46 protein-coding genes and 1 pseudogene (1 of these 47 only partly in view) are annotated in these 57,671 nt (G+C 48.2%); 36 read left to right on the top strand and 11 right to left on the bottom strand.

Features of this window, described 5'->3' with window-relative positions:
• The 7 genes and pseudogenes from D0T87_RS08685 to D0T87_RS08660 form a co-directional block, all read left to right on the top strand.
• On the top strand, positions 1-812 hold the 3' portion of the coding sequence (locus D0T87_RS08685; protein ID WP_203558645.1) for a glucoamylase family protein. The gene continues 505 nt to the left of window position 1, outside the view; 812 of the gene's 1,317 nt are visible here — the last part of the coding sequence; its start codon lies off the left edge, out of view; its stop codon occupies positions 810-812.
• Between the two features lie 3 nt (positions 813-815).
• Complete coding sequence (locus D0T87_RS08680) at positions 816-1,673, top strand: endonuclease/exonuclease/phosphatase family protein (RefSeq protein WP_163174743.1); 858 nt, start codon at positions 816-818, stop codon at positions 1,671-1,673.
• A 14-nt stretch (positions 1,674-1,687) separates the two neighbouring features.
• A complete protein-coding gene (bglX, locus tag D0T87_RS08675) occupies positions 1,688-3,955 on the top strand; it encodes a beta-glucosidase BglX (protein ID WP_163174742.1) in 2,268 nt (755 codons plus the stop codon).
• A gap of 1 nt (position 3,956) precedes the next feature.
• Positions 3,957-5,507 carry a sulfatase gene (locus tag D0T87_RS08670; protein WP_163174741.1) on the top strand — a complete coding sequence of 517 codons (1,551 nt, stop codon included), beginning with the start codon at positions 3,957-3,959 and terminating at the stop codon, positions 5,505-5,507.
• Between the two features lie 9 nt (positions 5,508-5,516).
• Positions 5,517-7,238, top strand: coding sequence for a family 43 glycosylhydrolase (locus D0T87_RS08665; RefSeq protein WP_163174740.1), 1,722 nt, complete (start codon positions 5,517-5,519; stop codon positions 7,236-7,238).
• Between the two features lie 32 nt (positions 7,239-7,270).
• Positions 7,271-8,047: pseudogene (locus tag D0T87_RS24565) on the top strand (dienelactone hydrolase family protein); the annotation flags it as partial.
• Complete coding sequence (locus D0T87_RS08660) at positions 8,027-8,980, top strand: metallophosphoesterase (RefSeq protein ID WP_239063582.1); 954 nt, start codon at positions 8,027-8,029, stop codon at positions 8,978-8,980. The pseudogene D0T87_RS24565 and the gene D0T87_RS08660, both read left to right, overlap by 21 nt.
• Here D0T87_RS08660 and D0T87_RS08655 read toward each other — a convergent pair.
• The 5 genes from D0T87_RS08655 to rpoN all read right to left on the bottom strand — a co-directional run bounded on the left by D0T87_RS08655 (position 8,952) and on the right by rpoN (position 13,947).
• Positions 8,952-10,796: a 4-hydroxy-3-methylbut-2-en-1-yl diphosphate synthase gene (locus tag D0T87_RS08655; RefSeq protein ID WP_163174739.1), complete on the bottom strand. Its 1,845-nt coding sequence runs from the start codon at positions 10,794-10,796 to the stop codon at positions 8,952-8,954. The genes D0T87_RS08660 and D0T87_RS08655 overlap by 29 nt on opposite strands.
• Before the next feature lie 9 nt (positions 10,797-10,805).
• Entirely contained in the window at positions 10,806-11,312 is a 507-nt protein-coding gene (purE, locus tag D0T87_RS08650) for a 5-(carboxyamino)imidazole ribonucleotide mutase (protein ID WP_163174738.1), read from the bottom strand.
• 10 nt (positions 11,313-11,322) lie between these two features.
• Positions 11,323-11,703, bottom strand: a complete 381-nt coding sequence (gcvH, locus tag D0T87_RS08645; RefSeq protein ID WP_163174737.1) for a glycine cleavage system protein GcvH — start codon at positions 11,701-11,703, stop codon at positions 11,323-11,325.
• Positions 11,704-11,821: 118 nt separating this feature from the next.
• The gene (locus D0T87_RS08640; RefSeq protein ID WP_163174736.1) at positions 11,822-12,484 is read right to left on the bottom strand and encodes a hypothetical protein; all 663 of its coding nucleotides are present in this window, start codon (positions 12,482-12,484) and stop codon (positions 11,822-11,824) included.
• 2 nt (positions 12,485-12,486) lie between these two features.
• Complete coding sequence (gene rpoN, locus D0T87_RS08635; protein ID WP_163174735.1) at positions 12,487-13,947, bottom strand: RNA polymerase factor sigma-54; 1,461 nt, start codon at positions 13,945-13,947, stop codon at positions 12,487-12,489.
• Between the two features lie 196 nt (positions 13,948-14,143).
• On the opposite strand from rpoN, the gene D0T87_RS08630 reads away from it, so the two are divergent.
• From D0T87_RS08630 to D0T87_RS08610, 5 genes are all read left to right on the top strand, one after another.
• Positions 14,144-15,373 (top strand): glycoside hydrolase family 88 protein, encoded by a 1,230-nt coding sequence (locus D0T87_RS08630; protein ID WP_163174734.1) that lies wholly within the window; start codon positions 14,144-14,146, stop codon positions 15,371-15,373.
• Positions 15,374-15,460: 87 nt separating this feature from the next.
• Positions 15,461-15,700 (top strand): hypothetical protein, encoded by a 240-nt coding sequence (locus D0T87_RS08625; protein WP_163174733.1) that lies wholly within the window; start codon positions 15,461-15,463, stop codon positions 15,698-15,700.
• Positions 15,701-15,718: 18 nt separating this feature from the next.
• On the top strand, positions 15,719-15,934 hold the full coding sequence (locus D0T87_RS08620) for a DUF3791 domain-containing protein (protein ID WP_163174732.1): 216 nt from the start codon (positions 15,719-15,721) through the stop codon (positions 15,932-15,934).
• Positions 15,931-16,410, top strand: coding sequence for a DUF3990 domain-containing protein (locus D0T87_RS08615; RefSeq protein WP_163174731.1), 480 nt, complete (start codon positions 15,931-15,933; stop codon positions 16,408-16,410). Before D0T87_RS08620 ends, D0T87_RS08615 begins: the two co-directional genes overlap by 4 nt.
• 37 nt (positions 16,411-16,447) lie before the next feature.
• On the top strand, positions 16,448-17,821 hold the full coding sequence (locus D0T87_RS08610; protein ID WP_163174730.1) for an aminopeptidase P family protein: 1,374 nt from the start codon (positions 16,448-16,450) through the stop codon (positions 17,819-17,821).
• A 100-nt stretch (positions 17,822-17,921) separates the two neighbouring features.
• On the opposite strand, the gene D0T87_RS08605 is transcribed toward D0T87_RS08610, so the two are convergent.
• On the bottom strand, positions 17,922-19,136 hold the full coding sequence (locus D0T87_RS08605) for an AraC family transcriptional regulator (RefSeq protein WP_163174729.1): 1,215 nt from the start codon (positions 19,134-19,136) through the stop codon (positions 17,922-17,924).
• A 659-nt stretch (positions 19,137-19,795) separates the two neighbouring features.
• Here D0T87_RS08605 and D0T87_RS08600 point away from each other — a divergent pair.
• From D0T87_RS08600 to D0T87_RS08545, 12 genes are all read left to right on the top strand, one after another.
• Positions 19,796-22,549, top strand: coding sequence for a fimbrillin family protein (locus D0T87_RS08600; RefSeq protein WP_163174728.1), 2,754 nt, complete (start codon positions 19,796-19,798; stop codon positions 22,547-22,549).
• Positions 22,550-22,566: 17 nt separating this feature from the next.
• Entirely contained in the window at positions 22,567-23,379 is an 813-nt protein-coding gene (locus D0T87_RS08595; protein ID WP_163174727.1) for a FimB/Mfa2 family fimbrial subunit, read from the top strand.
• Between the two features lie 229 nt (positions 23,380-23,608).
• The gene (locus D0T87_RS08590) at positions 23,609-23,827 is read left to right on the top strand and encodes a hypothetical protein (protein WP_163174726.1); all 219 of its coding nucleotides are present in this window, start codon (positions 23,609-23,611) and stop codon (positions 23,825-23,827) included.
• Between the two features lie 58 nt (positions 23,828-23,885).
• Positions 23,886-24,341: a hypothetical protein gene (locus D0T87_RS08585; RefSeq protein WP_163174725.1), complete on the top strand. Its 456-nt coding sequence runs from the start codon at positions 23,886-23,888 to the stop codon at positions 24,339-24,341.
• A 167-nt stretch (positions 24,342-24,508) separates the two neighbouring features.
• Positions 24,509-25,444 carry a hypothetical protein gene (locus D0T87_RS08580; protein ID WP_163174724.1) on the top strand — a complete coding sequence of 312 codons (936 nt, stop codon included), beginning with the start codon at positions 24,509-24,511 and terminating at the stop codon, positions 25,442-25,444.
• A 92-nt stretch (positions 25,445-25,536) separates the two neighbouring features.
• Complete coding sequence (locus D0T87_RS08575) at positions 25,537-26,391, top strand: AraC family transcriptional regulator (RefSeq protein ID WP_163174723.1); 855 nt, start codon at positions 25,537-25,539, stop codon at positions 26,389-26,391.
• A 103-nt stretch (positions 26,392-26,494) separates the two neighbouring features.
• Positions 26,495-26,899 carry a helix-turn-helix domain-containing protein gene (locus D0T87_RS08570; protein ID WP_163174722.1) on the top strand — a complete coding sequence of 135 codons (405 nt, stop codon included), beginning with the start codon at positions 26,495-26,497 and terminating at the stop codon, positions 26,897-26,899.
• 52 nt (positions 26,900-26,951) lie between these two features.
• Positions 26,952-28,739 (top strand): ZmpA/ZmpB/ZmpC family metallo-endopeptidase-related protein, encoded by a 1,788-nt coding sequence (locus D0T87_RS08565; protein ID WP_163174721.1) that lies wholly within the window; start codon positions 26,952-26,954, stop codon positions 28,737-28,739.
• Positions 28,740-28,793: 54 nt separating this feature from the next.
• The gene (locus D0T87_RS08560; protein ID WP_163174720.1) at positions 28,794-29,705 is read left to right on the top strand and encodes a hypothetical protein; all 912 of its coding nucleotides are present in this window, start codon (positions 28,794-28,796) and stop codon (positions 29,703-29,705) included.
• Between the two features lie 30 nt (positions 29,706-29,735).
• On the top strand, positions 29,736-31,724 hold the full coding sequence (locus D0T87_RS08555; RefSeq protein ID WP_163174719.1) for a fimbrillin family protein: 1,989 nt from the start codon (positions 29,736-29,738) through the stop codon (positions 31,722-31,724).
• Between the two features lie 18 nt (positions 31,725-31,742).
• Positions 31,743-33,449 carry a hypothetical protein gene (locus tag D0T87_RS08550; protein ID WP_163174718.1) on the top strand — a complete coding sequence of 569 codons (1,707 nt, stop codon included), beginning with the start codon at positions 31,743-31,745 and terminating at the stop codon, positions 33,447-33,449.
• A 26-nt stretch (positions 33,450-33,475) separates the two neighbouring features.
• Positions 33,476-33,829, top strand: coding sequence for a helix-turn-helix transcriptional regulator (locus D0T87_RS08545; protein ID WP_163174717.1), 354 nt, complete (start codon positions 33,476-33,478; stop codon positions 33,827-33,829).
• A 149-nt stretch (positions 33,830-33,978) separates the two neighbouring features.
• Here D0T87_RS08545 and upp read toward each other — a convergent pair whose 3' ends face one another.
• Positions 33,979-34,632 (bottom strand): uracil phosphoribosyltransferase, encoded by a 654-nt coding sequence (gene upp / locus D0T87_RS08540; RefSeq protein ID WP_163174716.1) that lies wholly within the window; start codon positions 34,630-34,632, stop codon positions 33,979-33,981.
• A 258-nt stretch (positions 34,633-34,890) separates the two neighbouring features.
• Here upp and pckA point away from each other — a divergent pair, with 258 nt between their 5' ends.
• Positions 34,891-36,498 carry a phosphoenolpyruvate carboxykinase (ATP) gene (gene pckA, locus D0T87_RS08535; RefSeq protein WP_163174715.1) on the top strand — a complete coding sequence of 536 codons (1,608 nt, stop codon included), beginning with the start codon at positions 34,891-34,893 and terminating at the stop codon, positions 36,496-36,498.
• Positions 36,499-36,775: 277 nt separating this feature from the next.
• On the opposite strand, the gene D0T87_RS08530 is transcribed toward pckA, so the two are convergent.
• Together D0T87_RS08530 and typA are read right to left on the bottom strand one after the other, a co-directional pair.
• Positions 36,776-37,504 (bottom strand): hypothetical protein, encoded by a 729-nt coding sequence (locus D0T87_RS08530; protein WP_163174714.1) that lies wholly within the window; start codon positions 37,502-37,504, stop codon positions 36,776-36,778.
• Between the two features lie 125 nt (positions 37,505-37,629).
• Positions 37,630-39,429 carry a translational GTPase TypA gene (gene typA, locus D0T87_RS08525; RefSeq protein ID WP_163174713.1) on the bottom strand — a complete coding sequence of 600 codons (1,800 nt, stop codon included), beginning with the start codon at positions 39,427-39,429 and terminating at the stop codon, positions 37,630-37,632.
• Positions 39,430-39,676: 247 nt separating this feature from the next.
• On the opposite strand from typA, the gene rpsO reads away from it, so the two are divergent.
• The 6 genes from rpsO to D0T87_RS08495 all read left to right on the top strand — a co-directional run bounded on the left by rpsO (position 39,677) and on the right by D0T87_RS08495 (position 47,489).
• Positions 39,677-39,946, top strand: coding sequence for a 30S ribosomal protein S15 (rpsO, locus tag D0T87_RS08520; protein ID WP_163174712.1), 270 nt, complete (start codon positions 39,677-39,679; stop codon positions 39,944-39,946).
• Positions 39,947-40,153: 207 nt separating this feature from the next.
• Positions 40,154-40,729 carry a helix-turn-helix domain-containing protein gene (locus tag D0T87_RS08515; RefSeq protein WP_163174711.1) on the top strand — a complete coding sequence of 192 codons (576 nt, stop codon included), beginning with the start codon at positions 40,154-40,156 and terminating at the stop codon, positions 40,727-40,729.
• A 122-nt stretch (positions 40,730-40,851) separates the two neighbouring features.
• Complete coding sequence (locus D0T87_RS08510; protein WP_163174710.1) at positions 40,852-42,501, top strand: AMP-binding protein; 1,650 nt, start codon at positions 40,852-40,854, stop codon at positions 42,499-42,501.
• A gap of 195 nt (positions 42,502-42,696) precedes the next feature.
• Positions 42,697-43,527 carry an ROK family protein gene (locus D0T87_RS08505; RefSeq protein ID WP_163174709.1) on the top strand — a complete coding sequence of 277 codons (831 nt, stop codon included), beginning with the start codon at positions 42,697-42,699 and terminating at the stop codon, positions 43,525-43,527.
• 40 nt (positions 43,528-43,567) lie between these two features.
• Positions 43,568-46,144: a sugar-binding domain-containing protein gene (locus D0T87_RS08500; protein WP_163174708.1), complete on the top strand. Its 2,577-nt coding sequence runs from the start codon at positions 43,568-43,570 to the stop codon at positions 46,142-46,144.
• Positions 46,145-46,325: 181 nt separating this feature from the next.
• On the top strand, positions 46,326-47,489 hold the full coding sequence (locus D0T87_RS08495) for a DNA-binding transcriptional regulator (RefSeq protein ID WP_163174707.1): 1,164 nt from the start codon (positions 46,326-46,328) through the stop codon (positions 47,487-47,489).
• A gap of 150 nt (positions 47,490-47,639) precedes the next feature.
• On the opposite strand, the gene D0T87_RS08490 is transcribed toward D0T87_RS08495, so the two are convergent.
• On the bottom strand, positions 47,640-49,553 hold the full coding sequence (locus tag D0T87_RS08490) for an ATP-binding protein (RefSeq protein ID WP_163174706.1): 1,914 nt from the start codon (positions 49,551-49,553) through the stop codon (positions 47,640-47,642).
• Positions 49,554-49,830: 277 nt separating this feature from the next.
• Here D0T87_RS08490 and ahcY point away from each other — a divergent pair, with 277 nt between their 5' ends.
• Both ahcY and D0T87_RS08480 read left to right on the top strand, forming a co-directional pair.
• Positions 49,831-51,249: an adenosylhomocysteinase gene (gene ahcY, locus D0T87_RS08485; RefSeq protein ID WP_163174705.1), complete on the top strand. Its 1,419-nt coding sequence runs from the start codon at positions 49,831-49,833 to the stop codon at positions 51,247-51,249.
• Positions 51,250-51,388: 139 nt separating this feature from the next.
• The gene (locus D0T87_RS08480) at positions 51,389-53,884 is read left to right on the top strand and encodes a YfhO family protein (protein WP_163174704.1); all 2,496 of its coding nucleotides are present in this window, start codon (positions 51,389-51,391) and stop codon (positions 53,882-53,884) included.
• Between the two features lie 125 nt (positions 53,885-54,009).
• Here D0T87_RS08480 and D0T87_RS08475 read toward each other — a convergent pair whose 3' ends face one another.
• A complete protein-coding gene (locus D0T87_RS08475; protein WP_163174703.1) occupies positions 54,010-55,095 on the bottom strand; it encodes a transporter substrate-binding domain-containing protein in 1,086 nt (361 codons plus the stop codon).
• A gap of 378 nt (positions 55,096-55,473) precedes the next feature.
• Between D0T87_RS08475 and D0T87_RS08470 the strand changes: the two genes are divergently transcribed.
• From D0T87_RS08470 to D0T87_RS08460, 3 genes are all read left to right on the top strand, one after another.
• Positions 55,474-55,695, top strand: a complete 222-nt coding sequence (locus tag D0T87_RS08470; protein WP_163174702.1) for a hypothetical protein — start codon at positions 55,474-55,476, stop codon at positions 55,693-55,695.
• A 39-nt stretch (positions 55,696-55,734) separates the two neighbouring features.
• Complete coding sequence (locus tag D0T87_RS08465) at positions 55,735-56,865, top strand: fimbrillin family protein (RefSeq protein WP_163174701.1); 1,131 nt, start codon at positions 55,735-55,737, stop codon at positions 56,863-56,865.
• A 103-nt stretch (positions 56,866-56,968) separates the two neighbouring features.
• On the top strand, positions 56,969-57,604 hold the full coding sequence (locus tag D0T87_RS08460) for an FISUMP domain-containing protein (protein WP_163174700.1): 636 nt from the start codon (positions 56,969-56,971) through the stop codon (positions 57,602-57,604).
• The last annotated feature ends 67 nt before the right edge of the window (positions 57,605-57,671 follow it).

Genomic DNA, 57,671 nt, shown 5'->3' with positions numbered 1-57,671 from the left:
GTGGTTTGATCAGTAAGTTATGGCGCGAAGCCGAATGGAATTGGTTTACACAAGGCGGACAAGAGGTGCTTTACTGGCATTGGTCGCCCAATAACGACTGGACCATGAATCACCAGATTAAAGGACACAACGAATGCCACATTGCATATATACTGGCAGCCGCATCTCCCACATTCTCTGTCAAAGAATCGGTTTACCACAGAGGTTGGGCCAACTCCACGGTATTCAGGAATGGTAAAGAATACTATGCCATAAAGTTGCCGTTGGGTACGGAATATGGTGGTCCCTTGTTCTTTACACACTATTCTTATCTGGGTCTTGATCCGCGCGGATTGAAAGACCGCTATGCCGATTATGAGGAACAGATGAAAGCCCATACGCTCATCAACCGTGCGTATTGCATAGATAACCCTAAGAAGTATAAAGGTTATGGCAAGAAGTGTTGGGGGTTGACGGCCAGCGACGGCGATAAAGGTTATTCGGCTCACAGTCCGCGCAATGACAGAGGGGTAATTACGCCCACAGCCGCCATATCATCTATACCCTACACCCCGGAATATTCGATTGAAGCTATGCGTTACTTCTACGAAGAACTGGGCGAGAATCTGTGGGGAGAATATGGCTTCAAGGATGCTTTCAACCTGACGGAGAATTGGTTTGCGCCTTCATACCTAGCCATAGACCAGGGCCCGATTATTGTTATGATCGAGAATTATCGTACACAGCTTATCTGGAAGCTCTTTATGAGCCATCCCGACGTACAGACCGGACTAAAGAAGCTAGGTTTTACATCTCCATATTTAAATAAATAAAAAATGAGAAAGAGTTTTCTGTATAGTGTATTAGTTGCCTCACTGTTGTTCCTTTGCTCATGCGGGGGACAGCAGGAGGCTATATACGAGGTAATGAGTTTCAATATCCGCCTGGATCATGCAGGCGACAGTCTGAACAACTGGAAGTACCGCAAGGACAACGTGGCTGCGATGATAACCTATTATAGTCCGGATCTGATAGGGATGCAGGAGGTACTCCACAACCAGCTTACCGATCTGAAAGAACGCCTGCCACAGTACACGGCATTGGGTGTAGGACGTGCCAATGGCAAGGAGGCAGGTGAGTATTGCTCTGTTTTCTATAAAACAGATCGTTTTGAGGTAGCAAAAGAAGGCACATATGGCCTGAGCGAAACTCCCGAAGTGATAGGAGTCAAGGGGTGGGATGCCGCATGCGAACGTATCGTGACCTGGGTGGTACTTAAAGACAAGCAAACCGGAAAACAACTGGCTTTCTTCAATACGCACTTCGATCACGTGGGTCAGATAGCCCGCCGGGAAAGCGCCATGATGCTAATTGAGAGGATGAGTGAACTGGCCAAAGACTTACCGTCTATCGTAACCGGCGACTTTAATGCTACGCCCGACTCGGAGGTGATTGCACAGATCACACAACATCAGGTGCTGAAAGACGCTCGTCTGGCATCGCCCATCGTTTACGGACCATCGTGGACTTTCCATAATTTTGGTCGGACGCCGGTTGAGAAGAGAACGCTGATTGATTATGTTTTTGTGACTCCACAGATCCATGTTAACAAGTACCGGGTAATTGATGACAGGCCTGGCACTGGCTTCCTTTCAGACCATAACCCTGTGATTACAACCCTAACGCTTAATTAATTTCTGCAACGAACATGAAAAAGAAGTATATAAATATAGTTTTCCTGGCACTGGCGCTCATTGCCTGCTCATGCGGCGGATCGGCCAAATGGAGCAGTTATAGCAAAAATAAAACCATAGAAGAACGTGTCGATTCACTGCTGGCATTGATGACACTGGAAGAGAAGATCGGGCAGATGACCCAATACTCCGGCCGTGGAGATATTACCGGACCAGCCATTAATGATGACATTGAGCCTTATCTGAAGAAAGGACTGATAGGAAGCATCTTCAACACCACCACTGTACAGGGAATACGCCGTACACAAGAGCTGGCCCTGTCCGAGTCGCGCCTGAAGATTCCCGTTTTATTTGGCTATGACGTAATCCACGGTTTTAAAACCATCTTCCCTATGCCATTGGCCGAGTCTTGTTCATGGGACTTGGAACTAATGAAGAAAAGCGCAGCCATAGCCGCCGAAGAAGCTGCTGCGGCAGGTGTAAACTGGACCTTTGCACCCATGGTAGACATTGCCCGCGATGCCCGCTGGGGACGTGTGATGGAGGGAGCAGGAGAAGACACCTACCTCGGCGCGCTCATTGCCGAAACACGGGTGAAGGGATTCCAGGGAGACACGCCGGACGACCTATACCGCATGGATAAAGTACTGGCCTGCGCTAAGCACTTCTGCGCCTACGGAGCCGCCGAATCGGGCCGGGATTACAATATTGTAGACGTATCGGAGCGGACCCTGCGCGATGTTTACCTGCCCCCCTTCGAAGCAGCCAAAGATGCAGGGGTAGCTACATTTATGACGGCCTTCAACGAAATATCGGGCATGCCCTGCACAGCAAGCAAATTCCTGTACACAGATGTATTGCGCAACGAATGGAACTTCAACGGTTTTGTGGTTACGGACTACACTGCCATTAATGAGCTTATTCCGCACGGCGTAGCCGCCGATGAACCGCAAGCCGCCCGCCTGGCCGCCAATGCAGGCATTGACATGGACATGACCGGAGGCGTATTCCTTAAAAACCTGAAAGCCGAGGTAGAGGCCGGACGCGTATCGGAAGAAGTGATTGACCGTGCCGTACGCCGCATCCTGGAAATGAAGTTCATCATCGGACTGATGGACGATCCTTTCCGCTACCTCGATGCCGAACGCGAAAAGGCAACCATCCTCAAACCCGAGTTCCTTGAAGTGGCGCGCGATGCCGGACGTAAATCCATCGTACTGTTGAAGAACGACAACAAGTTCTTGCCCATCTCCCCGGCCGAGCGCAAAACCATTGCCCTGATAGGCCCCATGGTGAAGAACAAACGCAGCATGAACGGCGAATGGGCCGGACGTGGCGACCGCAACCAAAGTGCATCCCTATTCGAAGGGTTGACCGAACGCTACAAAGACACCTCCGTGCGTTTCCTTTATGCCGAAGGCTGTGACCTGATGAAACCCGGAACAGCCGGTTTTGCACAGGCCGTAAGCATAGCCCGACAGGCGGACATCGTACTTGTAGCCGCCGGAGAAGACTACAACTGGAGCGGTGAGGCAGCCTGCCGGACAGACATCACCTTGCCCGGTTCGCAACGCGACCTATTGAAAGAACTTAAGAAAACCGGCAAACCCATCGGGTTGGTATTGATGAATGGCCGTCCGCTCGACCTCTCGTGGGAAGATCAAAACCTGGATGCTATCATGGAAGCCTGGTATCTGGGCACTATGGCCGGGCATGCCATGGCCGATGTCATAGCCGGAGACTATAACCCCTCGGCTAAACTAACCATGAGTTTCCCACGCAACGTAGGTCAGATTCCGATCTATTATAACCGGAAGAATACCGGTCGGCCCATGCCCGAGGACAAACCCGAAACGGACTATCGCAGTTCCTATATCGATGTGCCCAACTCGCCACTGTACCCATTTGGATATGGTCTGAGCTATACCACCTTCAGCATCGGCAACATGAAACTGAGCAGCCCCACTATTACTAAAGGCGAAACCCTGACCATCACTGCCGACGTAACCAATGCGGGCGACCGGGACGGGGAGGAAATCGTTCAACTCTACATCCGCGACCTGGTAGGCAGTGTAACCCGTCCGGTGAAGGAGCTGAAAGGTTTCAGCAAAGTTGCCCTGGCCAAAGGAGAAACCAAACAGGTGACCTTCACCCTGACCGATAAGGATCTGGCATTCTGCGACATCAACATGCAAATGCAAGCCGAACCGGGCGACTTTAAGGTGTGGGTAGCCTCTTCATCGGCCCATGAAGAACATGAAGGAACGTTTACATTAAAATAAGATGAAGACAAAGATACTCACCCTTACAGGATTGCTTCCCCTGCTGCCTACTGCTGCCGGCTTTGCACAACAGGAAAGACCCAATATCATTTTCATAATGAGCGATGACCATGCGCGTCAGGCCATGAGCATCTATGGGCATCCGGTTGGACAGGTAGCGCCTACCCCTCATATTGACCGCATCGGACACGAAGGAGCCGTGTTTATGAACAACTATTGCTGCAACTCCATTTCCGGTCCCAGCCGTGCCGCCATACTTACCGGCAAGCACAGCCACAAGAACGGCTTTATGAAGAACTGGGCCAAAGGATTTGACGGATCGCAGCAAACCCTACCCAAAGTACTGCAACAGAACGGTTATCAAACAGCCGTCATCGGTAAATGGCACCTCATATCCCGTCCTACGGGCTTCGACCACTGGATGATACTCAACGATCAGGGCGATTATTGCAACCCTCATTTCATTACAGAAAACGATACCACCCAACACACCGGATACGTAACCGACCTGATTACCTCCTTCACCAAGGAGTGGCTCGACGGCCGGGACAAAGCAAAACCCTTCTTCCTGATGATGCACCACAAAGCCGTACACCGCAACTGGGTACCGGCCGAACGCCACTACCGGCTCTATGAAAACACGCATTTCCCCATGCCGGACAATTACTTTGACACCTACGAAGGCCGTTTCGCCGCCTCCAAACAAGAAATGAACATTTACCGCGATATGTACGAAGGCCATGACCTGAAAATGGTGACAGGCACCGATAGCCGTACATTACTGTTCGACCCCTGGCCAAATGCTTTCCTCAACACCATGACGCCCCAGGAACAAGACCGCTTCTTCGAAGCATACCGCGAACGAAACAATGCATTTTACTCCCACCCACGAACCTCCGGCGAAGTGGCCGAGTGGAAATACCAACGCTATATGCAGGACTACATGGCCACCGTGAAGAGTGTAGACGAGAGCGTAGGCGAAATACTCAACTACCTTCAGGAAACCGGACTGGACAAGAACACCATCGTTGTTTACACCACCGACCAGGGATTCTACCTGGGCGAGCATGGCTGGTTCGACAAACGTTTCATGTACGAAGAGTCCTTCGAAATGCCTATGGTCATGCGCTGGCCGGGACATATCCGTCCGCAAACCTGCGTAGAAGGTCTAACGCAAAACATCGACTTCGCCCCTACCTTTCTTGATATGTGCGGTATATCCGCACCCGAAGATATGCAAGGCATATCATTCAAGCCGTTGGTTGAAAAAGGAAAAACACCTTCCGGCTGGCGCCGGTCGCTTTACTATCACTATTACGAGTTCCCCGGTTTCCACAGCGTACGCGCCCACTGTGGCGTAAAGATGGAACGTTACAAGCTTATCCACTTCTATAAAGAAGACCTCTGGGAACTTTACGACCTGAAAACCGATCCTACCGAGATGAACAACATCTACGCAAAGAAAGGAACCGAGAAAATAACCGGCACATTAAAAAAAGAATTAGTACGTTTGCAACAACAGTACGACGTGCCCAAAGAATATTGTAAATAAACCAATCGTATGAATAAACAGATCATCACCCTCCTCCTGGCCTGCCTGCTGGCAGTCACAACCTACGCACAAGATATGCGTATGGACACCTACTGCAATCCGCTCAACGTGGACTACACGTACATGATTTACAATTCCGGCAAAGGAATCTCATACCGTTCGGGGGCAGACCCGGCCGTGGTTGAGTTCCGTGGCGAATACTACATGTTTGTCACCCGCTCGCACGGATACTGGCACTCTACCGACCTGCAAAACTGGGACTTCATTGTTCCCGAACAGTGGTATTTTCAGGGCAGCAATGCTCCGGCAGCACATAACTACCGCGATTCCGTACTCTACGTATGCGGTGATCCGTCCGGCTCCATGAGTGTACTTTATACAGATAACCCCAAGAAGGGCGACTGGAAAATAGTTCCTGCCATCCTCAATAACCTGCAAGACCCCGCCCTCTTTATTGATGACGACAGTAGCGCATACATGTTCTGGGGGTCATCCAACAAATTCCCTATCCGTGGCAAAGAACTGGAAAAGAACCGTCGCTTCATTGAGCACGAAACCAAAGAGCTGTTTAATCTCGACGCCGAAAAACATGGTTGGGAACGCTTCGGCGAAAACCACTCCGATACCATTCTGGGAGGTTATATCGAAGGTCCCTGGCTAACCAAGCATAACGGAAAGTATTACATGCAATACGCCGCACCCGGCACCCAATTCAACGTATATGCCGACGGAGTATATGTTGGCGACCATCCGATGGGTCCCTATTCCTACCAAAAGCACAACCCGATTTCCTACAAACCCGGAGGATACATGAACGGAGCCGGACATGGAAGCACCGTTCTTGGCCCCGGCAAGCAATACTGGCACTTTGGTTCCATGGCCTTCCCCGTGAATATGCATTGGGAACGCCGCCTCTGCATGTTCCCCACTTATTTTGACGCAGACGGAATAATGTATTGCGATACCCGTTTCGGCGATTATCCCCGCTACGCACCTACCGTACCGGGCCGTAAGGGAGAGTTCCGTGGTTGGATGTTGCTCTCCTATCAGAAACCCGTAACGGCATCTTCATCCGTAGCAACACACGCACCCGCCCATCTTACGGACGAAAGCAGCAAGACCTTTTGGCTGGCCTCTGTCAACGATAATAAACAATGGATACAGATAGACCTGCAAACACCGGCAACCGTGCACGCCATTCAGGTGAACTACAATGATTATCAAAGTGATATGTACGGAAAGATCCCCGGCTTGTATCACCGGTACACTATTCAAGGATCGGTAGACGGAACAAACTGGGCAACACTTGTCGACCGCAGCAACAGCTACAAAGATGTTCCCAATGATTATGTGGAGATAGAAACACCCACCCGTGTACGCTACATACGCTATAATAACATGCATGTACCTACGCCACACCTCTCCCTATCGGCCATCCGCGTCTTCGGGCTGGGCGAAGGTAAAGCCCCGCAGAAGGTAAAAACACTGACCATCAACCGCCATACCGACCGGAGAGATGTTACCATCCGTTGGACCCCGGTAAAAGGTGCGCAAGGATACAACGTACTTTGGGGAATTGCCCCCGATAAACTCTACAGTTCATGGATGGTGTATACGGATCATGAATTGTTAATGAAGTGCCTGACTACTGATCAGGATTACTACTTCGCCATCGAAGCATTCAACGAGAATGGTGTATCCGAACGTACATTCATCAAAGAACCTCAATAATACACCCACTTAACCAATACATTCACCTAACCATGAAACAGTTATCCATTCTATTCGGGCTATGGCTTATCAGCCTTTCGCTGGTAGCACAGAATGAGTACGAAAGAAAAACATTCATTTCCTCTAAAGGCAATTCCCTCAACTATCGTCTGCTTCGACCCGAAGCGGAGGCGAAAGGAACAAAAGGAGAGAAATATCCCCTGGTCCTCTTTCTGCACGGCGGAGGCGAACGTGGAAATGATAACGAAAAGCAGCTTACACACGGCGGACAGATGTTTCTGAATCCGGCAAACCGTGAGCAATACCCGGCTTTTGTACTCTTTCCACAATGCCCGGTAGAGGGATACTGGGCCTATGCCGAGCGTCCGGCATCGTTCCTTCCGGCGGAGATGCCGCTATCACAGGGAATTACTCCCATATTTCAATCCGTCAAAGAATTACTGGACACCTACCTGGCTATGCCTCAGGTTGATAAAGAACGAATTTATGTTATCGGTCTTTCTATGGGAGGGATGGGCGCCTTCGATCTTGCTTGTCGCTTTCCTGAATTATTTGCTGCCGTTATACCCATCTGTGGGACGGTAAATCCGCAAAGGTTGGTAAATGCTCAGGGAGCGAACTACCGTATCTTCCATGGCGATAGTGACAATGTGGTTCCTGTAGAAGGCTCACGCGCAGCATACGAAGCACTCAAGTCAGCCGGAATTGACGTAGAATATATTGAGTTTCCGGGTTGTAACCACGGCAGTTGGACACCGGCATTCAATTACCCCGGGTTTATGGATTGGTTGTTTGCCCAAAAGAAGAAAGGCAAAGATAAGGATAAAGCCCGTTTTGTCATTCTACCCGACACACAAACGTATGTAGAAAAACATCCGAAGGTATTGGACGGATATTTCGGTTGGATAGTGGAGAATCGCAGGAACATCGACGCCGTTATTCAGGTAGGTGATATAACTCAGGAGAACTATCCTGCCGAATGGTGGATCATGAAGAATCAATTTGCCCGTTTGGATAAAGCAGGCATTCCCTACACCATTGCCTGGGGAAATCATGATATAGGCAGTAAGCCCATGAAATGTTCCGATGTCTATAATACGGATATCGCCAACCACTACTTCCCCTTAATAGAGAAGAAACAAAAAAGCTATTGGGGCGATACTGCCGACGGGAAAACATTAGACAACCATTACATTACGCTGAAAGCCGGAGGCGTGGATTGGCTCATCATGAGTCTGGCATTCGGTCCTTCCGATGAATCGCTTGACTGGGCCAACCAGATGGTGGCTTCTAATCCTGATAAAGTAGTTATAGTAAATACTCACGCTTACCTATACAGTGACAGTACACTGCTGGACGAAGGCGATTCATGGCGTCCACAAAATTATGGTATAGGAAAGGAAGAAGGCCGGACAGTAAATGATGGTAAAGGAATCTGGGAGAAATTCGTTTCACAACATCCCAATATTATTGCCGTATTCTGTGGCCATGTGCTCCATACAGGGGTAGGTACATTAGTATCAGAAGGAAAACACGGCAATAAAGTTTATCAGATGCTGGCCAATTATCAGCGTGGGGTTAAAGACTCTCAAAATGGTGGAGAGGGCTATCTACGTATAATAACCTTTGATAAGAAGAAAAAGGAGATAGACGTGAAAACATATTCTACCTGGAATAAAGCATATCACCCATCACCCGAGCATAATTTTGTATTTAGTCTCTCTCCATGTAATCCCCATTAGCCTTAATCAGCTCAATGAGTTTATCCACTGCTTCTTCTTCGGGAATGTTCTTCTCAATACATTCTTTCCGCTTATAGAGACTTATCTTACCACGCCCGGCGCCGACATAACCATAGTCGGCATCGGCCATTTCGCCGGGACCATTTACAATACAGCCCATAATGCCAATCTTTAATCCTTTCAGGTGGGAGGTAGCAGCCTTCACCCGTGCAATGGTCTCTTGTAGATTAAACAATGTCCTTCCACAACCGGGACAGGAGATGTATTCGGTTTTACTGGTACGGATACGTCCGGCTTGCAGGATTCCGAATGCCGTAGTATCTACGGTAGTATGTGGTAAAGCCGCCTGATTAAGCAACATGATTCCATCACAGAAACCATCGAAGATAAGTGCACCCATATCTGCTGCTGCTTTTATCTGGAGATTCTCCGCCTCATCCTCAGCATAATGCTGGAAGAAGACTACCGGATGCTGCAAACCTTCGGTCATTAGTAAATGCACAAAAGCCCGGTGCTCGCCCAACCGATTGTCGTGATTGCTTTGAGAAATCAACACCACTTCGGGATGCTTTCTCAGGAAGGCAATGCAATCATCGGTCAGCATCAGGTAAGGCATAAAGAGGAATTTCAGATCGCTCTGACAGCGTTCTATTTCGTCCTGTTGCGTGTAGACAAAAGCCGGCCAGGTATGGGCAGCACCCGTCCACACATCACCATCAAGGATATATCCACAACCTTGTATCGGATGAGCCGGGAGTTCACGACCGGCATAAATATAGTCGGGTACGAATTGAGGGTCTACCTCTGTAGAACCGTTCAAGCGCTCGGCAATCACTATGGGGAGGTTTTCACCTCCAATATTGCGCACAGCATGGGTTTTACGGCGTACGGGAGAAAGATAATCAAATCCATCGGCCGCTATGCCGGGTATATATTGGTGTCCGGAACGTTGCACGATATAATCCACCAACTTACGGGCCACCGGTATTTCCAGTTCAGGTTCTTCACTCAGGGAAACACGGATGGTATCTCCCAACCCATCGGCCAGTAACGCCCCGATACCTAAAGCTGATTTTATGCGTCCATCTTCACCGTCACCGGCTTCGGTAACCCCAAGGTGTAGCGGGAAACTCATACCTTCCTTCTCCATAACAGAGACAAGCAAGCGTACGGTTTTTACCATAATCACCGTGTTGGAAGTCTTCATCGAGATCACCACATCGGTAAAGTTCTCCTGCATACAGATGCGCAGGAACTCCATGCAGGATTCTACCATTCCCTCGGGAGTGTCGCCATAACGGGACATAATCCGGTCCGACAGGGAACCGTGGTTCACCCCAATGCGAATAGCCGTATAATTCTCCTTACAGATATTCAGGAAAGGTACAAAGCGGTCATATATCTTTTGGAGTTCAAGGGCGTACTCCTCATCGGTATAATCTATTTCCTTAAAAGTACGGGCGGCATCCACATAATTACCGGGATTGATCCGTACTTTCTCCGCAAACTGCGCAGCTACATCGGCAACCTTGGGATTGAAATGCACATCGGCAATCAACGGGTTCATGTAACCATCCTGACGTAAACCGATATTGATGTTCATCAGGTTCTCGGCCTCCTTAATTCCCTGTGTAGTAAGGCGAACATATTCGCCACCGGCATCAATGATACGTTTGGCCTGGCTGATGCAAGCTTCTGTGTCCATGGTCGAAGTATTGGTCATGGACTGAACACGAATAGGGTGATTGCCTCCCAAGGGGATGGCGCCTATATTAACCTCTGATGTCTCCCGGCGGGAATAGTTGAAAATATCCATGCAGTTATGTTAGTTTGTCTTATAATCGTATTTAACGGCTTTAAGCTCTTCGTTTGCTTTAACAATTTTCTTCTTCAATCCTTCTTTGTACGCAATGAACCTGGCTTCAAGTTCTTTATTCTCCAAAGAAAGCATCTGAACAGCAAGGATAGCCGCATTCAAGGCGCCATTAATACCTACGGTAGCTACGGGAATACCCGGAGGCATCTGCACAATAGCCAACAGCGCATCCATACCATCGAGCGATGATTTAATAGGCACACCAATAACCGGAAGCGGAGTAGAAGCCGCAATAACACCCGGCAAATGGGCAGCCATACCGGCAGCCGCAATAATAACTTTGATACCACGTAAATGTGCGTTCTTCGCAAACTCTTCTACCGCCTCGGGAGTGCGATGAGCGGAAAGGGCATTCATTTCAAAAGGTACCTGTAATTCATTGAGTAGCTGGGCAGCTTTCTCCATCACCGGAAGGTCGGAGGTACTACCCATGATAATACTTACAATTGGATTCATTGATTTTTGTTTACGCGTTAATCACTTCTTTATACCCCGCAGCATCAAGCAGATCATTCAAATCTTCCACATTAGCTGGTTTAATCTTAATCAACCATCCTTTACCATACGGATCTTTGTTCACCAATTCCGGATTTTCCTCTAAAGCCTCATTCTGTTCCAATACCTCACCAGCTACAGGCAGGAAAAGATCAGATACGGTTTTCACTACCTCAATGGTGCCGAAAACTTCATTTGCATCTAATGTTTCGCCAACACTTGGAATATCAACAAACACAATATCACCCAACTGTTCCTGGGCATAATCAGTTATACCTACATAAGCGATATCACCTTCGAGACGTACCCATTCATGTTCACTGGTGTACTTCAATTCTTGTGGAATGTTCATAATAATACAATTTAGAGTTAATATACTGTTAGTTAATACAATTTCAAAACCAATCGCGTAGCAAACCTCGGTACGGTGCGTCACCGCCCTCGCTGCGGCATGTTGCTGCCGTTGCCGCTCAGAGCAGAATAAATCGGAAGAAGAAGTTGCTCATGGGATGAAGCACCAGTAAAGAGCACAACAACCCGACAACAAAGCCAACAAGAACTTCACCCAGTTTATGATGTCCTAATGTGATCCGGGCAGAGCCCAATACTCCGGCCACCAGAATAAAGAAGCACAACCACGATACAGGATTATAACCAAAAAGAGAGCTAAAGGATACCAAGCCACCTATTACTCCACCGGCTCCCCCCATGTGTTCACTGATTTTCCATTTCAGGTTCAGGAGCAGGAAAACAATCATGATAAGCAAAGCCGCAAGAATAACACCGCTCATGTACCAGGGAATGTTCAACCGGTGCATCATTAACAAACAAAATGCATAGGAAATGATAGTGAGCAGATAAGGCATATACCGTTTCTTGCGATCACCCAACTCCTGCGGAGCCAACCCGTGAATCTTGCGAAACAGATAAATGGTAAGCACAGGCATTACTATGGTAAAACAGAATACCAGCCCTATAACAATCAGTTTGTATTGCACAGGCATAATCCGTAGATACGAAAACAGGAACAATACCAAAAAAGTTACGGTAGGTATCGTGAAAGGAGTGAAGACCATTGAGATAAATCGGGCCACTCCAAGTAATGTCCTGTCTGTTTTTATATGATTCTCCATACTTATTTACGCAATCGGGCTATTGGGATATTTAATTGCTGGCGATACTTGGCAACCGTTCTACGGGCAATCGGGAATCCCTTTTCAGCTAATATATCCGCCAGTTCTTCGTCCGTCAGAGGACGTTTCTTATTCTCATTTTCAACACACTCCTGAAGTACCTTCTTAATCTCACGAACGGACATTTCTTCGCCATCATCGGTTATAATGGCATCACTAAAGAAGAATTTCAGGGAATATATACCATAATTGGTCTGCACATATTTACTGTTGCTCACGCGGGAAATGGTAGAGATATCCAGACCGGTACGCTCGGCCACATCTTTCAGGATCATGGGTTTAATCAATATCTCATCACCATCCAGAAAGAAAGGACGCTGCAAATCAACTATCGCCTGCATGGTGGACATCAGGGTGTTCTGCCGTTGTTTCACCGCATCAATAAAGTTCTGGGCGGCATCCAACTTTTGTTTCAGGAACATGGCAGCATCTTTGGCCTCTTTCGATAAATTAGCCTTATTGGATGTCTGCTCCCTGAGAATGGCTTTAAAGTCCCGGCTCATTCGCAGTTCCGGAACGTTCCGGTTGTTCAGGCTGATAACAATTGTATCATCATCCATTGTTTCAACAATAAAATCAGGGATGATTTGCTGCATATTACGCCCAATGAACTCACCCATAGAGCTTCCCGGACGAGGATTGAGTTTAGTAATATCCGCAATGGCCTCTTCAAACTCCTCTGTGGTAAGCCCAAGCTTCATTTTTATTTTATCCCAATGCTTACGGGTAAACTCCTCGTAGCAATGCTCTATGATATCCATCTCAATCTTACGCAATGGAGTATCTTCCTTACGTTTGATCTGATTCAATAAACATTCCTGCAAGTTACGTGCACCCAACCCGGGCGGATCAAAATCCTGGATAATCCTTAACGCTTCCTCCAACTCTTCTTCGGAAGCTTCAACGCCGGCATAGATGGCCAGCTCATCACTGATACTATCCAGTGATTTACGCAATAACCCGTCATCATCCAGCGAGCCGATAAGATACTCGGTCACCTCGCGTTGGTGTTCGCTAAGGTCCAACTCGTTTAGTTGATCTTTCAGCAGTTCATAAAAGGAGGTTGCCTCCGAAAAGGGTATTTCATCTACCGCAGCTTTGCGAGATCCGTTATTGTCCTGTAACTTATAGTCCGGTATATCATCTTCTGTCAGGTAATCATCATTTGCGTCATATTCAACGGAATCATTATTTTCCTGTTCGGAGGTTGCAGATAAATCATCCGATGCCGTATCTTCATGTCCCTCTTCCAGTGCGGGGTTCTCAAGAAGCTCGGCGTGTATACGATCTTCTAATTCCAACGCAGGCAATTCCAACAATTTCACAACAAGTATTTGCTGTGGCGATAGCGTTTGTACCTGCTGCTGGACTTGCGATTGTATCTGACGGGAACCTTGTGCCATACTTCTTTTGTCTATTTTTCCAGTGCTACAAAAGTAGCTATTTAAAATTGATAAATGTAATTTGTAATACTTATATTTTGATAATATAGGATGCGCCTTAACATAACTTGCAAATAAATTTGCAGTTCTGTGTTCGGCTTTCACTATATTTGCACACAACACTCGATTGTTACATTCTAAAACCAACAAATAAACAATGAAGACCTTGAGAAACTTATTCACACTGAGCTGCCTTCTAACACTGGCAACAGCTTGCACCAACCCCAAAAACACATTTATAGCTGAGAATGTTGATTTTGCCGCTCACCAAACAGCATTGATGTTGGAGAAAACCGGAGAACCAACCGGCAAGAACTACCCGCGGACAATGAATGATAAAGGCGAGCTCGTAACCACCAATATGTACGACTGGACTCCGGGATTCTTTCCCGGAAACCTATGGTATCTGTACGAACTAACCGAAGACACCGTGTGGCGCGACCGGGCCAAAGTCTGGACACATTCGCTGGAACCACTGAAAACCTTCACCGGACATCACGACCTGGGTTTCATGATATATTGCAGCTATGGCAACGCATATCGTCTGGCACCGAAGCCTGAATACAAAGACATCATCATCCAAAGTGCAGAATCTCTGATCACCCGTTTCGACGAAAGAACCCAAGCCATCAAATCCTGGAATCGCGGACGGAACTGGGATGGCAAAGAATGGTACTTCCCTGTGATCGTAGATAATATGATGAACCTGGAAATGCTCTTCGCCGCCACCAAACTATCGGGCGACAAACGTTTCTACGATATTGCAGTGACTCACGCCAACACCACCATTAAAAACCATATCCGCCAGGATTATGACACATATCACGTGGTAGACTTCGATACCATTACCGGCACTGCCGCCGACAAAGCTACGGCACAGGGCTATAGCGATAATTCTACCTGGGCACGCGGACAGGCTTGGATTGTGTATGGTTTTACCATGATGTACCGTGAAACCCAGGACGAAACTTACCTGAAAGTAGCCAAAGAAACGGCTGATTACTTCCTCACGCATCTGCCGGAAGATATGATTCCGGTGTGGGATTTCAACGTTGACCAGGAAGGATATGTACCGGGGAAAAACTCCAACGCAGTCAAGTTCCGGGAGAAACTGAGAGACGCCTCCGCAGGAGCTATCGTTTGCTCGGCACTCTTTGAACTGGCCGACCTGGCTAAAGAGCCGATATATAGTGTATATGCCATGAACATGCTCAAAAGTCTTTCGTCACCTCAATACCGGGCGGCATTGGGCACGAATGCCAACTTCCTTATTGAACATTGCGTAGGCAGTATTCCACACAATTTCGAGATAGATAAGCCACTGGTATATGCCGACTATTATTATCTGGAAGCGTTGGTGAGGTATAAGAATAGTAACTTAAAATAACGGCAATATATTGTACCTAAACAACGAAAGTGTCAACCAAATATGTTATTTTTGTGTTATAACTAAGCAAAAGAAAGGAGAATAACAATGGACAAAAAGAAATTCGAAGCCATCTTACCATTGAAAGTACAGTCCGTTGTAAAACTGATGATTGAACGCAAGGGATTCTCTTTCCGTGAATCTCTACGCTACCTTTATACTTCAAAGTTATATCACATGCTTGAGAGAGAAGAAACAAAAGTATGGCATTATAGCCCTATGTTATTGCTTGAACTCGTTGAAAAAGAAAAAGACCAGGGAATCTTCGAACTGCCCGATTATGTTTAACCTGACTGAAAAGTAAAGATGGACACACAGCATACAATAGAAAAGTTTATCATATTCTGTCTCGAAGGCTATAAAGCTGCCAAACAAATAGACGGCAACGAGGCGTTGAAGGATTTTGAGGAGTATGACGTGTTTACATACCTCACAGAAGGATATGATGTATTACATACACAAGGAAAACAATATATTGTAGCCGATATTGAGGAATATATTGCTAATAGAAAGAAAAGATGAAGTTATACCACGGTAGTACAGAGCAAATAGAAAGTCCCCGAATCATCAAAAGCAATCGGTTCTTAGATTTTGGTTATGGTTTTTACACCACAACCAGCCTTGAACAAGCTACTCGCTGGGCACAAATCAAGAAACAAAGAATCCAAAGTCCAAAAGCTTATGTCAACATCTATGAGGTTGACGATCGTTTTTTGGAGATTCTACCCAACGTACAACAATTCCCGTACGCTAATGAAGCTTGGTTAGAATTCATAATTAACAACCGCCGGGGACAGGAAACGCATATCTACGACTGTGTAAAAGGCGCAGTAGCCGATGATACATTATACGAAACCCTTTCTCTCTATGAATCCGGAGTTTTATCAGTAGAAGATACCGTAAAAAGATTAAGAGTTCATCATCTTTTCGACCAGATATCCTTCCACAACGACCATGCTTTGGCCAAACTAACGTTTGTAGAAGCAGTTGAGGTATAAAATAAACCATATAAATTAACCCCTAAAATACTCCATTATGTTTAGCAAAGAAACATACATACAGCGCAGAGCCTTGCTCAAAAAGACAATTGGCTCGGGTGTCGTGCTTTTCCTGGGCAATGACGATATGGGACTGAATTATGCAGATAATGCCTTCCGTTACCGTCAGGATTCCACTTTCCTTTATTACTTCGGCCTATCATTTGCCGGACTAAACGCCATCATCGACATTGACGAAGATAAAGAGATTATCTTTGGAGACGAACTGAGCATCGATGCTATCGTGTGGATGGGCACCCAGCCTACGCTAAAAGAAAAGAGCGAACGGGTAGGGATTACTCTGAACCAGCCGGCAGCAGGCATTACCGAATATCTGCACAAGGCGGCACAAAAAGGACAAAGCATCCACTACCTCCCTCCTTACCGCCCGGAGCATAAAATTAAGCTCCTAGAGTGGCTGGGTATTCCTTTTGCCCACCAAGAAGGTTCTTTGCCATTCATTAAAGCCGTTGTAGCCCAACGTAATTATAAATCGGACGAGGAAATTGTTGAAATAGAGAAGGCGTGTAACATCACGGCAGATATGCATATTGCAGCCATGAAAGCCGTTGCACCGGGCATGTACGAGTACGAAGTAGCTGCTATACTCGAAGGTGTGGCCTTTGCCGCAGGTGGTGATTTGTCCTTCCCCACCATTGCCACCATCAACGGGCAGACGTTGCATAACCATTACCACGGTAACCTGGTGAAACCGGGCGACCTGTTCCTGATTGATGCCGGAGCAGAAACCCCGATGGGATATGCCGGCGATATGTCGTCTACCATCCCTGCCGATAAGAAATTCACCGCCCGCCAACGGGAGATATACGAGATACAGAACCGTATGCACCTGGAATCAGTAAAAGCACTCCGTCCGGGCATCACCTTCATGGAAGTATATGATCTGTCCGCACGCATCATGGTAGAAGGTCTGAAACAAGTTGGACTCATGAAAGGCAACGCCGAAGATGCTGTACGCGAAGGGGCACACGCCATGTTCTATCCGCACGGACTGGGCCACATGATGGGACTGGACGTACATGATATGGAAAATCTGGGCGAGGTATGGGTAGGCTACGATGGCCAACCCAAGAGCACACAGTTCGGACGCAAGTCGCTCCGCCTGGGCCGCACGCTGGAACCGGGATTTGTACTGACCATCGAACCGGGTATCTACTTCATCCCCGAACTAATGGATAAGTGGAGAGCCGAGAAGAAATTCATGGATTTCATTAACTACGACATGGCCGAAACATATAAAGATTTCGGTGGTATCCGCAATGAAGAAGATTACCTGATTACCGCTGATGGTAGCCGCCGCCTGGGTAAACAGATACCTCTAACACCGGATGAGGTAGAAGCGCTACGATAATTCAAAGTAAATGATTACCTGTAGGGGCGGTTCGCGAACCGCCCCTACAGGTAAAATAAACCTTCTGAAGGCTTATGGCACGTCCTCGACATATATGCCTTCACCCAAACTGACTCACCCCCTTCTCTATCCGCGCAAAGCTCCTGTAACTCCCGAACCCTACTTTCAGTGCCAACTCCGACTTATTCGCCTCCGGACGTTCCTCCACCAAGCGGTAGAACTCCCTCATGCGGTAGCCATTGATAAACTGGCTAAAATTCATCCCATACGTTTCGTTAATAAACGACGACAGGTACGAACGGTTCGTGCCCAATTCCGCCGCCAGGTCTATGATGCGCAACTGCGCATCGAGGTAAGGCTTACGAGTATCCATAAACACCTCGAAGGTATCGCGGTAAACCCGCTTAGAGTCCACCCCCACGACAGGAGGCAGCAACGTGCTGCTGTCAGGTTCCCCTGCGGGCGGCACGTCGCCACCCGCAGGGAAACCTCGCAGTGGCACGTTGCCGCCGGTCTGTATCTGCACATAATTACCCGTCATAAAATTACCGCAGAGCAACGCAAACTGCACCAGCAACAGCAGTGTAGATATCGGCATGATAAACGGCGCCGTAAAGAAATAGCTACGTTCCTGAAACACCATCGTCATGGGCAGGAACATCTGGATAATCGTCAGGAACACCAACAGCCGGAGCCAGCCCAGCGACATGCGCTCTTCGTCCGCCGAATAATTCATCACCACACGCCAGTAACGGTAGATGCGTACCAGCGCCCACACCGTGTACACCGTGCTGACAATCATCCGCATCTTTATCTTAAACAGGAAGTAGGCCGAATATATAGGGTAATCCGCCGACGGCACCCCCTTGCTCTCCACCAGCCCAAGCGTTACATCAAACGGTACCAGCAACATCCACACCTCCTGAACCCCCGCAATGGCCAGCGGAATAAGATAGTGCAGACACGAAAACCGCTCGTCGCTACGCTGTTGTGTGATACGGAACACGAAATGGAACAGGCACACCTGCACCGACAGGATAGTAAAGTACGACAACCCGCTGAGGTACACAAACGCACCCGGAGCATAATTGTAAACCAGTGTTGAGAACCACATCACCATCTGGCTGGCAAAGAACCCCGGCAAGGTGACGGTGCCAGATTTCCATGCGGAACCGGAGCGGCGCGTCGTCCCCATCATCAATATACACATCAAAGCCCCCGCTATGGGGATGAAAGGAAGCAGCAACGTATAGATATAGTTCATCAACATGCGGCAAATGTACAACTTTTTACGATTTGCCATATTGCCGGGCATGGGATTTTACGATTTGTCCACCCCCCAATGCAACACTATAGTACCCCGGAGTATCCGGCTACCGCTCTCGCAAAACATTCCACCAACACTTCCGGGGTCGGTACGGTTGCACACCAGCCGAGTATAGACAGAAGAACAAAGTAACAAACAATATATAAAAAAAGAATATCCAAACCTGTTTAAAACAATGTTTAAACCCACTAAAACTAACCTCTTTTCCTGCACAATTTAAGTTAGCCGGTTGCAACCAGCTCATTAGCCGCTTGCAACCAGCCAATGAGCCGCTTGCAACCAGCCGATTTAAATTATGCAGAAATAAAAGTTATAATTGACACATTTGAAAGTTAATCTCAGGCAGAAAACAAATAAGATTATTCCTTTTATAGGGTTATAATATTTATTCCGGGAGTGAGACAACCTTTTTCTGATATGATACAGTCTTGAGGAACGAATAAAATACATTTGTCCGACAACAAGTCATGTGCAGGTCATTTAAACTATAAGAAACATGAAAATAACAAAAACCTATATCGGATTGCTATCCATGCTGATCTCCCTCGGCATGCTCACCGCCCGCTACCACGCCCGGGCGGTAAAAACACAAGCCATCAACCTATAAGATGAATACATAACAATTTAATAACTAAAAGATGAAGAAAATGAAAAAGAACAAATTTGCAGTCCTCGCATTGATACTCCCCATGCTGGCTGCCTGTAGCGACAACAATGACGATCCTACGCCAACGGATCGTACACCGCTGTCTATCAGCGCAGGGATAAACACCCGCGCCAGCGAATCGACCTGGAACCAAGGCGATGCCATCGGCGTGTACACCCTCAACACGGGTACGGCCACTGTGTACAACAACCAGGCCAACTTCAAGTACACCAACACCACGGCAGATGGTGCCACCGCCAGCTTCGTTCCTGCGGATGCAGCCAACACAGCCTACTACCCAACCGATGGGTCGAAGCTGGATATCCTGGCATATTATCCCCACGCCGCAGGGAACACCGGCACCGGCACCTTATCGGTTAATGTATCTAACCAAACCAACCTCGCCGCCATCGACTTCATGACTGCCGACCGCGTAACAGGCAAAAGCCAGGACGACCCATCAGTAGCCTTTGCCTTCGTGCACCGGCTTACCAAGCTGAACATCACCCTGAAAGCAGACGAGTCGCTGGGCAACATCAACCTTGCCGATGCCAAAGTAACCCTTTCGGGCACCTCCGCCACAGCCATATTCGATCTGTTCACGCAACAGCTCAATGCCTCGGGCGATAAAACGAACATCGAACTAAAGGGCAATAAGGCAATTGTTATCCCCACCCCCGCCGGAAGTGGCGTAGCATTCAGCATCAAGGTAGGCGATAAAACGTTCAACGCCCCGCTGCCCGCAACCGTAGCGCTGGGCACAGGCGAGGAAGCCACCATCACCATCACCCTGAAAGAAAACCCAAGCATTCCGGCTTCCGTAACCGCAATGATTCAACCCTGGACGGGCGGACCAACCGAGGGACTGACGGCCATCAACATCGACATCCCACAGAACGATATTAACGTGGATGCCGCCATCACCCGGTTCAGCATCTGGAAAGAAAGCAACGATGCCGACAAGCGCGTGTACACACTGATCGGCACCGAGTGGTCGGCTGCACCCGCACCCTTCTACACCACCGATGCTGCCGTGGCCGATGTATTCAAAGCAACCACCACGCTGGGCACGGCAGATGCCATCACCACTCTCACCGACGACCTGGAAGCTACCGCCACCACAACCGAAGCCGGCAAACTCAGCATAGAATTCGCTCATGTCAACGCGCAACTCATCGTGAACCTCAGTAAAGGCGAAGGCTTCCCCGAAGGTGACGACATCTCGACTGCTACCTTCAAATTGCTGGACTACGACCTCACCGGGGCGACCAACACACTTATCGTTGCCCCTGCCACCATTGCCGCCGGCACCGACATTGCAGTAACCATAGGTAGCCGCACGCATTCCGTCAAAGTGACCGATGCCATCGAATTGAAAAAAGGAACCATCAACACCCTCAACATCGCCCTGAAAGTAGAAAAGGGCAAAACAACCACCAGCCTTAAAGTAACTATGAAAGATTGGGAAGTGGGAAGCACCACCAACCTCACCGCCATACATATAACAATTCCCAAAGACCCTGCCACCGATGCACCCGAGATAACAACCTTCACCCTGTGGAAGAACAAAGGCAAAGAAGGAGCCGTATCGGCCGACTATGCTTATACCAACGGCGAATGGAACGTGACCGGCACTCCTTTCTATGTAGAAGATACTGCGCCCGACGATGAGTTCACCGCCATCCATACCCCGGCTTCGGCTCCCGCACTGGGCGAGAAAGACATACTCGAAACCCCTGCCGTAAAGATGAAAGACGGTGCGCTGGCGTTAGAGTTTAAGCACGCCAATGCCAAAGTTACCGTCAAGTTAGCCAAAGGTACGGGCTTCCCTGCCGCTACCGACCTAAGCAAAGCTCAGGTAACATTCAAAAAGGACATCTCCTTTACCGGCGAGTTGAATACCTTCATATATCCCGCCACATCCTTTGCCATCGGCGACGAGGTTGCCACCGTTGCCGTAGGAGGCCATACCTACACCATCAACGCGAAAGAAAAGATTGAGCTGCCATCCAACTCGCACACCGTGTTCACCTTCACCCTTACCCCTGCAGAAATAGGCTTCAACGTGTCTTCAATTAATTGGGGCGAAGAGGTGAAGAAAGACGCTGATGTCAAGGTGGATGTAGTCAGTAGCATTGACCTCAGCATGCTGCCGCCAGGCAAAGTTGAGGTCATCATCGACTCGCACACCGCTACTTACAACTGGACCGGATCGGGCACCCCTGTTCCCATCAACCCTATCTACTGGGATGATATTCCCGAGGGTCACTTGTATGTCTTCAGCATGCGCTTCACCCCCGATGCCGCCGGCACTCCGGAGAAGGATGTGCTGGAAGGGTACGGCGTGGATGTGCCTTGGGGCCATACCATTAGCTTCGAACTTACGCACGTAAACGCCCAACTTACCGTTAAGCTGGCCAAAGGCACCGGCTACGAGGATGCAGAGTTCGAAACTGCCGCCGCCGCGGCTACCATCACCCTCATCGGCTTCTCTGACGAGGACTATAAGATGAAGAATAATCAGTCTGGCATTGTAATACCTCAAACAGTCGGCACTGTTCAGAAGGTGAAATTGGAAATCAACGGGCATACCTACACCCTGCCGTTGAAGAATGTTGCCGGGTTCGACGAGTTGCTCGGTAATAAAAAGTACACCCTTACAGCTACCGTGAATAAGAGCGGCCTGGGAATTAGTATAGGCAGCATCGGCGATTGGGGCGAAGGCGGAACCGGAACCGGCGACTTTGAATATTGACCAAATACGCAACCCATATGAAAGGAAAGATAACCATACTTTTGCTGGTATCGCTTATGATACTGACAGGCTGTAAGAAGGATGATGATAATCCCGGGAAAATCACCATCCCCGACAACACCGAGCTGCCTCCCGGAACCATCATCACCATCATTACCGAAGATGGCGAGGAGATCAAAGTAACCCCCGGAGCCTCCATTGATGTGGAACCCGGAACATACCGGATTGTCGTAGCCAGGAATTCGGAAGGGGTAACGATTAAGAAAACAATAGCCTCACTGCCGGCATCGTCCGGCGGCGAGGTGCCGCAGGCGCCGGCGCTACAGGCCGATGTGATCGACGTTACCGTAACCAACGACCAGGTCTTCGTTCCGGAGATATCCCTCAAACCCATGACGCGCGAAGTGCAGGTAAGGGTAAACATCGCAGGATTAAACCCCGACAAGATCGCTTCCGTGAAGGTAACGCTTTACGGAGTAGGAAACACGATCGATCTGGCTCAGGGATTCGGATCGGTCAGCGCCACCGAAAGCGTATATCACACTTCCATGTCCATGCAAGGATATCAGCCGGCAAGCATTCTGGCCATGCACATCATGGGAATTTCCCCGGGCAGTAGTCCCCGCATCAAGATAGAAGTGACCACTAAAGACGGACAGGTGCACGAGTTGCAGCAGGATGTAACCCAGGCGCTGGCAGGCTTCAACACCGGAGATCCCACTCAGCCCGTGTTGCTCAATGCAGACCTAACCGTCACCACCGAGGTGGGCATGACGGGAACCATCAAGCCCTGGAAACCCGGATGGGAAGGAGAAATTGATGGATTCTAATTCATAGTATTACAATTGCCCGGGGCCTTTCCAAGACTCCGGGCATTTTTTTATCCACCCCCGACGCCGGAAAGTGATACAAAGTATGCATACACCCTGCCATATCTGCTATTTCTCCAAATATGGAACAACGTTTTCCGGATACGGAACACCTTTTTCTTGCCGATACCATACATTTGTGTATCGCCATTCAGCCGCAAACGCCTGATAGGAACTAAATAGAAACGACATGAGACGAGAAACAATTATCCACAACATTCTTTACGGAACACTACTTACCGTAAACCTCATACTGATCTTTCTCTACACCACTGCCTCCGAACCCACACAGGAAGCAGTAGAGATCCCTACATACATAGCCAACGAAACCCATCAGAGCACCCTTACCACCGACACCTGTGTCAGTTGGCAGAAGCGCGATATCTACAATTGTCCGCTACCGGAGTAACCCACAGCGTTTTTTCTTTACTATCAATAAATTATTCACCAACTTAAAGTTTTAAATCATGAAAAGAATTCTTGTATCTCTAACAGTTATTTTTTGTTTATGTCTCGTGGCCAACGCTCAGCAACGCTATACGTGGAAGCAATACGGACTGTCGTTCAGCGTGCCAGCCAACTTCAAGGTATCGGTAAACACCGCCGAAAGCTTCGAAGCCGAAAACGCCAACATCCATCTGTCCATCGAGGTAATGGATTATGATGGCATCGACCCCGAAGACCTCGGCACGGCATTGGGCCAAATGGCTGTGGAGCTAAACATGAAGAACGCCGAAATAGGCGAGCTTGCCCTGACCACGTTGCAGGGTGCCTATATTGAAGGTAAAGTAGATGGCGTGAGTGTCTGCCTGGTACTACTATGCGACACAGACTCCAATATCGCCTTGGTATCCTCCATCACTTACGCCGATGGCTACGGGCAACAGGCTACCAACATTGCCAATAGTTTCAGCATTAAGTAGCCACCCCGTCACCGCCCGTCACAGACGCCGGAAACGCCGCGGCCAGCAGCATCTGCTCTGGTCGCGGTGCAGTTTTTTACGATTTGTCCACTTCGCACCCCCAACTTTTTACGATTTGGCACATCCCCAACCCAATCATCCCGTATATTTGCCTATCACATTAATACATGAAAACAACCATGAAACAATTCCTCACCCTCCTGCTGATCTGCATCGCATCCATTAGTCCTGCCCACGCCACCGGCACCGAAACCTCGCCGGGGCGCGTCGCCCCCACCTTGCCGGCGGAGACTGACTCCATCACCGCCCTTCTCCCTACTCTCAAAGGCATAGACAAGCTTCACGCCTACCAGGACCTGCACCAGCTCATTAAGTTCACCCGCACCCCCGAAGAAGTACTAGCCAACATCCACGCCTACGGCAAAGAAGCCCGCAGGCAAGGCAACCTTCTCCTGGAGGGCGACGCCAAATTCCTCGAAATAGAAGTCTACTACAACAACAGCATGTACGACCGCATGTACGAAGTACTGCCCCCCTACCTCGACTTCATGTACGAGCACCAGCAATGGCACTCCTACTTCAGCACCTACAACCTCAAGATCAGTCGCATGATATTCCAGGAAGACGCCGTCCAGGCCCTCGAAGAAGCACAGACCATGTACGACATCGCCACCCGGGTGGGGTATAAAGAAGGCATCGCCGCCGCCCTGCTGAACCTGGGCAAAGGCTACAACGTGCTCAACCGCAACCCCGAAGCCACAAAAACCTTCGAAGAAGCCCTCACCATGACCAACGGCAACCCCCGCTCGCCCTTCCGCCTCTCCGCCTACTGGTACCTCAGCCGGCAGTACTCCGTAGAGAACAGGCCCGACGACCTCCTGGCCCTCATTAAACAGTGGGAAGACGAGGTCAACCAGATGCTCGCCGAGGGCGACCGCCCCGAGGAACACTACGTTGAGCTTAACGAAATATACCAGGGATACGCCAAAGCATACGGCCGCAGCGGCGACACCACCAAAGCCCTCCAATACCTCGGCTGGCCCGCCCCTACACCGAGCTACTGGGCCGCGGAACCGAGCGCCAGCTATGGAACCTCGAAGTAAACATCCTCTACACCATGGGTCGCTACCAGGAAATACTACCCATCATTGACCGCATATACCAATCGGCCGTAGACGATAACCAGCCCCACACCATGGCCATGATGTTGCGCCAGAAAGCCCGCGTATACGCCGTACTGAATGACGCCGACCAGACCGAAACCTACTACGAAAAGCATATCGCCATGCGCGACTCCATCACTGGCATCAACCTCGAGTCGCAACTCTCCGAGATGCGCACCAAGTACGACGTCGACCGCCACATCCTCGAGAAAACCCGCAACCGCAATTACGCCATCCTGGCCGCCGCACTGCTCGCCGCAGCCCTCATCGCCCTCACCGTATGGATACTCTACTCGCGCCGGCTCACGATCAAGAACCGCGCGTTGGTAGAACGCATCCGCGAACAAGACAAGCTGCACGAGCAACTACAGGCATGCTCTGCCGCCCGACGCCGGCAAGGTTCCGGTGCCGGCATTGCGAGGGCAACGCCCGAAGCAACCCAGCAAGAAACCGAAAACACCCTGGATTGCCACGGGCACAGCTCTCGCAATGACGAACCTGGAACCGGCGACTCGTCCGACGCCCGCATGGAACCTGGCACCGGCACCTTGCCGGCGTCGGACGAACTCTTCGACCGCATCGCCCAGCTCGTAGAGCAGGGCCGCGCCTTTCTCGACCCCACCCTCAACCGCAACACCCTGGCCTCCCTGGTGGGAAGCAACGAAACCTACGTGCGCCGCAGCATCCAGAACAACACCGGGCAAACCGTGAACGACTACCTCAACAGCCTGCGCCTGCGCTACGCCCGCGAGTTGCTGGCCAACCGCAAGCTGACCATCGAAGTCGTTGCCACCGAAGCCGGATTCGGAGCGCGCAACACCTTTCACAACATTTTTAAGAAAGAATACGGACTGACGCCGGACGAATTCCGCCGCTTTTCCAGCTGATTTTGAAAGTTTTCCGGATCTGGGACAACGATTTCCAGATACGGAACAGCTTTTTCCAGTTCATACGATACATTTGCGCTAACCATTTAGCACAATGTATCCTATGAACAAAAATGACATACTAAAGAAGAAAAGGAATGGCGCACTCGACGCCATCTGCACCCAGCTAGATATGCTTATGCAAGCTTCACAACCTTACACAGATCCGCAGCTCAACCGCTGTAAACTGGCCAAACTGCTGCACACCAACGAAAAATACCTGCGCGACTGTATCCACCTTTATAAACAAGGCGCAACCGTAAACGAGTACCTCAACAACCTCCGCCTCGAGTACGCCTGCCAGTTGCTATTGCACCCTACAGACGATTACACCATCGAATCCATTGCCGTGGCATCGGGCTTCAACTCCCGGTCCGTATTCCACACCCTGTTCCGCCAGCACTACGGGCACACGCCCGACGAGTACCGGCGCCAAAACCGGCAGCCCGACGATGCCGCCGACCAGTAACCCGCACACGCACATTGTAACCAAATAACAAATCCCAATAAAATCAACAATCATGAAACGAGAAGCAATCATTCACAACATCCTTTACGGAACAATCCTTGCCATCACCCTCGCCCTGACCCTCACCTCCTGCAATGGTGACGGCGAGGCGCCCGAGCCGGGTTTCGATCCCGATGGAAGAACACCCCTCGCACTAAGCGGAATAACCGTTGCCCTGGAAGACGCACAACAAACGCGCTACCGTAACCCCAACGCCCGGTTCTTTCAGGAGGGCGACGTGCTCAACATCCTGACCATCCCCATTCCCGAAGTAGCCCCCGAAGGTGCCACCCCATACGAAACAACCTACAGTGCTACTATCAATGGTGCCGGCGAACTCAGTTGGACACCCACCGGCGAGCCTATCTACCTCGAAAACGTATGGAACCCCGCCGATGGCACCACCCACCAGTTCACCGCCAGATGTGGCAACAGTCAAGTAGTCATTGAACAGGATAATCCCGAAAAATTCCACCTTGCCGATGCCGTTACCGGCCTCCTCCAACTCGACCCGGCCACCCGCACCCTCATCGCTTCCAATCCTCTGACACACTTCCATACCAAACTCACCCTCACTATTAATAAAGGTGAAGGCTGGGTCGATAATGGTGACGACTTCCTGCAACACCTCTCAGAAGCCGACATCCGCATGCATACCGCCGCCTATCGTAACGACATCAAGCCGCAGGTAACGATTAATAGCAATAACGCAACCTTCACCTGCATCCTGCCCCCCGACGCAGTGCCCGCCACCGCCGGAGCCAAGTTGCTCACCATAACCCCTGCCGATGGAGGCCCCGCCCGCACCCTACACCTTAATACAGCCCTGACACCCGCCCCCGGAACAGCCATCGAAGTAACCGCCGACTATGACAACCGCGGCACCTTCACCGCCCCCACCGTAACCCTGCGCCCCTGGACGGAGATAGACTACCCCGCCGGCGAACTACCCGGATACGACTCCGAACTCTCCCGATTCCTGGCCTGGGCCGACCGCATGCGCAATCCGGATTCCTACGATCAAGGTGAATCCTTCACCCTCCGGGCCGATATCGACCTTACGGGCATCAACTGGAAGCCTATAGTAGCTTACCTAAACGCCACCTTCGACGGTGGAGGCCATACCATCAGCGGGCTTACCATAAACACTACGCAGGTGAACGCCGGACTGTTTGGCAATATTGCCAACGCTACCATCCAGAACCTTACCCTTAAGGATGCCAGTGTGAAAAGCACGCAATCTCAGGTTGGTGCCCTGGCGGGAATTGCAAGTAACTGTACCCTGATAGCCTGCCGCACCACAGATTGCCATGTATCTGGTTTCTACCATACAGGTATTCTCATCGGCTATTCAAACAACAATACCCTGATAGCCTGCCACATCGATGGCGGCAGCGCCACGGCTACTTATGAAGGAATTGGTACTGCCGGAGGCTTTAGTAGCAATAGCAACACCCTGATAGCCTGCGTAGCCGAACCCGGAGCCATCAGCAATATGGAGACATACCCCAACTCCCATACAGGCGCCATTTCCGGATATATTCAGGAATCCCCCACCATCACCACCTGCTACTGGCGCACCTACACCGCCCATACCGGCTCTGTGGCCAAAGCCATTGGCCGGGACTACACCTCCGGCTCCTACGAAATCCCCGAGCTAACCACCCCGGGAATCCCCCAGGCTGCCGCAGATGCCATGAACCAAGCCATCGGAACATGGAACCTCGACAACGGAAATGCCTGCCAATGGCAATGGAACACCCAAGGGCTGGAACAAATCACTAAAACATATAGACCATGAACAAGATTAGTCCCATCAATTTAGACAAATTCAACAACTAAAACAGTGAACATCATGAAAACCCATTACTCAATAACAGCCATCGCCAGCCTACTATTTACCATGGCCATATCCATCCTCGCCACCTCCTGCTCCGCCGACGGCGCCCCGGAGGCCGGGGAGCCAGGCTTCGATGCCGATGGAATCGAACTACAGATTAGTATACCCGACCTCAAGCCCGCATGGCAAACCGGCGAGGAGCCGGAACCCACCACCCGCCTCACCAAGCCCGACGCCAACGGTGCCCAGCAGTGGGAGGATGGGGATGTGATTTATCTGCAAGTCCGCATCACCGCCGGTGTACCTTCCACCCATCTGCTTACCGCTGTCAGAAGCGGCGGTAAGTGGCACTTCTCCAAGACCATCAGCCTGCCCCTCGATGCCTGGAATATCAATATAACTGCATACTACACCGGCATTCATCAACCCGGGCAAGACTATTACTACACCGACGAGTTCCTATACAACGATACCTTCGTTCTGTTTACTACTAACCAGCCTCCCACCGCTGCCATCGAGCTTGGTAGCTTCGATCACTGGGTATCGTGCATCCGCTTCACCGGCCTCGCCCAGGGAGACAGGGTGTGGTTTAACGACACCTTCAACTGGCTTAAAATACAACTGTTGGAAGATTACGATTACAACATAACAAACTTCTCAAACACCGACTTCATCATGGCCGATGCCACCGGCACCGCCGTCCTTTATACTATGGTTCAGAACGAAAGCATTTACGGAGCCTGCCAGTTCGCCATTACCGACGGCACCGTTACCACCCGCCCCGACACCGACCAGGCCACCTGGTACACCTTCCACCCCGGCACGGCAAACGAAGACGGCGGCTACAACAACCGCCGCTACGAAGTACCCAATCCCGGCCCAACCCCCGGCAGCGGCGGCGGACTGGGCAACGAAGACCAATGGTAACCCCAATCAATCATTTAAAACAATAATCATATGAAACATCCAAATATACTATCAGTCCTGGCCACCGCAGCCATCATCTTACTGCTGTCTGCCTGCACCGGCGAGACGCCGGAGCCAGGTTTAGATGCCGGCCTGTGCCAAATCACCCACATACAAGTAAATAGCCCTGGGGCCATCACCCGCGCCCTCGCCCCCGCCACTGGTAGCGACGGCCGCCCCGTCACCCAATTCGCCGCAGGCGATATAATCAACATCTCCGCCTACCCCGGCGCTGCCGACCAAAGCGTTGTCAACACCGCAGCCGTCGCTACCGACCCCGAAGGCAACGGCAACCTGGTGTGGACATTCGTCGACGGCGATCCCGTCTACGTACACCTCACCGGCGATAAAGGCATCTTCGCCGAGTACATCCCCACCAAAGACAAGGAGCGAACCCCAGACGAGGACTACTCCATCTATTACGACTACCTCTGGGCCGCAGCCAGCGCCGCCGACGGCACCATCGTGGCTGCCGGCAACGGCCAGTCGGCCCACGCCACCCTTAACTTCGACCACGTCTACTCCCTCGTGCAGATAGCGTCCATCAAAGACAACGGCGGCACCGACATTGCCCCCAACCTGATTACCCACATCGAGCTCTTCATTACCAACAACCGCGGCGAATCCCGCAAGATCTACCTCGGAGGCGGCAACCGCCTGGGCACAGACGTCATCGTGCCCCACGAAGCCACGCTCAACTCGCTGCGCATCACCGACGCCTACGGGCAGGTCTTCACCGCCCCGTTCCCGGCCGGCACCAGCACCACACAGTCGGGCAGCCGCTACCCGCTCGCCGTTACCCTGCACCCCCACAACGCCACCGTGCAGATAAACGATATAACGCCCTGGGGCGCGGAAGAGGTAGTTACTCCGCCCAGCACGCTGCCCATCGGGTACGATTACGTTGTCGCCACACACGAGGACCTCATTGCGCTGCGCGATGTTGTGAATGCCAATGCCAATCTGCCCGGTACCAGCATCCTGGCTCGCACCGCCCGCGTTATTCAGGTGGCCAATATCACCCTGCCCGCAGGTACCGAGTGGGTGCCGATAAGCAGTGACTACATCGTGCTCTTTTCCGGCACTTACAATGGCAATGGCTACACCATCAGCGGCCTGCAAACAGCCAATGATTACAATGGAGCGGCTGCTGGTCTCTTTGGCTGGGTATATGGCTCCACTGCCGATAACCCCGCCATATTAACCGGCATCCACCTGCGCGGTTGCACCATAACCGGCACTAATGCCAGCGCCTACTACGGCGCCCTGGCAGGGTCTATATATAACACCGTGATCTCCCATTGCAGTTCCACCGGCAACGTAACGGGCGGTAACTACACCGGCGGGCTGGTAGGATGCGCCACCAGTAATAGTTATATCAACCGTAGCCGCAGTAGCTGCACCGTAACAGGTTCTAGCTTTGCCGGCGGGCTGGTAGGATACACCGAAGGCACCTATATAACCGCCTGCACCGCCTCGGGCACCGTAACAGGTTTTAACGTCGGCGGGCTGGTAGGCCCAAACAACGGTACCATTACCTGTTGCTATGCCACCGGCAATGCCGAAACAACAGACCCCACCGACGGGAGAGCTGGCGGACTGGTAGGCAGCAACGGCGGCGAAGGTTACAACGTCGGTACCATTAGCCATTGCTATGCCACCGGCACCGCCACGGCAGGAACGGCCGGCACCTTTGCCGGAAAGAATTACGCTACCATCACCCTATGCCATGCCTCGGGCGCAGAGCCAGCAGTACCGGTAGGCACTACCTACTCCAACGCTACCAGCGATGTATCCACCGCCACCGGCCAGGCCGGCACTACCGTGCGCACCGCCACCAATGGCACTACGCCCTACACCTTCCCCACCAAAACCGTGCGCACCATGGGCAATAGCGTAATGGTGGTAGACTACACCTTCGTCCCCACCGGCGTATGGACGGACGGCGTTGAGCCAACAATCAATTATGGATTACAGTAACCGCATAAAAATAGCATTATGAAACCAATCATTCAACTATCTGCCATCCTACTGATGGTCATCATACCCTTCCTGTTGCCCTCCTGCTCGGCCGATGCCGCCGGCGAGGCACCGGAACCCGCACAAGAACTGCCGCTACAGTTGCAAATCTCCACCCGCGCCGAAGCCGGGGAGGCGACGGCGTACACCCTTGGCTACATCACCCTCGTTATCATGGTAGACGGCACGGAATATACATTGCCGTACAGGTACATCAACAATAGCTGGCAGTACCAGACCACCCCCGACGCCCCCGCTATGCCCCACCTGCCCCTGGTGAACAACAAGGCGTACTCCGCCTACGCCTACGGGCAGCTTGGAGTGCCTTACGGTGACGGCAGTCATGAGCTTATCCCCGTTGCCTACACCGGCCTCCTTACCCCGGCAGTAACCGCCGGGGAGGCCACGGCCGCCATTGAATTTGTCCCTGCCACTGCCCGCTTCAAGGTAACCCTCAAAGGCAGCTACGGCGAAGCCGACAGCGAGATGCCCGATTTCGGAATCATACCCCAGTTCTACATCATCAAAGAAGATGCCAATGCCATTGTAGTATGGAATAACCTCCCCGCCGACCCCTACACCGAGCCGCGTATACCGCAGGTACTCACCTATATATTGGGCTATCTATACAAAGATGCCGGCGGCCTAAGTCCTGCCTACTACCCCGCCAAGCAATCCCTGGCCGCAGGCGAGCCCCTGTTCATTATCCAGGGCACCGGCGACCTGCCGGCCACCTCGCCCTACTACGGTAAGACGTACACCATTGCCAACCCCACCGCTCTCACCCTGGCGGCCGGCCACCAGTACAACTACACCGTGCGCCTCACCGGCGGCGGCCAGGCAATGATAGAAAGCGTCACCATCAGCGACTTTACCAATGAGCTGCCCACTAATCTCGAAACCGACAAGCCCGGCACACCCACCGGCCCCGGCATCTCCACCGAAGCCGAGCTGCGCCAGTTCATCGAGGCTTACAATAGCGGTTCTTCCGCCAATTACTCCCGCTGGTTCGATGCCACCGGCACCGTGCGCCTACTGGCCGATATCGACATTGTCTCCTATGCCGATCCGCTTCCCCCGATAGAAAAGTTCAGAGACGGCCATATATTCGACGGTGGCGGGTATACCATCAGCGGGGCCACTATCAGCGCGACAAACAGCAACGGCAACTGTGGGTTTATCAGAAGCAATTACGGTATCATCCGCCACCTGCACCTGCGCGAGGCTACGGTAGGCAATGATACCGATGCTCGCTTTGCTGGTGGTATTTGTAGTAATAACTACGGCACCGTTATCGCCTGCTCCTTCGGCGGAACGGTAACCTGTGCCCATAACGTCGGCAGCATCTGCGAATACAATGAAGGTACAGGTACCATTGCCGGCTGCTACAGCTTAGCCACCGCATTTACCGCCGATTATTATAAAGGAGCCATCTGCGGATATAACAACAGCACCATCAGCGGCTGCATCTGGCAGAATGTCTCAGGCATACCCTCCTCGGCAGCAGGAAACGGCACTACCGGCGTCAGCAACTGCTACGCCTTCAACGGCACATGGACGGCCCTGCACATCACCACAATGAACGCCGCCATCCAGTCGGCGAACGATGCCGCAGGCAATCCGCCCGTATGCCCTGGCAGGTGGGTACTCTTCCCAGGCGAGGCAGCGCCCCGGGTGGTGCAATAATTCTTCATTCTAAATGCTCAATGAATATGAATAATCCAGTAATATTAAACCTCCGTCTTCGCCGGCTCATGGAAGAGACGCGCATCTACACCGAGCGCCGTATCAGCCGCCGTCAGGTAGCCTGCATGCTCTATACCAACGAGATGTATCTGCACAACACCATCCGCCGGTACTACGGTTGCGCCTTCACCGACTATATCGCCCGTCTGCGCATGCAGTACGCCGTGCAGATGCTCGAAGACCCCGACTGTAGCGACCTCTCGGTCGAAGCCATCGCCCTGGATGCGGGGTTCGGGTCAAGGTATACGTTTCACCGGCTGTTCAAGGAACAGTTTGGCGTAACGCCCGATGGGTATAGGAAGAGAAGGGGGTCGGCGTAAGGAATAACGCTATGCAGTGGGGCGGACCCAAAGGCCCGCCCCATGTCCGTCATTGCGAGGGTTTACCGTGAAGAATCGGACACAGGCAAGTTATAATAAATAAGTTCAAAAGGAAGGTATCGTAAGCAGTTACGAAAAACAAACCACAATTACTCCTTCTCCCCGTAAGCCAGGTCGCCCGCATCGCCCAGCCCTGGAACAATATACGAATGGCTGTCAATCTCCGGATCAATCGCCGCACACCAGATGGTTGTCTTATCTTCCGGAAACTTGCTCGCAATATAATCCACCGCCTGCCGGCTGGCAATCACCGAGGCCACATGAATCTCCGCCGGATGACCCTTGGTCAGCATCGCCTGATAGGTCAGTTCCATGGAACTGCCGGTAGCCAGCATCGGGTCGGTAATGATCAGCGTCTTATCATCAATCCGCGGTGAAGCGATATATTCAATATGGATATCGAACTTCAACGTATCTTTATATTTACGGTAAGCCGATACAAACGCATTCTCCGCATAGTCGAAATAGCTCAGGAAACCCTGATGGAAAGGCACGCCGGCGCGAAGGATGGTACTGATCACCAACTGGTTGGCAGGCACACTGACAGGAGCAATCCCAAGAGGGGTTTGCACCTCCTTTGTTGTATATTGAAATGACTTGCTGATCTCGTAAGCCATAATCTCGCCAATGCGCTCTATATTACGACGGAAACGCAAACGGTCCTGCTGAATCTGCACATCGCGGATTTCCAATATGTATTGATTCAGTACAGAGTTGGTTTCACTTAAATTAATGATTCTCATAGCCCAAAGTATTATTTATTCATTAAATATGCCACAAAGGAACAAATATAAATCTAATTTGCAATATGCAGATGGCAGATATTGTTATCGTTTTATAAAACCACCCCGATTAGGGAAAAATTTCTCTAATGGTGTGTTTATTTCTCGCATAAAGTATTACTTTTGTAGCCGGTTTACTAGGGCGTGAATCGCAAATAGTAAGAAAGAAGCAGATTACAACAATAATTATCATACCAAATCAATTAAATTAAAAAGAAAATGGCAAATTTAGATCTAAGCAAGTACGGTATTACCGGGGTGACTGAGATTGTACACAATCCGTCGTTTGACACTTTGTTCGCTGAAGAAACAAAACCAGGTTTGGAAGGTTTTGAAAAAGGTCAGGTAACTGAACTAGGCGCTGTTAACGTTATGACAGGTGTTTACACCGGCCGTTCTCCTAAAGATAAGTTCTTCGTAATGGACGAAACCAGCAAAAATACTGTATGGTGGACTTCTGACGAATATAAAAACGACAACAAACCAGTTGACGCAAAATGTTGGAATGCCGTTAAAACATTGGCTACTGAGCAACTTTCAGGTAAAAGACTTTTCGTTGTTGACGCTTTCTGCGGAACAAACGCTAACAGCCGCCTGAAACTTCGTTTCATCATGGAAGTAGCATGGCAAGCACATTTCGTAACAAACATGTTCATCCGTCCTACTGCTGAGGAATTGGCTAGCTTCGGTGAACCTGATTTCGTTATTATGAACGCTTCTAAGTCTAAAGTTGAAAACTACAAAGAACTGGGCTTGAACTCAGAAACTGCTGTTGTATTCAACCTGACAGAAAAGATCCAGGTTATCCTGAACTCTTGGTACGGTGGCGAAATGAAAAAAGGTATGTTCTCTTACATGAACTATCTGCTTCCATTGCAAGGTATGGCTTCTATGCACTGCTCTGCTAACACAGATATGGAAGGCAAAAACACGGCTATCTTCTTCGGTCTTTCAGGAACAGGTAAGACTACATTGTCTACAGACCCAAAACGTTTGCTTATCGGTGATGACGAACACGGTTGGGACGACGAAGGTGTATTCAACTTCGAAGGTGGTTGCTACGCAAAGGTTATCAACCTGAGCAAAGAAGCAGAACCAGATATCTACAACGCTATCCGTCGTGATGCATTGCTTGAAAACGTAACTGTTGCTGCTGATGGTAAAATTGACTTCAACGATAAGAGCGTAACTGAAAACACTCGTGTTTCTTACCCAATCGATCATATCGTAAACATCGTTAAGCCAGTATCTAAAGGTCCTGATGCAAAACAAGTGATCTTCTTGTCGGCCGATGCTTTCGGTGTATTGCCTCCGGTATCTATCCTGAACTCAGAACAAACTAAATATTACTTCCTTTCTGGATTTACAGCTAAATTGGCTGGTACAGAACGTGGTATTACTGAACCAACTCCTACTTTCTCGGCTTGTTTCGGTGCTGCATTCCTTTCATTGCACCCAACTAAATATGCTGAAGAATTGGTGAAGAAGATGGAAAAATCTGGTGCTAAAGCATACTTGGTGAACACTGGTTGGAATGGTAGCGGCAAACGTATCTCTATTAAAGATACTCGCGGTATCATCGATGCTATCCTTGACGGTTCTATCGACAAAGCTCCAACTAAGGTTATTCCTTACTTCGACTTCGTTGTTCCAACTGAACTTCCAGGAGTTGATTCTAAGATCCTTGACCCACGCGATACTTATGCTGAGGCTGCTCAGTGGAACGAAAAAGCGGAAGACCTTGCAGGTCGTTTCATCAAGAACTTCTCTAAGTTCACTGGTAACGAAGCTGGTAAAGCATTAGTTGCTGCTGGTCCAAAATTGTAAGCAGGCGGCAAGGTGCCGCACCCAGGTTCCATGCGGGCGGTAAGGTCCGCTAGCAGGTTCTATTAATACAAAACCCCTTAAGGGTAATGTAATATAAAGAAGGCGATTCCGGATGGGATCGCCTTCTCTGTTATATCCTTATTTTAATGCTTAAAAAGGTCGGTGCCATCCTAGTGAGATGCCCTAGGCATTCCATTGGTTTGCCTAGGGCATCCCAAGCACATAGTAACGGCATAATGATTAGCAACTTAGCTTGCCAAAAAAACAAGAAGTGTGATTAATAAACGTACGATTCGAAACGCCAAACCAACTCCGTATCCGGGATAGTTGTGGTACAGTTTACGAAGTTCTCATCCTTACCGGGATTAGCCGGATTGATATTCGCATAAGCATTCCAACCGGTTTTGAACTGCGCGGAATATTCAATAGAATGCTTAAACATCGCGCTTCCTTCAACCATAGGCTGGTTTTTACCGCTCAACGTAAAAGGACGGTCGGTATAATGATAATATATAAACGTTTTATTGGCAGTTGCTCCTGAACCCTCCCAGTCGGACAGGTAAATGCGCCCTACCTTTTCGTTGCCGTTATAAGCAAAGAAATCGCCCAGCTTTGCTACCCTCGCATTGGAATCGCTTGCTACGGTGGGCCAATGGCCACAAACGTCTTTGTCGGACCAATCGACTTTTTGAAGTTTATCCGAAGGGATCATAGAGGTGATTTCAAAAACAGCCTGCCCATGTATATACTGCGCCTCAACAGAGCCGATAACTTCCCAACAGGCACCGGTAATCTCTGCTACTACTTTATCAAAAACAACATCGGTTGGTATACCAGCCACATCGGCAATAGTTATAGTATAAGGTGGCAATGGCTCGTCGTCATCGTCCTTACAACCGGACATTAACCATGCAAAACCCAACATAAGTAAAGCAAATAGAATGGAGCGATAGCGGATGGATCGCAGATCGGTTTGGTTCATTTCATTTTTTGTATCTGTGTTCATATTCCTTCAACATTAGATATAATCGGCTTTCACTATCTTATGCAAAACTACAAAGAAAAATGGATAAATAGCAGAAGATGGAAATAAAAAAGGAGCTGTTTCAAGCTCCTTTTTATATTTATCTATCAATTCTTATTTGCGCGCTTGCGCTCGTTCTCATCTAAGATGATTTTACGCATACGCATGCTCTTCGGAGTGATTTCCACATACTCATCTTCCTTGATATATTCCAGCGCCTCTTCGAGCGAGAACTGTATCGGAGGAATAATACGCGCTTTATCATCGGCACCCGAGGCACGCATATTGGTGAGTTTCTTAGATTTAGTTACGTTTACTACCAGGTCTTTATCGTGCGAGTGCTCGCCTACTACCTGACCGGCATAGATCTCATCTTGCGGGAAGATAAAGAAACGGCCGCGGTCTTGTAGCTTATCAATAGCATAAGCAAAAGCCGTTCCGGATTCCATTGCAATGATCGAACCGTTTACACGTCTTTCAATCTCACCTTTATAAGGTTGGTATTCTTTAAAGCGGTGAGCCATGATGGCCTCTCCGGCAGAAGCAGTCAGTACATTGGTACGCAGACCGATAATACCGCGCGAAGGCATATCAAACTGCAAGTTCACGCGTTCGCCATTGTTCTCCATCATCGTCATTTCGCCTTTACGACGGGTCACCATATCAATCATCTTGCTGGCAAACTCTTCCGGTACATTGATCGTCAACTCTTCGATAGGCTCGCACTTCACTCCGTCGATGGTTTTGTAAATTACCTGCGGTTGTCCCACCTGCAACTCGTATCCTTCACGGCGCATAGTCTCGATTAAGACCGACAAGTGCAATACACCACGGCCATAAACCAACCATTTATCGTCCAACTCATTCTTCTGCACGCGAAGAGCCAGGTTCTTATCCAACTCTTTCATCAGGCGATCATGGATATGGCGGGAAGTGACGTACTTACCATCCTTACCAAAGAAAGGCGAATCATTGATGGCGAACAACATACTCATGGTAGGCTCGTCAATCGCAATGGTTGGCAACGGTTCGGGATTCTCGAAATCGCAGATGGTATCTCCAATCTCAAAACCTTCAATACCGATCAGGGCGCAGATATCGCCCGAAGATACTTCCTCCGCTTTTACGCGTCCAAGCCCTTCGAACACATGCACTTCTTTGATTTTCACCTTCTTGATTACACCGTCTCTTTTAGCCAGAGATACGTTCATTCCTTCTTTCAGTGTACCCCGGTGTATACGGCCTACGGCAATACGTCCGGTATACGAGGAATAGTCTAACGAAGTGATTAACATCTGTGGGGTACCTTCCAACTGTTCGGGAGCAGGAATGTTTTCGATGATGCAATCCAGCAACGGAGTGATATTATCTGTCGGCTGTTTCCAGTCTTCGCTCATCCAGTTGTTTTTAGCCGATCCGTATATGGTAGGGAAGTCTAATTGTTCTTCTGTTGCATCGAGGGCAAACATGAGGTCGAATACCATTTCGTGCACCTCGTCGGGGCGGCAGTTAGGTTTATCGACTTTATTTACCACAACAATCGGTTTCAATCCGATTTCCAGAGCCTTCTGCAACACAAAGCGCGTTTGAGGCATAGGACCTTCAAAAGCATCGACCAGCAGGATACATCCGTCGGCCATGTTCAACACACGCTCTACTTCACCCCCGAAGTCGCTGTGCCCCGGAGTATCAATGATATTAATTTTAGTACCTTTATAATTAATGGAAACGTTTTTCGAAAGAATAGTTATACCGCGCTCACGTTCTAAGTCGTTGTTATCCAGTATTAATTCGCCGCCCGACTGGTTCTCTCGGAATAAGTGTCCGGCTAAAAGCATTTTATCTACAAGGGTTGTTTTCCCATGATCGACATGGGCAATGATTGCAATGTTTCTAATATTTTGCATATAATACCTATTATTTGGGGTGCAAAGGTACTCATAATAAGTTGAAAGTTGAAAGTTGAAAGTTGAAAGTTGCGATGCAGCATATAATTTTATATGTATTAAGGTGGAAAAAGGTCTTTCTACACCCATTGAAGCCCAATTTTATCTAATTCCTTAAAACTTTCAACTTTCAACTTTCAACTTTCAACTTAATTACTTACCTTTGCACGCTCAAAGAAATATTTTAATTATATCAAAATCTGAAATTATGTATTTAGATTCAGCTAAGAAAAAAGAAATCTTTGAAAAGTACGGAAAGTCTAACACTGATACTGGCTCACCAGAGGCGCAGATAGCATTGTTTTCATACCGTATTTCTCACCTGACTGAGCACCTTAAGCTCAACAGAAAAGATTATAGCACTGAAAGATCATTAACGATGTTGGTAGGTAAACGTCGCAGACTGTTGAACTACCTGAAAGACAGAGATATCGAAAGATATCGTGCTATCGTTAAGGAACTTGGCTTGAGAAAGTAATCCGTTACTTTTTAGCTAAAAAGATTAAAGGCCGCCTCATATATGAGGTGGCTTTTTCTATTCTACACCCCCACCTTTCGTATTATGGACTTATCTCTTTACGGCGCCTTATATTTTTTGAGAAAAAATGCATTAAATATAAAGAATTGCTTATTTTTGCAGCTCAATAATATTAAATCATAACTTGGTTACGTCAAAAGAAGGATTATGGATACAAGTAAGATTGTCGGAGAGAAAATAAAAGGGCTCCGCGAAGCGAAAGCAATTACAGTTGAAGAGTTGGCCGAACGCTCAGGATTGGCTGTGGAACAAGTCGAAAGAATTGAGAATAATATAGATCTGCCTTCGCTGGCGCCGCTGATCAAGATCGCACGTGTGCTGGGTGTACGCCTGGGCACTTTCCTGGACGATAACAACGAAACCGGTCCGGCGATTACCCGTAAGATGGATACAAGTGATACCATCAGCTTCTCGAACAACGCGACGCACTCGCGTAAACACATGACGTACCACTCGCTTTCGAAATCGAAAGCCGACCGGCATATGGAGCCGTTCATTATTGATGTGGCAGCGTCGGAAGAAACAGATTTCATACTTTCTTCTCATGAAGGCGAAGAGTTTATCATGGTTATGGAAGGTACGATGGAAATCAGCTACGGAAAGAATAGATATATCCTCGAAGAAGGAGATAGCATTTATTATGACTCTATCGTTCCTCACCACGTACACGCCTTCGAAGGACAAGCTGCTAAAATCCTGGCCGTAGTCTACACCCCCGTATAGAGTTGAAAATTGAAAGTTGAAAGTTGAAAGTTACGATGCTACATGGTAGCTTTCAATCTTCAACTTTCAATCTTCAACTTTAAGAACTTTCAATTTTCAACTTTCAATTTTCAACTCTAAAAATGCAACTATTTGATAGAACGTTGGGGCAGTGGCTTGAACATTGGGCCGAAGAAACACCCGATAAAGAATACATCGTCTACTCCGACCGCAATCTTCGCTTTACCTGGAAACAGTTTAATGAACGTGTGGACAATATGGCCAACGGGCTGATATCTATTGGAGTAGGAAAAGGCTCGCACGTGGGAATCTGGGCGGCTAATGTACCCGACTGGCTGACAATGCTTTATGCCTGCGCAAAGATCGGAGCGGTATATGTGACCGTAAATACGAACTATAAACAATCCGAACTGGAATACCTCTGCGAGAACTCGGATATGCATACTCTGTGCATTGTTAATGGAGAGAAGGACAGCGATTTCGTCCAGATGACCTACAACATGCTTCCCGAACTCAGGACATACGAGCGTGGACATCTGAAGAGCGAACGGTTCCCAATGATGAAGAACGTGGTATATGTAGGCCAGGAGAAGCATCGCGGAATGTATAATACTTCGGAACTGCTCGTTCTTGGTGAGAACATGGACCATGCGCGGTTGAATGAGCTGAAGAGTCAGGTAAAATGTCACGATGTGGTAAACATGCAATATACTTCCGGCACCACCGGATTCCCCAAAGGGGTAATGCTCTCGCACCATAACATTGCAAACAACGGTTATCTGACAGGCGAGCACATGAAGTTCACGCAAGACGATAAGTTGTGTTGCTGTGTGCCTCTCTTCCACTGCTTTGGCGTGGTACTTGCTTCTATGAACGTACTGACTCATGGGTGTACACAGGTAATGGTGGAGCGTTTCGATCCGTTAGTTGTATTGGCTTCCATACACAAAGAACGTTGTACGGCACTTTATGGTGTACCTACTATGTTCATTGCCGAACTTAACCATCCGATGTTCGATATGTTCGACATGTCTAGTCTTCGCACCGGAATCATGGCCGGCTCACTGTGTCCTATTGAGCTTATGCGACAGGTACAGGAAAGGATGTTCATGAGAATCACCAGCGTATACGGTCTTACCGAAACATCACCGGGCATGACCCAGACGCGTATCGAAGATTCGTTTGAGGTGCGTTGCAATACGGTGGGAAGTGATTACGAATTTACAGACGTTAAGGTTCTCAATCCGGAGACGAACGAAGAGTGTGCCGTAGGCGAACAAGGCGAAATGTGTTGCCGGGGTTATAATGTGATGATAGGGTATTATAAAAATCCGCAGGCCACAGCCGAAGTGATTGACGCCAATGGGTATCTGCATTCGGGCGACTTGGGGGTAAAGGATGAGGAAGGCAATTACCGCATCACGGGGCGCATCAAGGATATGATTATCCGTGGTGGTGAGAATATTTATCCGCGCGAGATTGAGGAATTCCTTTATAAACTGGAGGGCGTTAAGGATGTTCAGGTAGCTGGTATTCCGTCTCCTAAATACGGCGAAGCGGTAGGTGCGTTTATTATATTAAAGGAGGGGTACCAGATGCAGGAATCGGATGTACGCGACTTTTGCCGGAATCAGATCGCACGCTATAAGATACCTAAATACATTTTCTTTATCGATGAGTTTCCAATGACCGGCAGCGGCAAGATCCAGAAGTTCAAGCTAAAAGACCTGGGCGTGGAACTCTGCAAGCAGCAAGGTGTAGAGATTATCTGATCTCACATTCTCCGTGCTTTTGCCAAGTGCTTGGCACTACACTGTCAAGCTGTTGACAATGTAGTGCCAAGCACTTGGCAGTGTAGTGCCAAACTGTTGCCGTCTGCGCTATTTGAAGACATTTATACGCAAAAGACGTAAAGGTTTTCATTGTGTTTTCCGTTATTTGCATCATAGAAACTTAAAGGAAAACACATGAGAATAGGAATAGACTTAGGAGGAACCAACATCCGCATCGGGCAAGTTCAGAATGGGGATATCATCAGAAAGGTTTCCGCACCGAGCCCTTCGCGGCAAGGGCTTGAAGAATCAATCGTGTACCTTAAGCAAACAATCGATACCTGCATCACCCCCGAATGCAAGTCGATAGGCATAGGTGTACCTTCCGTACTGGACAGCGAAAAAGGCGTCGTCTACAACGTAACCAATATCCCCGCATGGATAGAAGTTCCCCTGAAAGAGATACTCGAAAGCCACTACAGCCTGCCGGTATACATCAACAACGACTCCAACTGCTTCACACTGGGCGAGAAACGTTTCGGAGAAGGCAAACCCTTCCGGAATATGGTCGGCATCACCCTCGGAACAGGTGTCGGAGCCGGAGTCATCATCAACCACCAATTATACAACGGCAGCAATACCGGAGCCGGCGAAATTGGTTGCATCCCCTATCTGGAAAGAACCTACGAAGACTATTGCGGAAGCAATTTCTTCACCACCCACCACCAGATAACAGGTGCCAAAGCAGCCGAACTGGCAGCAGCGCAAGACCCCGCCGCCTTGCAGGTATGGAAAGAATACGGCACCCATCTGGGCAACCTGATACAAGCCACCCTGTTTGCTTACGACCCCGATGCCATCATCTTCGGAGGAGGTATAGCCAGCGCCTACCCATTCTTCGCCCACGCCATGCAAGAAGCCATGCAATCCTTCCCCTACCCCCAATCGTTGAAGAATTTGCAAATAAGGCTTTCCGTAAACCCGGATATTGCTATCTTAGGGGCAGCAGCCCTGGGCGAGAAATAATAAACTAAACAGACACCAAATGACCTTTTAAATATATATCATGAAACATCTAGTCAAGAACATTGCACTAACAGTCGTCTTTACCACATGCCTCTCTGCATGTGCCGAGAACGAAACCATGATGGCCAAAGAGATTCTACTATCCGACAACTGGGAAGTACAATCCTCAGCCGGCACCGAACGCTACCCCGCCACCGTACCCTCTACCGTAATGGGCGTACTCACCGCCAACGGTTTATACCAGGATCTGCTCGTAGGAACCAATTACAAAGACGCCGACCGCACCCCGTTCGACGTGTCGTGGTGGTACCGGACAACCTTCAAACTATCGCCCGAAGACGCACAGAAGCATATCAAACTACTCTTCGATGGAATCACCTACCGGGCCAACGTCTGGTTAAATGACACACAGATCGCTTCGAAAGAAGAAATGTACGGTGCCTTCTGCCGCTTCTCGTATGACATCACCGGACAAGTCAAAGAAGAAAACACGCTCGCCGTCGAAGTCTTCCGCGCACAAAAAGGCGAACCCAACATGGGCTTTGTCGACTGGAACCCTCGTCCGCTAGACGAAAATATGGGTATCTTCCGCGAAGTGCGCCTCTCCATCACCGGAGAAGTAGACATGTACAACACCTGGGTACAATCAAAAGTAAACACAGAAAGCCTCGACGAAGCCTGGTTAAGCGTAGAAACCCAGCTCGCCAACCTGTCCGACAAACCCGTCAGCGGCCAACTGAAAGGCAAGATCGAGAATATCAACTTCTCTATACCCGTAACCCTGAAAGCCGGCGAAACAAGAAAAGTTAAAATCACTCCCAACGATGTAGACCACCTGCACATCAAAAATCCACGCCTGTGGTGGAGCTGCGATTTAGGTAACCCGGAACTATACAACCTCGATCTCAGGTTTGTGGCCGACAATCAAGTATCCGCCCGCGAAAACGTCACATTCGGTATTCGCCAGATCGACACCTACCTCACTCCTCAGGGACACAAAGGATTTGTACTGAACGGCAAAAGAGTCCTGATCAAAAGCGCCGGCTGGACAGACGACATCTTCCTGAGAGACACCCCCGAAAGCAACGAAACCCAGGTGCAGTACGTAAAAGACATGAACATGAACTCCATCCGCTTCGAGAATATCTGGGGAAACAGCCAGAACATCTACGACCTTTGCGACCGTTACGGGCTGCTGTCTCTTGTCGGCTGGAGTTGCCAATGGGAGTGGGAAGGATATATGGGCGTACCCGACGACGATTACGGATGTATCATCACCGAACACGACATCAACCTCGTTGCCCGTTACTTCCACGATCAGGTTATCTGGTTAAGAAACCACCCCAGCGTATTTGCATGGATGGTAGGCAGTGACAAACTCCCCCGCCCGGAGTTGGAAAAGAAATATATGGAAATCTTCCCACAGATAGACGACCGTCCGTACATTGGCGCCGCCAAGACTCTGGTAAGCGAGCTCACCGGCCCGACAGGTATGAAGATGAATGGTCCTTACGAATATGTAGGTCCAAACTACTGGTATGTCGACACTAAAACCGGTGGCGCTTTCGGATTCAATACGGAAACCGGTCCGGGCTCCGAAATACCCATCTATGAATCTATCCGCAAGATGATCCCCGACGGTGAGCTGTGGCCTTTAAACAGTGCATGGGATTTCCATTGTACCACATCTACCACTGCGCTCAATTCAATGGCGGTGACTACAGAAGCGATCAATCATAAATACGGCGAAGCAAATAACCTGAAATCCTATCTGGACAGGGCGCATCTGCTCAACTACGAGTCGACCAAGAGCATGTTCGAGGCCTTCCGCGTGAATAAAGTCGAAGGAACGGGTATCGTTCAATGGATGCTGAATTCAGCATGGCCATCCATGTACTGGCAGTTATACGACTATTATATGACGCCTACACCGGCATACTATGGTGTTAAGAAAGGAAACGCGCTCAATCAGTTGATTTACAACTATGCCGATAATGGCATATATGCCGTCAACGAAAGCCTCGAAGACAATAATAACATGAAGGCTATCATCAGCGGGTATTCATTGGATTCTAAATCTTTATATACCGAAGAGATCACCTTCTCTATCGGCACGAATGCTTCACAGAAGATATTTGATATAGACAACTCCCACAAGAATACGTTCCTTAAACTGGTGTTGTTGAATAGCAATGGCGAACAGGTTGCAGACAACTTCTATGTACTATCATCTTCGGAAGATATCTACCTCTGGGAAAAAGCAAACTGGGTAGGCACCCCGATGAAAGAGTACAGCGACTTTAAAGACCTGGCAAATATTGCCTCTTCCGAACTGAAAATCAATGTAGTTGATCCCAGCAAAGACGGAGTAATTGCTCTGGAAATAGAAAACCCAACAGCGAATATTGCATTCTTTACTCAATTCTTATTGAAAGATGATAAAGGAGATGTAGTGTATCCCGTATTCTGGCAAGACAACTACATCAGTCTCCTACCGGGTGAAAAAAGAACCTTGCAATGTACATTCAATACGGATAAGATTAACGCGCAGCCTACCGAATTGAAAGTAACGGGATGGAACCTGAAGGAACAGATTATCGAACTGAAGTCTAAGTAAGAATCACGCATGAGGGTGTGTCATAACATCCTCCCCCTACCCCCTCCAAAGGGGGATAGGCTGCGCTACAAAGCGTTTCCGCAAGGTATCCCCCGCTGGCGGGGGCAGGGGGGTGGATGTTATGACACGCTCCCATATTAAATATTTTAGCTATATTTGTATTATCCGTAACCTATCACTTATGGCTAGACTCATCCTTTTAACCGATTTCTCCGAAGAATACGCCAAGCTGCTTCTGAAGGGAATAGTACAATACTCCAAAGAACACACCCCTTGGGTATTGTGCAAAATGCCCCTGTCCTATCGGGATGTACACGGTATAGAAGGTGTTCTGGAATGGGCATTAAAATGGAAAGCAGATGCCATCATCGGCCAGTTCTACCCAACGGATAAGATAAATCTATTCAAAGAAAATGGCATCATCGCCATTGCTCAGGACTTCAAAACCCGATTCAAGCAGATACCCAATATCACAGGGGCACATCATTTAGCCGGACGGATGGGCGCCAGCTATTTCATTCAGAAAGGTTTTAAGAACTTTGCGTTCTATGGTTTTAAAGACATTGTATGGTCCGAAGAACGCTGTACCGGTTTTAAGGACGAACTAATAGTCAACAACCTCGGTAATAAGTTCTTCGAATACCAAAACACAACATTCAAAGAACTGTGGTATTACGAACCCGAAAACCTGATCAACTGGCTTAAAGCCCTACCCAAACCCATCGGACTAATGACCTGTGATGATAACCAGGCGCATCACATCACCGAAATCTGTAAGCAGTATGAAATCAAAATACCCGAAGAAATAGCCGTGTTGGGCGTAGACAACGACGATGCAATCTGCTCACTAACCAATCCACCGCTATCATCCATCAACCAGGCTGTAGAAAAGGGAGGATATGAAACCGCAAAGCTTATCGACCAACTGATGCAATCTCCTGACATGCCTTATGAAGATATTATTGTATTACCCACGCATGTTATAACAAGACAATCAACAGATATATATGCTACAAACGATAAATATATCGCTATCGTACTTAAGCATATTCACCAAAACATCGACCAGAAGTTGAACGTAAACGACATATCCCGGTTAGTACCCTTGTCGCGCCGCTTGCTTGAAACGAAATTCAAGCAAGTCACCGGGCTACCGGTATACGCTTATATATTTAAGCTCCGCATTGAGAAGTTTGCTCAGACCATGCTGGAATCTTCGGCACCCATTGTAGAGATCGCCATGAATCTGGGGCTCTCGGATTATAAAAACATCTCCCGCCAATTTAAACAGGTAAAAGGTTGTACCCCGTCGGAGTATCGTCTTATCCATTCCTTGAAACGATAAAGTTATACAAAGGATTTGATTTACTGTAGGGGCGGTTCGCGAACCGCCCGATGACACACAGAAAGCGGTTTCCTGCACTTGGGCGGTTCGCGAACCGCCCCTACAGTAAATGGATTCCTTTTGGACAGGCTTATCCTTTTTACAAAACAATCAAATAGTTTGATCAAAGGGCAACGTAAAGTAAAACGTTGTACCTTCGCCTTGTTTAGAGCGTGCCCAGATACGGCCACCCATTTTCTCGACCAGCATGCGCGATAAGGCCAGACCCAGCCCGGTGCCTTGCACAAAGTTGTTCACCTTTCCGAATCGTTGGAAAATGGTAGCTATTTTATTAGCAGATATACCTATACCCGTATCTTTCACATAGAATTGAATAGCCTCATCCTTACGTTCAAAGCCAAAATGAATTTCTCCTTTCTGGGTGAATTTTATAGCATTATTCAACAAGTTCGAGATAACTTGTCCCAACCGGTCCCAATCCGTGGTGATCCACACTTCCTGGTCCACCTCATCCAACATCAGTTTCACACCATATTGTGTGGTATGGCGATGTCTTTCGAACTGATCCGAACACATTTCTTGTAAAATCACCGGACGAGGAGATAAAGTCAACGAGTCCGATTCGATGGCAGACAAATCGAGTATATCATTAAAAAGATGTAATAACAGATTAGAGTTCTTATCGACAATATCAATATACCCCCACTTTTCTTCTTCCTCCTTTGCCTCTATTGCTAGTTTAGAGAAACCCACAATAGCATTTAACGGCGTACGTATCTCATGACTCATATTAGCCAAGAACGAAGATTTCAGTTTATCAGCCTCTTCTGCTTTGATGCGAGCTTCTATCAGCTTCTTCTCTGCTTTCCTTATCTCGGTTGTATCCCATGAAAGACCTACAATATAAGGATGATCCGTTTCAGGGTAAATCACGATCTTAGAGGTAACCATCATCCGTTTTTCGCCACTGGCCGTCATTGTTTCCTCTTCGTACTCAATGCGTCCCTTTTCAAGAGCCTCAAGATCTTCTCCATAGAAACGATCCATCATTGTCTTATCCAGGAAAAGTTCATAATCATTCCGTCCAATGGCATCCTTAGCCGCAACACCCGAATGCTCGGCAAAAGCCCTGTTCCAGTACAAGTAACGATGGTCATTACTCACATCTTTAACAAACAGGTAGATGGGTACATTATCCAATATCTCATTAAACAACATATTCAAGCGGGCAATTTCACTCTGTTGCTTTATCCGCAATGACACATCGCGGACAAAACACCACAATACCTCCTCGCCGGCTTCATTTAGCAGAATATTGGCAAACACCTCATAGGTGCCTGATTCGGATTCTTTTTCCGGTTTAGGAATCAGATAGCGCATTTTACTATGCTCCCTACGAACATCCGAAACCATATTATTCCACAGTATGACTGTATCCTGATCCAGGAGTTCGCGAATATTATAGTTCTTTACATCGCCCAACAGTTTGTATTCGGCAATAAAACGATCATTGGCAAAGTATAGCTGTCCATCCATTTTGACTGCCAGAATGCCCTCTTTGGCATTGCTCATGGCATACTTCAACGTTTCCAGTTCCTTATATGCCCGCACCCGTTTAGAAATATCCCGGCAAACACAAAGCAGGTATCCATCATCCAACGGAGAAATTGTATGCTCGAAGTAATGAAGCTTATCGCCAAGCATTAATGAGTGTTCTCCCACAGCAGGTTTGCCTGTAGTTATTACCTTTTGCATCGTTCGTTTCAAACGTGCATACTCTTTTGCAGGAACAAGTTCTTGTAAAAGTTTATTTGCCAACTCAGCAGGAGGAACATCGGGGACGTGATTGGTATCGTCCCGGGAAAGCATCTCAATGAGCCGCCCCTCATAATCGAATACCACAAGCATATCTGTTAAGGCATCCAGAATTCGTATAGCATACTTTTCTCGAAAACCAGATTCCTTTTGAGTGACCCGTTCTTCCCTGGCATCCTGAAGTTCAAGTTCAAGTGCCTCAATAACAGCTAAGAGTTCTTCTTTTGATTTTCCGTTATAGCAACTCATGTAAGAGGAATGTTGTTTTATCTATTCACACAGGCGAAATAGCATACGCAAAAATACAACTAAATTTCAATATTCCTAATTCTGCGACAAAAATTCTTGGAAGGAATGGAAGGAAGAGAGTATAAGGAAGAAATTTAAGGAAGTATAGCATTGTCACAGAGTTAGAATGTTCTATCTTTGCACAGATTTGAGTTTTAAGTTGTGAGTTCTGAGTTGTGAGTTTCCTGCGGCATCAGAACTCACAACTCAGAACTCCCAACTTAAAACTTAAAAAAACATGTCTACACAATTATTCTCTGAGCTGCCCTACAAAGTGGCAGACATTACGCTTGCCGACTTCGGTCGCAAGGAAATCGATCTGGCAGAAAAAGAAATGCCCGGCCTTATGGCTCTTCGCGAAAAGTATGGAGAATCAAAGCCTCTAAAGGGGGCCCGCATCATGGGTTCACTGCACATGACCATCCAGACGGCTGTACTTATCGAAACGCTGGTTGCACTGGGAGCCGAAGTGCGTTGGTGCTCATGCAACATCTACTCTACTCAGGACCATGCTGCTGCTGCAATTGCCGCATCGGGTGTTGCCGTATATGCCTGGAAGGGCGAAACGTTGGAAGATTATTGGTGGTGTACGCTGCAAGCGCTGAACTTTGCCGGGGGTAAAGGTCCTACTGTTATTGTTGACGATGGGGGCGATGCAACCATGATGATCCATGTAGGCTATGAGGCTGAAAAGAATGCCGCTATTCTGGATAAGCCTGTTTCTGCCGAAGATGAAATTGAACTGAATAAGATACTGAAAAACGTTCTTGCCGAAGATAAAGATCGTTGGCACCGTGTGGCTCCCGAGGTACGTGGTGTTTCGGAAGAAACAACAACAGGTGTTCACCGTCTGTACCAGATGCAGGAAGAAGGCAAACTGTTGTTCCCTGCATATAATGTAAACGACTCGGTTACCAAGTCGAAATTCGACAACCTTTATGGTTGCCGCGAATCTCTGGCAGATGGTATTAAGCGTGCCACAGACGTAATGATCGCCGGTAAGGTGGTGGTGGTATGCGGATATGGCGATGTGGGTAAAGGCTGCGCACACTCTATGCGTTCGTATGGAGCACGTGTAATGGTTACCGAGATTGACCCGATCTGCGCGTTACAGGCAGCTATGGAAGGTTTTGAAGTAGTCACAATGAACGATGCATGTAGCGAAGGCAATATATTTGTTACCACTACCGGAAACATTGATATTATCCGTATCGATCATATGGAGAAGATGAAAGACCAGGCTATCGTTTGTAACATTGGGCACTTCGACAATGAAATACAGGTAGAGGCTCTGAAGAGTTATCCGGGCATCAACCGTGTGAATATCAAACCACAGGTAGACCGTTACTTCTTCCCCGACGGACATTCCATTATCCTTCTGGCCGACGGTCGTCTGGTAAATCTGGGATGCGCAACCGGTCACCCATCGTTTGTAATGAGTAACTCATTCACCAACCAGACGTTGGCGCAAATTGAATTGTACAATAAAGAGCATGCTATCAATGTATATCGCCTGCCTAAATACCTGGACGAGGAAGTTGCCCGCCTGCATCTTGAAAAGATTGGCGTGAAGCTGACTAAGCTGACACGTGAACAGGCCGAATACATCGGCGTACAGGTGGACGGTCCTTACAAGGCGGAACATTATAGATACTAAAGGGATTTACGATTTGACTATTTACGATTGACGATTGAAGTTACTCATTCAACACAACTAACTTCAATCGTAAATCGTCAAATCGTAAATATCAAAGACTACTAATATCAATCGTAAATCGTAAATAGCCAAATCGTAAATGAAAAAGGTTCTCCCCGATATTATCGCCATACTGGCTTTCATCGCTATTTCTTATGTGTATTTCCTTCCTGCGGTATGGGAAGGACGCATTCTGTTTCAGAACGATACCGTGGCCGGTGTAGGTGCCGGACAGGAAGCAATAGAATACTACGAGCAAAATGGTGAACGCACGCGTTGGACGAACTCCATTTTCGGGGGGATGCCCACTTACCAGATATCTCCAAGTTACGATTCAACCACACCGTTGTCATTTGTAGGAAAAGTATATCATCTGTTCCTGCCCGATTATGTGTGGTACATATTCGTTATGATGCTTGGATTCTATATTCTGCTCCGTGCATTTGGCGTATCGGTCTGGCTCTCCACATTGGGGGGCGTCATCTGGGGATTCTCTTCCTATTTCTTTATACTGATCTCCGCACAGCATATCTGGAAATTAATTACGCTGGCCTATATTCCACCCACTATTGCGGGAATTGTACTGGTTTACCGAAAGAAGTATATACTTGGGGCCGTGGTCACAGCCTTGTTTATTGCGCTGCAAATCCTGTCGAACCATGTGCAGATGACGTATTACTTCCTGTTTGTTATCCTCTTTATGGTTATTGCTTTCTTTGTAGATGCATACCAGAAGAAAGAGTTGCCCGAGTTCTTTAAAGCCAGCGCTATCCTGATCGTTGCCGGACTTATTGGTGTATCGACCAATATATCCAACCTGTATCACACGTACGAGTACAGTAAAGAGACGATGCGCGGAAAGAGCGAATTGAAGCAGGAAGGTGTTGCAGCGGCACAGCAAACCAGTAGCGGACTGGACCGAGATTATATCACGCATTGGAGTTATGGCATCGGTGAGACGTTTACATTGATGATACCCAACACCAAAGGAGGCGCTTCCGTTCCGTTGAGCCACAACCCAAAGGCGATGGAGAAGGCCAACCCGATGTATTCTAACCTGTACTCTCAGTTTACCCAGTATTGGGGCGACCAGCCCATGACATCCGGACCGGTGTATGTCGGTGCGTTTGTTGTTATGCTTTTCATTCTGGGAATATTCATTGTGGAAGGCCCAATGAAATGGGCTTTGGTCGGGGCAACCGTACTCTCCATTCTGTTGTCGTGGGGAAGGAATTTTATGGGGCTTACGGACTTCTTTATAGATTACATCCCGATGTATAGTAAATTCCGTGCCGTATCGTCCATTCTGGTGATTGCCGAGTTTACCATCCCTTTATTGGCTATCTTCGCATTGAAGGAGATCTTCGAGAAGCCGCAGATATTGAAAGAGAAGATGAAGTATGTTTATATCAGCTTTGGGGTTACAGCAGGTTTAGCACTGTTGTTCGCCATAGCGCCCAAGCTCTTCTTCTCATCCTATATCCCTGCTGCCGAACTATCGGCCTTGCAAAGGGGCTTACCCGCCGAGCATCTGGCTCCGTTCATTGCCAATCTGGAAGAAGTACGCATCTCGTTGTTTACGGCCGATACCTGGAGAAGTTTCTTTATCATTGTTATCGGTACGCTCCTATTATTGCTTTACAGATCCGGTAAGTTGAAAACCACATGGACTATCGGTGCGATTGTTGTGCTTTGTCTCGTCGATATGTGGCAGGTAAACAAGCGTTATCTTTCCGACGATCAGTTCATTCCGGCTACCCAGAAGATGGAGACTTTTAAACTCACCGAGGCGGATAAGATTATCCTGGAAGATAAGTCATTGGACTACCGCGTTCTGAATCTGTCAACCAGTCCTTTCAGTGAGAATATCACCTCTTACTGGCATAAAAATGTGGCAGGCTATCATGCTGCTAAACTGCGCCGCTATCAGGAAATGATCGACCGTTATATCGGCAGCGAGATGCAGAACGTATATAGTGGAATAGCTACTGCTGAGGGAAATATGGCGGATGTTGATCCGAACGGATTCCCTATACTGAATATGCTCAATACCAAATACTTCATTCTACCTGCCGGTGAAGGAAAAACCATTCCTATACAAAACCCGTATACATTCGGCAATGCCTGGTTTGTGGAAAACGTGAAGTATGTTAACAATGCCAACGAAGAGATTGATGCACTGGCAACCGTGCAACTTACAGAAACAGCCGTGGCCGATGCACGCTTCAAAGAAGCATTGAACGGTATGGAAAGATCAACCAAAGATTCGCTTGCTTCTATGCGTATCACCAGCTATCAGCCCAACCACCTGATATACGAAAGTTCATCAGAACAAGGTGGTGTTGTAGTTTTCTCCGAGATTTATTATCCGGGATGGAAAGCGACCATTGATGGGCAACCGGCTGAAATCGGACGGGCTAACTATATATTGCGCGCCATGAATATTCCGGCAGGTAAACATACGATCGAAATGCGGTTTGACCCAACCAGCCTGAAAGTGACAGAGGGTATTGCGTATGGCGGTTTGGCGCTACTACTTATAGGGGTTATTGTTCTACTCTTGCAATATAGAAAAACGCTGAACGGAAAGGAATAAGGAAACGTTCCTCATTACGGAAGATTTCTATCCCGTAATGAGGAATATTTCGTTCAATTTTATAACCACATTTAATGCGTATACCCTGAGTTTTCCGACGCCTTGTCTGTTGATGAAGAATAAAATCATTCGCGAATACTTCCCAGATATTCATCCTTGAGTTCCTTTATTTTTCCCATATCATACAACTTAATGAGTGCCACCGATATGCTATCCATCCACACACTATGGCTCTTTGATGAAGCAAAGGCATACTTATCCGGATGGAAAATATTGCCCACCACTTTCATCTTTTTCTCCCTGTTTGTGTGTACATAATATTCCAGCACGGGGGCATCACCTACAATAGCATGAACCTCTTTTCTGTTCATGCCCTCGGCTGACAGAAGAACATTATCGTATGCAATGGTTTGGATGCCGATATTTGCCAGAAATTTTTCCTCTACTCCTCCAGCTTCCACCCCAACGATTTTCCCGGATAAATCAGACAAGGTGTTTACCTCCGAAGTTAAAGACACCTTTGTCATACTGCTGGTTATCGTGGAAGTAACATAGGCAATCATCCCTATTCCGGAAATCATCCATATAGTAGCCAAAATATGTCCGAACCAACCAAACCAGCCAAACACCTTACTATCAATAGAGCCATTGTTGATGACTGACATCAGGTTATAAAGACTCAACGAAAAACCTTCTTTCCATTTCTTGGGGAATTCCGGGTCTTTACGACGAAATACAATAGTAGTCAATACAGTAAGCAGCAACAGGATCAGTGCTATCCACAGATAGGATTGCAACTGTCCGTTATCTTTCATTTCATCCCACAACAGGCCCTTTTCATCATCTCTGACCATAATACGCAATCCGCCATCGTACCAAGGAAAGGAAAATTTCATTACCTGTGCTCTTTCGTAAGTTATGGTCAGATTGGTTACTGCTACATCTATTTCTTCCTGTTGAATTCCTCTCTGTAGGTTTTCCAATGAATTATACTCTACATACTCCGTAACGAAGTTCAATTCCTGTTCCAGCATTTTCCAAAGGTCAATAGCCATACCAGTGTACCAGCCATTTGAGTCGACCATGACAAACGGTGGGCTATGAAATATTCCGACTCTTACTTTTTGTAATTTTACCTCTTGCAGGTTCCGGGCTTGACCGGGGTTCCAAAACACAAACAGGAAAACGAGGCAGGCAAGTGTTTCTCTCATATGATGAAGATGGTTAGTTGTTCGCTCTGTGAATATAATTCTTTTATTTGAAAAAAGATTGTATTCTTAAATACTTTGTGTGTTTTTGCGTGAATGCTAATAAAAAAAAAGAGAAACATTTAATATGCCATATACCGGTAAAGAGCCGTTTCTTTTGTTAATATCTGTTTCAAGACCCATATTCTTTTTAATAGATATTAAAGATTTTGTCGTAATTGTACAATTGCGAAAAAGTCGCTTTGGCCTTTTTATAGATTTAAAGATTGTTTAAGTCCTACATAATGAACATAGTAACAAAATAATATATACTCCCCATTTTATATAATAGTAACTATAACGGTAACCCGAGTTTTAAATAAAACCCAAATTAATAAAGTAATGGACAAAAAAAACATTCGTAGGCGCGAAGTATATATTGCGCCACAAGTCGAAGTAATTGAAGTAGAGAACGAAGGAGTAATGGCTCTTAGCGGAGGTAAAATTGAAAGTGGTGGCGAATTTTTTAGTAGTCAATCTTCGCGTAACAGAAGTAACACCCATCAAAGTGCTGGCGCTCTGCAAGATTTGGAAGATACAATAAACGACCTTTTTACTTATTAAACAACAAACCAAAGAAATTAACAAAGAAAAAACAGATCAATGAAAGCAAAATATTTGATAGCATATATGGCAGGTGTACTGCTGGTAAATGGATTGACAAGTTGTAGCAATGAATCTGAACCATTGGAAACTGGCATCCCCGATGAGGAACAAAAAATGACGCTCATCGCCCGTCTTGGAGAAGAACCGGATACGCGTATGCAATACGTAGAAGATGGAACTGTATTCAGAGCCAAATGGACAAATGAAGATAAGCTTGCAGTCTACGGATCATCAGGTAAACATGAATTCTTCAATTCGCTCTCGGCAGACCAATCGGAATATTCAACCGCGTTTACCCGCACCTTCCCCGGAACAGCCAGTGACTATCCGGTTTTCTACCCCTATAAGAAAGCAAGTGAAACGAAGGAACAACTCCAACTTGCAGTGGCCGGACAAAAACAAACCGGAAACAATAATAGAGATCATATTACCGACTACGACTATATGACTGGCAATGCAACCTTAAGCGGAGAGTCAGGAACCGTTGAAGCCACAGTAGCGTTGCAGCGTGAGATGGCAATGATAAAGTTTGTATTAACAATACCCGGTTATAACAGTACAGCAGATGGTAGCATACAAAAAGTAAGTATTGGCAATGATACCGAGCAACTTTTTTACTCCACCAAAACGCTGGGCAGCAGTGATGCTCCAAACGCTTATACTGCCTCCCTGGAGTTGGCCGGACTCACAGACCTGGACATCAGTTCAACCCCTCTTACCGCTTATATGATGTTCATCCCGGTGAGTATTAGCGGAAAAGAAATCACAATTGCTGTTGATTGTGAAAATACATCGTACAGCTACACGCAAACCACATCTAAATCTTATAGTGTTGGTTATTACTATACAGCAACAATCAGTACAGGATGGGCAAAAGAAACGAAAGCAATGGCAACACCATCCAACTGTTATTTATTAGGGCCCGGTGAAGACATTACAATCCCTGTAAGCCGTGCCAATGACTTTACTACGTCAATAGGTGAAGCCGATGCTATTGGTGATACCAATGAACTGACCGCTGAACTGGTTTGGATGGATGCCGAGGATTTGGTTACTCTTTCAACTGTAGGCAAAGGCAAAACCGGTGGTATAAAAGTAACCGCTGNAAGTAACCGCTGCCACAGGTAAATCGGGTAATGCCCTTGTTGCTGTTAAGGTAGGTGATGAAATTAAATGGTCATGGCATATCTGGGTAACAGACTACAGTCCTGATCCTGAAACTGATACCTGGATGAACCGTAACCTGGGCGCCATAACTAACGAAAAGGGTGCTAATGGTTCTACTGGTTTGTATTACCAATGGGGGCGTAAAGATCCATTCCCCGGCTCGGCTTCAGCTACTGCTAGCACCGAGCCTGTTATCTACTCTCCAGCTAATCCTACAGGAATCACACACTCCCTGAAAACAAATACATCTGTGCAAACCATTGTTTGGACAGTGGTAAACCCTGATACCTTTATTGAAACTAATGGTAGTTCATGGATGGAAAACTCTACCGATAATGATCTTAACTGGAATACTGTCGGTAATAAAAAAACTCTTTTAGATCCTTGCCCGCAAGGTTATCGTGTACCTTCAGATAATGCATGGGCTGAGCTTACTACAGATAACTTCCTTGGTGATGATCCTTATCTGGGTCGTTATGCAGCTGCCCATGGTGGTTGGTATCCGGCTGCGGGTTTGCGGCATTATAGCTATGGAGGGGTGTTAACAGGCGTTAAATATGATAGCTATTACTGGGCCAACACGAGTTATGATGCGAAAGAAGCCTATATATTGTACTTCAGAAATGGTTCAGTCAACCCTCGACATTATAATAGTCGTGCATACGGCATCCCTGTGCGGTGTGTGGCAGAATCAAACTAGCAACTTTTAGGCTCTATTCAATAACTAAAGTGAACCTTAAACTTTGATCGCATTGTTAAGGTTCGCT

The sequence above is a fragment of the Bacteroides sp. 51 genome (assembly GCF_010500965.1).
GTDB lineage: Bacteria > Bacteroidota > Bacteroidia > Bacteroidales > Bacteroidaceae > Bacteroides.
The sequence above is the reverse complement of the archived record's forward strand: the minus strand, read 5'-3'. Positions and strand labels throughout refer to the sequence as shown.

Excerpts from the sequence above, each read along its gene's own strand:
- D0T87_RS08680 (WP_163174743.1), top strand. The coding sequence starts at position 816 with ATGAGAAAGAGTTTTCTGTATAGTGTATTAGTTGCCTCACTGTTGTTC.
- bglX (WP_163174742.1), top strand. The coding sequence starts at position 1,688 with ATGAAAAAGAAGTATATAAATATAGTTTTCCTGGCACTGGCGCTCATT.
- D0T87_RS08670 (WP_163174741.1), top strand. The coding sequence starts at position 3,957 with ATGAAGACAAAGATACTCACCCTTACAGGATTGCTTCCCCTGCTGCCT.
- D0T87_RS08665 (WP_163174740.1), top strand. The coding sequence starts at position 5,517 with ATGAATAAACAGATCATCACCCTCCTCCTGGCCTGCCTGCTGGCAGTC.
- D0T87_RS08655 (WP_163174739.1), bottom strand. The coding sequence starts at position 10,796 with ATGGATATTTTCAACTATTCCCGCCGGGAGACATCAGAGGTTAATATA.
- purE (WP_163174738.1), bottom strand. The coding sequence starts at position 11,312 with ATGAATCCAATTGTAAGTATTATCATGGGTAGTACCTCCGACCTTCCG.
- gcvH (WP_163174737.1), bottom strand. The coding sequence starts at position 11,703 with ATGAACATTCCACAAGAATTGAAGTACACCAGTGAACATGAATGGGTA.
- D0T87_RS08640 (WP_163174736.1), bottom strand. The coding sequence starts at position 12,484 with ATGGAGAATCATATAAAAACAGACAGGACATTACTTGGAGTGGCCCGA.
- rpoN (WP_163174735.1), bottom strand. The coding sequence starts at position 13,947 with ATGGCACAAGGTTCCCGTCAGATACAATCGCAAGTCCAGCAGCAGGTA.
- D0T87_RS08630 (WP_163174734.1), top strand. The coding sequence starts at position 14,144 with ATGAAGACCTTGAGAAACTTATTCACACTGAGCTGCCTTCTAACACTG.
- D0T87_RS08625 (WP_163174733.1), top strand. The coding sequence starts at position 15,461 with ATGGACAAAAAGAAATTCGAAGCCATCTTACCATTGAAAGTACAGTCC.
- D0T87_RS08620 (WP_163174732.1), top strand. The coding sequence starts at position 15,719 with ATGGACACACAGCATACAATAGAAAAGTTTATCATATTCTGTCTCGAA.
- D0T87_RS08615 (WP_163174731.1), top strand. The coding sequence starts at position 15,931 with ATGAAGTTATACCACGGTAGTACAGAGCAAATAGAAAGTCCCCGAATC.
- D0T87_RS08610 (WP_163174730.1), top strand. The coding sequence starts at position 16,448 with ATGTTTAGCAAAGAAACATACATACAGCGCAGAGCCTTGCTCAAAAAG.
- D0T87_RS08605 (WP_163174729.1), bottom strand. The coding sequence starts at position 19,136 with ATGCCCGGCAATATGGCAAATCGTAAAAAGTTGTACATTTGCCGCATG.
- D0T87_RS08600 (WP_163174728.1), top strand. The coding sequence starts at position 19,796 with ATGAAAAAGAACAAATTTGCAGTCCTCGCATTGATACTCCCCATGCTG.
- D0T87_RS08595 (WP_163174727.1), top strand. The coding sequence starts at position 22,567 with ATGAAAGGAAAGATAACCATACTTTTGCTGGTATCGCTTATGATACTG.
- D0T87_RS08590 (WP_163174726.1), top strand. The coding sequence starts at position 23,609 with ATGAGACGAGAAACAATTATCCACAACATTCTTTACGGAACACTACTT.
- D0T87_RS08585 (WP_163174725.1), top strand. The coding sequence starts at position 23,886 with ATGAAAAGAATTCTTGTATCTCTAACAGTTATTTTTTGTTTATGTCTC.
- D0T87_RS08580 (WP_163174724.1), top strand. The coding sequence starts at position 24,509 with ATGAAAACAACCATGAAACAATTCCTCACCCTCCTGCTGATCTGCATC.
- D0T87_RS08575 (WP_163174723.1), top strand. The coding sequence starts at position 25,537 with ATGGCCATGATGTTGCGCCAGAAAGCCCGCGTATACGCCGTACTGAAT.
- D0T87_RS08570 (WP_163174722.1), top strand. The coding sequence starts at position 26,495 with ATGAACAAAAATGACATACTAAAGAAGAAAAGGAATGGCGCACTCGAC.
- D0T87_RS08565 (WP_163174721.1), top strand. The coding sequence starts at position 26,952 with ATGAAACGAGAAGCAATCATTCACAACATCCTTTACGGAACAATCCTT.
- D0T87_RS08560 (WP_163174720.1), top strand. The coding sequence starts at position 28,794 with ATGAAAACCCATTACTCAATAACAGCCATCGCCAGCCTACTATTTACC.
- D0T87_RS08555 (WP_163174719.1), top strand. The coding sequence starts at position 29,736 with ATGAAACATCCAAATATACTATCAGTCCTGGCCACCGCAGCCATCATC.
- D0T87_RS08550 (WP_163174718.1), top strand. The coding sequence starts at position 31,743 with ATGAAACCAATCATTCAACTATCTGCCATCCTACTGATGGTCATCATA.
- D0T87_RS08545 (WP_163174717.1), top strand. The coding sequence starts at position 33,476 with ATGAATAATCCAGTAATATTAAACCTCCGTCTTCGCCGGCTCATGGAA.
- upp (WP_163174716.1), bottom strand. The coding sequence starts at position 34,632 with ATGAGAATCATTAATTTAAGTGAAACCAACTCTGTACTGAATCAATAC.
- pckA (WP_163174715.1), top strand. The coding sequence starts at position 34,891 with ATGGCAAATTTAGATCTAAGCAAGTACGGTATTACCGGGGTGACTGAG.
- D0T87_RS08530 (WP_163174714.1), bottom strand. The coding sequence starts at position 37,504 with ATGAACACAGATACAAAAAATGAAATGAACCAAACCGATCTGCGATCC.
- typA (WP_163174713.1), bottom strand. The coding sequence starts at position 39,429 with ATGCAAAATATTAGAAACATTGCAATCATTGCCCATGTCGATCATGGG.
- rpsO (WP_163174712.1), top strand. The coding sequence starts at position 39,677 with ATGTATTTAGATTCAGCTAAGAAAAAAGAAATCTTTGAAAAGTACGGA.
- D0T87_RS08515 (WP_163174711.1), top strand. The coding sequence starts at position 40,154 with ATGGATACAAGTAAGATTGTCGGAGAGAAAATAAAAGGGCTCCGCGAA.
- D0T87_RS08510 (WP_163174710.1), top strand. The coding sequence starts at position 40,852 with ATGCAACTATTTGATAGAACGTTGGGGCAGTGGCTTGAACATTGGGCC.
- D0T87_RS08505 (WP_163174709.1), top strand. The coding sequence starts at position 42,697 with ATGAGAATAGGAATAGACTTAGGAGGAACCAACATCCGCATCGGGCAA.
- D0T87_RS08500 (WP_163174708.1), top strand. The coding sequence starts at position 43,568 with ATGAAACATCTAGTCAAGAACATTGCACTAACAGTCGTCTTTACCACA.
- D0T87_RS08495 (WP_163174707.1), top strand. The coding sequence starts at position 46,326 with ATGGCTAGACTCATCCTTTTAACCGATTTCTCCGAAGAATACGCCAAG.
- D0T87_RS08490 (WP_163174706.1), bottom strand. The coding sequence starts at position 49,553 with ATGAGTTGCTATAACGGAAAATCAAAAGAAGAACTCTTAGCTGTTATT.
- ahcY (WP_163174705.1), top strand. The coding sequence starts at position 49,831 with ATGTCTACACAATTATTCTCTGAGCTGCCCTACAAAGTGGCAGACATT.
- D0T87_RS08480 (WP_163174704.1), top strand. The coding sequence starts at position 51,389 with ATGAAAAAGGTTCTCCCCGATATTATCGCCATACTGGCTTTCATCGCT.
- D0T87_RS08475 (WP_163174703.1), bottom strand. The coding sequence starts at position 55,095 with ATGAGAGAAACACTTGCCTGCCTCGTTTTCCTGTTTGTGTTTTGGAAC.
- D0T87_RS08470 (WP_163174702.1), top strand. The coding sequence starts at position 55,474 with ATGGACAAAAAAAACATTCGTAGGCGCGAAGTATATATTGCGCCACAA.
- D0T87_RS08460 (WP_163174700.1), top strand. The coding sequence starts at position 56,969 with ATGAACCGTAACCTGGGCGCCATAACTAACGAAAAGGGTGCTAATGGT.